Raw genomic sequence first — 57,671 nt, forward strand, 5'->3', positions numbered from 1 at the left:
TTTCGCCGATCGGGCCACCTTGGCCCCATTCAGAGGCATTTTTGCCTCTCATTCGGCTAAATTACGCTAACGACAAAAAAGCCCATGAGAAGGTTAACCAACCGTTCTCATGGGCTTTCAACTTTCCTATCCATAAATCCTAGTTACTCAAAGTAACGCTACAAATCCAGTCAGTCGAGCTACAGCTGCAGCTCCAGCACACTGAAGCCGGTAGGACGGAGTATGGACAACGCCGCAGTACGGGCAGAACTTTCCTTACCTTCGCCTACACTGCCGGCACCCTCCTTACCTTCGCCTATACTACCGGCACCCTCCTTACCTTCGCCTACACTGCCGGCACCCTCCTTACCTTTGCCTACACTGCCAGCACCCTCCTTAACTTCTCCTGCAGTGGCAGAACCCTCCTTAGCTTCTCCTGCACGGACAGCACCTTCCTTACCTTCGCCTGCGCTGCCAGCACCATCGTTAGTTCCGCTGGCACTGCCGGTACCTTCCGGCAGCTCCACATACACCGTCCGCACCTCTCCCGGCGCCAGATCAGGAAGCTGCTGTGAGATCGTCTCACCGCCTGCTATAGCAGCGGACAAGCTGTAGCCTCTTACTGCATAGCTCGGAATGTCATTCCGGCACTCCAGCGTCAGCTCAAGCCCGCCGTTCTTCCATACCGGCTCTCCGGCAAGCACGAGCGGTGAAGACTCTTCCCGCAGAGCGGCATAGGAGGGCTTCGCCTGGTTATACAGATCAACAGAGCCATGGACTCTTTGCATGAACCGGCCGGTTCCCTCCTCACCCATCTGCGTGCGGTAATCGTTCAGACTGAAATAGATGAGCGCCGCAAACGCCGGATAACGCCGGTAAATCGCTGTTTTTTCCCGCAATATCCTTATTCTTCTGGCATCCCCGCCCTCAAAGGCAGGCTCGCACAGCCCGTATTCTGCTACAACGAGCGGCTTGTCCGGATGATCGGCGATGATCTGCCGGATGACCTCTTCCTCATCCAGATCACCGTGCCAGGTGCCGATATAGTCATTCCACATCAGCATATCGCCCGCCCCCGTAGCATCAGATGCCGGCTGAAGCTGCAGCGTATTACTTACATAGTTCACCAGCCGGGTTGAGTCAAGCTGCAGAAACTCCTCTTTAAGCTGCTCCATATATCCATTCGTTACCGCCGATTGACCATCCAGCTCGTTCCCCATTCCCCAGGCAAAGATACAAGGGTGATGTGAGTGGCTGGCAATCATTTCTTTGGCCTGGCTCAAAGCAAGCAGGCGGGTGTCCTTCCCCGGTTCTGCCGGCTGCTGCCAGTGCGGAATCTCCTCCTGGACCAGCAGGCCATTACGGTCGCACCAGTCCAGCAGCTCATTGCCCTGCTGCCAGTGGAAGCGGGTGATGATGCAGTTGGCTTCTTTCAGCCTGACCAGCATGGCTGTAAGCTCTTCTGCACCCTCTGCCATACCCGCCGCCGGATGTGAACCGGGCATCCACTCCACGCCCATCAGCCGGACCGGTTCCCGGTTAAGCAGCAGCTGGTGGCCCTCCACCACGATCTCCCGGAAGCCAAAGGAACGGACAATCCGGTCTTGAGCCCCGCCGCCGGCAGTCAGCACAAGCTCAAGCTCATACAGATGCGGATGGTCAAAATGCCATAGCTGCACTTCCTCCAGCCCGATCTCAGCAAAGCTCCAGGCCAAGGCCCCGGCCGCAATCTTCTCTGTTCCCTGCCAGATTACAGCTTCATTGCGGTACACCTTAATCTCCGCGTGGACAGCAGCTGCCGGCGGCTCACACAGCTTAATCTGTGCAGCTAACGTTCCGCCTGCAGGCTTGCCGTCGGCGCTGAAGTGGACCTTAGGCTCTACCCGCACCTGCTCTACCGCCGTGCTGCCCGTCACCACCAGCATTACCGGCCGGATCAGTCCGCCGTCATCCGCCCAATCGAAGCTGTTGCTCACAGGCAGAGCCGTATCACTGTTCCGGTTGTCCACTCTAATCACCAGTCTGTTGTTACCTCCGGCATGAATATACGGTGTAATATCGACTTCAAACGGCGTATAGCCCGAGTTGTAATGACTGCCGGCGAGTGTGCCGTTAACCCAGATATCCGTATCCCGGTAGGCCCCTTCAAAGAAAATCCGGAACCGGCGGCCGGCCCATTCCGCGGGAACCTCCAGCTGCTGCTCATACCAGCCTGCGCCGCGGAACTCCTCAAGCTCCTCCTGCACATTCCAGGTATGGGGAACGGAGACCGGAACAGGAGCCGGCAGGCCGCCGTTATGCCAGCCCTCCCGTTCGCCCTGGTTCTGAGGATCGGGCTGGAACTTCCAGCCCGAATCCAGTTTTGCTGTGTATCGCCCGCTGTTAATCAAAGCATCCGCAACCCTTCATGTGAGATATAATGGTCAACCGAAACGATTACTCTGCTGATTCTCTGCATAACCGGCTGTGGATCACAGCCCCCTGATGATTCGGCTCCAGCTCCAGCGCCTGCTCCAGCTCGGCACCGGCTTCTTCCGTACGGCCCAGTCCCAGCAGCCCCAGTCCGCGCATATACCGGCAGTGAATCACATTCCGGCGGTTCAGGTCATCCTCGAACACAAGGAAGTCAGGCAGGGATACCGCGAAGTAGTCAATTTTGATCTCGTCAAAAATATGCTTCTCCGCATAATCAATCAGCTTGTTGAACCGGCGCTTCGCTTCCTTCACGTTGCCAAGCTTATGCCAGGCCAGCCCTTGATAAAAGATCATTTCCGGCGGCTGGTCATTATAATACATCGCGCTCGACGGCTCCTCCAGCCCCTGCGAAGCAGTCCTGTAGCTCTCTGCAGCCAGCTGCTCCTGCCCAAGGCCTTCGTACGCCAGCCCTATATAATAGTAGATATTATTTTCCTGCGCCCCTTCAAGCTTGCCTTCTCCCAGATTCAGCGGATATACGAGTGCCTGCTGCAGATGGGCCAGCGCTTCCTCCTGGCGGCCCTCCTTGAGCAATTGCTTGCCAAGCTCGGTATGGGCAAATTTATATTGCCCGGTTACCTTGCCTTCTCCGCCTTCCCAAGGATGGAAATTCCGGGAATTCAGTGCCGCCAGCGCTTCATCGTACCGCTCCAGATTGTTAAGCAGCGTAACATATTCTACAAACAGATCATCCCGCTGCTCCACCTGGCTGCGCTTAGCCTCGAGGATATCCAGCCGCTCCTGTGCAGGCATGGCCAGCTTCTTGCGCAGCTGATCCAGTTCAAACAGAATCCGCACATCCTCCGGTGCGCAGGCATAGGCCTTCACCAGTGAATCCATCGCTGCCTGCGGATCACCCTGTTTGTTGTAATAGGCAAGGCCAAGATTACGGTGCACGGTTGCAAAGTCCCCGCGCAGCTCACGTGAACGCTCCCAGCCGGCAATCGCTTCTTCCGGACGTTTTTTATCATAGAAGAAGTTTCCAAGATAATAATGGGCCTTATCATCCTCCGGATTGGCCCGGACGGCGCTTTCCAGCAGATCCAGCTCGAACAGTGTATTAGGGAAGCAGTAGGTCGGGTCGGCAGACTGTCCGGCACGGCGCTGCGTCTCAGCCAAATCAGAGCGCCCGGCAAGGGCATACAGCTCATCCAGGGCATAATGGACCATCGGATACACAGTACCTTCGGCCGGAACAATTCTTAACCCCACTGCTATGGCTTCCTCCAGCAAGCCGCAGCCCATGTAATCGGCAATCAGATTCAGGTAGTTATGCGCATCATCGCGCATCAGCAGACGAAGCTCCGCCAGCACGCCCTCTGCAGCGGCTGCATCACCAAGTGCAGCAAGTGCCAGCGCCTGCTCATTATAAGCGCCGAAATCTGCAACATCGAGTCCGGTTGTCTCCTGTGCAAATGCCAGGACCTGCTCATGCCGGCCAAGCTTGCGCAGCATAGCCGCTTTCAGATCACGGGCCTTGTAGTTGCGTGAATTGCGGACCAGTGAGCGCTCAGCCAGATCCAGAGCTTCAGCATATTCACCCTTGATGCTTGCGATCTGGGCAAGTGAGAAGTAGCCGGCATCCTGCCAGGCAGCCGACCAGACCGCTTTGTGGAATGCGTTAAAGGCTTCGTCTAGCCGGTTCTGGCCGCGCAGTGCCACGCCCAGCTGGTAGTAGGCTTCGCTGTCGTACGGATTCGGATTTCTCCAGGTCAGCCGTTCAATCGCTGTGCGGAAATACGCTTCACTCTCACGGTACAGGCCGCGGCGCAGCAGGAGCGTTCCGTACGCCACATTCAGGCGGATATCGCCTCTATCGCGCTTTAAGCCTTCCAGGTAATAATCCTCCGGCTCAAAGGTGGCATGCCGGTACTGCTCCAGATGCAGACCTGCCAGGTACAGCTCTTCGGTGGAGCGCAGCTCATGCGGCTCAGCGAGCGGCTTGGCGGCATCCGGAACCTGTTCAATATCAGGGCGCTTCGGCTGATAAGCAATGAGGAGCCTGCCGTCAGCAGCTCTGACAGTCAGCTGCAGATCATGCTCCTGCTCACCCGCATCCAGCGTTACATTCTCCTTAAATACATCCTCGTCCTTCGGAGACAGCTGCACCGACCGCTCGATATACGTCCGGTTTGCTCCCTTCAGCACGATCGTAGCCTGCTCTATTAACGAAGTGGCATATGCCTGAACCTCAGCCCGCCCGGCTGCGGCATCCACCTCCAGATTAACCGCTGCTTCGATTGAAGCATTTTTAACAACGCCGATATTTTTGTAAGGCATAAAATACTGGGTAAAGGTCTTCTCCTCATAAGGCTGCAGCCAGGTAAAGTCAGGCTGGTTATCGGTATACACACCGGTCATCAGCTCAATATACGGTCCGTCCTCATCGGTCAGCTGGCGGTCCCAGGCCTGTCCGAACTCCCCGTTGCCCCAGGTCCATTGCTTTTTGCCAGGTGAAACATGATGGCTTGCTACATGCAGCAGTCCTGCCTGAACACCGTGATCGTAACCGCCCACGAAATTATAATCCGATTTGTAGGCCATATAAGAGGTTGGTACAGGAATGTTCTTGTAGCGGGATATATCTACGCCTTCCGAGTAATCCTGTTTATAATACGTTCCGGTAGCAATCGGAAAACGGGACACATCGCGTTTGCCGTGATCGAATACAGCCGTTACGTCCGGAGGGAATACAGATTGCGTATGGTCATTGACCGCTACCGCCGGGTTGGCCCACCATAGGAAGGTCTGCGGCTCCGCCGTCCGGTTATACAGCTGGGCATTGATCTCCAGGTAGGCTTTGCCGGGATACAGCTTGAACTCTGCCGTCACCTTGGTTCCGTACATCCGGTCAATTTCGCTTACCCAGACGGAGGCGCTTCCATCCTCTGACTGCCCGAACCGGTATTCTACCGGACCGAAGGTGTTGGGCCGGTGATGCTGCGGCCAGTTGAATTCAATGCCTCCGGAAATCCACGGCCCGGCCAGCCCTACCAGCGCAGGCTTAATCACCCTGTTATAATAGACGAAATCATAATTATTGGTTTTATCTAGTGCACGATAGATCCGGCCGCCGATTTCCGGCATAATCTCGATCCGCACATATTCATTCTCAAGGATGACCAGCTTGTAATTTTTATCAGCCTTCACATCCGAGATGGACTCAATTACGGGATGAGGATAGACTCTGCCGGTGCTTCCCTGATATACGCGTTTCTCCAGGAACATCGGATTCGGGTCCGCCTTTCCCGCTTCATACGTAGGAATAAGCACCTCTGATTCCCATACCTTCACCTGTTTTGCCGCTGCTGGACTTCCTCCGGGCGTATGAGTATTTATTGTTTGATTCATGTCTGCATTAGCCTCCCTTGCTTTTATAGTTCTACTTTAGCCTCCGGCGGTGAAGGTTCCAATTGACGAAATGCGGGAAGTGATGGATTATATTCATATTCGGCAAGTAGAAACGGCTACGCCGTCCTAAACAGGACGGTATCCGTTTCTGCGAGAAATATAAGGATCATTTTTAACGCGAAACATACAAATACTTATATTTCATGTAAAACAAGGAGGCTTACAAATGGCCGGCCGTTTGATACAGAAGCGTGAAGGCTTCACAGAGGAGAAGCTGTACGTTCTCCCCGATTACTGGATGAAGGAGCTGGAGCAGGAGGAGCTGACTTCAGACTTGTATGTCACCGATATCGGATACTTTCCCACCGCACAATATCATTACCGTGAGCGTCCTGAAGGGACCCCGGCGCATATTTTTATTTTTTGCGAGAGCGGTGAGGGCTGGCTGGAGCTTCGGGCCGGTGAGCGCATGCTGCTGCACGAAGGGGATATGGTGATTATTCCCCCGGATACCCCGCACCAATATGGTGCAACGGCAGAGAATCCCTGGAGCATCTACTGGTTTCATTTCAAAGGTGACCACGCCGCACGGCTTGTCCGGCTGTTCGGCCTGTCTGCAGCACCGCTCGCCCTTTCTCCCAGCGGAATAGCGCGGTTCACCGAGTGGTTCCACCCCGCCTATGAGCTGCTGGCCGAGCGGACCTACTCCCTGACCTCGCATGTTCATGTGGCGCAGACCACCCGGCAGCTCCTGTCCGGCATCGGTCTGAATACCAGCAAATCGGCGCAGGAGAAAAAACGGGAGCAATATCTGGAGCAGGCCATAAAGTACATGAACCAGCATCTGGAGGAATCAATCCGGCTAACGGATCTGGCCCGGCATGTCGGCTTGTCCCAGCAGCATCTGATTCACCTGTTCAATCTGGAGACCGGAGTTCCCCCGATCGAGTACTTTCTGCGGCTCAAAATCCAGCGGGCCGGCCAGCTGCTCGACCTTACGGAGCTCAGCATCAAGGAGGTCAGCTCGGCTGTCGGGATCAGCGACCCTTACTATTTTTCCCGACTGTTCAAAAAAATGTCCGGTTTCTCACCCTCCCGCTACCGCAGTATCCCGAAGGGCTGAGCCTTTACTGCAGACCATCCTCAGCCTGCGTACATAGGTATAAGTGCCGGACAACAGACAAGGGCCCTGCCGCTAATCCGGCAGAGCCCTCTTTTACCACATGCTATTTAACATCCTTACCGGTGAACAGCGACACTCTCGCTTTAACCAGCTCTGTATATTCCTTCTCCATCTTCTCGGCACCGGCCTTGTTTAGCTCGGCAATGAAATCATCGTAGATTTTATCAAATTCAGCCGGATTGGAAAGAATGGCTTCCGGAATCCGTTTTTGAACAATATCCTGTGTCTTCTGGTAGATGACCTGATAGTCGCCGTCCGTCGGTACAGGCATATTGTAGAGTGCGCCCCACTCTTTTACCGGAAATTCATCTTCGGCAGGGAACAGGTCCTTCCAGGTAGTTGCGTTATACGCGGCCAGGGATTCCTTCTCTGCATCCGAATATTCGGCCAGGATCTGCTCCGGGAAGTTGGTGGTGTAGTAGTTATCCGTAGAATCCTTCACACCGTCTCCATAACGGACTCCAAAAATAGAATACAAGCCGACGCCCGTATTTTTGGTGAAATTGCCAGCATCATTGACCTTTTGATCGAGAATATCGGCAGGCATCACCCGTTTTCCGTTCTCCATATTGTAGGTTTTGCCTTCGACACCCCAGTTTCTCAGCACCTGCCCTTCCTCCGAGGACAGCCAGTCCAGGAACTTGATCGCACGGACCGGATCTTCACAGGCGGTAGTAATGCTGATGCCGTAGCCGTCTACGCCGACAGCCTGCATCGCATGATCCTTGTATTCCTCACTCAGGGTAACCGGGAAATGCGCGTACGTATACTCGTCTTTGCCGGCAGACTTCAGGGCATTCTCCGCATCCTGGTACTCCCACTCCACTGAGCTGAGACCAAGCACGCGGCCGCTGGCAATTTTCGCTTTGTACTGGTCATCCTTTTGCACAAAAGAGTCCTTGTCGAGCAGCCCCTCATTGTACATGTGATTCAGCCAGCGGAAATACTCCTTCTCCTCCGGTTTTTTGTAGTGAAGCATCGTCTCATACGTCTCCGGGTTCACATAATACTCACCGTCATTGGCCCCGCCCGTCGTAATATCGCCCTGGTTGGTTACGGTAATCATGATCTTCCAGCCGTCGGCATTGAGTGTCATCGGGATGGTCGGCTGGCCGTCAGTCGTCGGGTGCTTGGCATAATATTCTTTGAGCACATTCTCATAATCCTTGACCGTTCTCACTTCCGGATAGCCGAGCTCCTTGAGCACCCGGTGCTGAATCTGGAAGCCGTTGGTCGCATCAAATTTCTGTTCGCCTACACCGACATTCGTCGGAATCGAGTAAATCGCTTCGTTGTCCTTGCTGTATTTCATCCGGTTCATGTTGCCTTCCATGACTTTTTTGATATTGGGCGCGTGCTTATCGATCAGATCGGTCAGATCAACAATGGCCTCCGCATCCACCAGCTTGCCGATCTCTCCCTTGGCGAAAATAATATCCGGGTAGTCGCCGCTTGCGGCCATCATGGAAATCCGGTCCTGCCCGCCTCCGCCGCCCACATCAAATTCCGCCTGCAGGGTAACACCGGTCTTCGCTATAATTTCTTTGCCTACATCGTCCTGCATGTTATTCCAGCTCGGGCTGGCATCTGCTCCAAAAAACGTAAAGGTCACCGGCTCCGTATCATTACCACTGTTCCCGTTCGTGCTGTCTGCTGCGTTGTTCCCGGAATTGCTGCAGCCGGCCGATACCAGCAGTAAGCCTGCCAGCAGAGCTGCCCCCAGCTTTTTCGATACCTTATGACTCATCTGATAAATCCCCCTTTAGCTCTAATCTGATGCATAAGCTTCTTGAATGCGGTTGCAAACATCATCGCCTATCAGCGCTGCTCTTGGTGATGCTCTCATTTTACTCCGCGCCTTTGGCCGGATACCTTGATTTTCAGGTCATAAAATAGCATTATATAGACACGAATGCTATATTCTCCGGGAGGTCCCTTTGTGAGTAATGTCTATTTGAACTGGTTCACTACAGATGAGCACTTCCCGTTCTTTATCCAATACGGCGGTCATGCGGAGGACATGTCCCTCCATAAGCATGCGGACTTCTCCGAACTGGTCATTGTGCTCAACGGACATGCGACCCATGTTGTCAACGATGAGGAATCCTTCATCAAAAAAGGCAATGTCTTCGTCATCAGCGGCGGCACTCCGCATGCTTATAAGGCCCCTTACGATTTCAAAATCTGCAACATCATGTACAAAGCCGAGATGCTGAAATCTGCAGGACCGGATCTCAGAACCCTGAACGGCTATCAGGCGCTGTTCGTGCTGGAGCCCTTTTACCGCAGCATCAACGGTTTCAAAAGCAAGCTGAATCTGCCGATCGCCAGCCTTGAGCATGTCTCCGCCTTCATCGCTGGAATGATCAAAGAATACGAGGAGAAGCAGCAGGGCTACCAGACGATGCTTGCCTCACGGTTCATGGAACTGGTGGTGTATCTGTCCAGGCACTATGAGAATCAGGAGGCCGGAACGGATAACAGCCTGATGCATCTGGCCAGCGCCATCTCCTACATCGAGGATCATTACCCTGAGCAGCTTACACTGGAGGATATCGCCGTGCAGTCGCGGATTTCGGTCAGGCATCTGAACCGCATCTTCCGTGCTTACTACCAGACGACTCCGATCGCCTACATCCAGCGCCTGCGGCTGGAGCTGGCCTGTACCCTGCTCCGCGGGAGCAGGCATTCCATTACGGAGATTTCCTACATGTGCGGCTTCAATGACAGCAATTATCTGACCCGCCAATTCAAAAAAGCCTACGGCATGTCGCCGAAGGCTTATAGGGGGAACTAATTCAAACTAATGTTTATCTTAAGGGCTTCGCCGTAACTCCAGAGAATATTTAGACTTCCGGCCGCTGTTGTCTACAGATTTCTCTGTTCTAACCGCTCTTCGCGGTAGAAATCCGCAGACAGCTTATGCTTCCGTAGCTAGCTTTTCTGCGAAAAGCTTTCAGGCGGACGCTCCTTAGGAAACAGCTGTAACTCGGTAGCGTAATGAATCAGGCTATTGTCCAACATCAAAGCTATTTTTCTGCTGGGGGAAGCAGAGATAATATCCTGTTAAACCAAATAAAGGCGGCAGCGTCCGCCTCTCCTTCTTCTCGGTGATGCACTTGCCCTGTTTCGCAGGTAATGGCACAGCATCATGAATGAGCCGGTTTGAAATAACTGTACTTTCTGCAACTAAACTAGGCTAATTAGCTTCGTTGCAGGTTTTAACTGCACTCTATACATTTATATCTGCCGAAAACGCCCCGAACCGGCTTTTTCGCGAAAAATAGATGCATAGAATACAGTTATCTCCTTGAAATGACTCAATTCACCTGTTTTAATTGCACAAACTACACTTAAAACTCATTTGGCTTCGAACCGACTGACCAAGGTTAGAGCTTTGGCAAGGGAGATCCATCCGCTGCTCAATGCTTTCAGGAGACGGTTTGTTAGTCTATTGATGACGTTCTATAGATATTAATTTTAGTAGGGCTTCGCCGTAACTCCATAGAATGTCAAGACTTCTGTAACGCAGAGCAACTCTGGATAGCGTCGAGCCGAAGAAAGGGTGTATTGGAATGCAGTTCAAGCTGTATACGGATGTGCATGAGTTTTACAAGGATACCTATGATGTGCTGATGCGTCATGAAGCGCAAAATTTAATTCCGCTTGGCAATATCATCATGGGGCATGAAGGAAAAGACAAGACAGACTGGCGTGACCCTGTCAATTGGCTGATGGCAACGATTGCGGATGACAAGGGCATACAGCTTACCGCCATAATGACACCGCCGCACAATATCACGCTCTATGCAACAGACAACAACATTAACCCGGAAGCTGTAAGCTGCCTGATAGACGGGCTGAACGACCGTGAAATTCCAGGTGTGACAACCGAAAAAACACTGGCAGAAGCTTTTGCCACAGAATATACCTTGCGCAAGGGAACAACCTATACAACAACAATGAGCCAGCGTATCTATGAACTGACAGCAGTAAATCCGGACATTCAAAAGCCCGGTACTGTTCGGTTGCTTGATAAAAAGGATATTCACTTTTTCCCATATTGGGCGGAAGCATTCTATGCAGCGGCGAGTTACGGCACAACAGAAATGTCCATCCCGCAAGAGGCGGCGCCTTACCTTTACCGGATTGAATCGAAAAAAATCTATATTTTGGAGGACAACGGGATACCCGTTTCTATGGCGGGATATACAAGGGTAATGCAGACGGCTGTTGGTGTGGCCTTTGTATATACCCCTCCATATGTGCGCGGCAAAGGATACGCTACTTCAATTGTGGCACAGATAAGCCAGCTTGCATTGGAAAAAGGATTTACCAAATGCGTCTTATATACAGACTTGGCAAATCCAACATCTAATAGCATCTATCAAAAAATGGGGTATACGCCCGTTTGTGATTCCCTTCAGTTACAATTTGAATAGTCTACTATAATTCTACTGGCTGTCCTGCTGCTCCGAGGGCTCATAATCAAACCAGTCAAAAGCTGCCGAAGCAGCTTGCCCCTCTGCAGAACCGGCAGCATACATAGCAATGAATACACCGGTAAAGCCTCCGGCAACCTCAGTGCTGAGCAGATGCGTCTCCCCCCAGCCAAGGTCTATCGTGCTGCCTTGTGCTGTCTGCAGTGAAGCAACTATTTTCTTTGGGAAAGCTTCGGCCCTCAGTTCAACGGAACCCTCCGGACAATCCCAGGCTTGTTCTGTCTGCAGGGACCCGATGGTTTTACGGAAAACTACCTTTTTGCGGCCATCTACTAGTGTTACGGCGAGATCATAATGATGCTTTTCGTTCATGAAGACTGTTAATCCGGCTTCCTCCCCCTCATGCTCCGGCTCATACTCCATCGCCGCCGCGATGCTGCAGGAGAAATGACTAAGTCTGCGGCCGACAAAAGCCGGGGCACCGGCATTACTTAGATTGGTCTTATGCCCGTGAAGCACCAGATACCCCGGGCGCTCCTGTAAAGACCAGCTGCCTTCCAGGGGATTGCGCAAAAAGGTCCAGCCGAAGCCCAGCTGGTTCTCGTTGAAATCGTCTCTGACCGGGGATTCCGGCCATACAGTCTGCGGCAGCTCCGGCGCTTCCATCTGCGGATCAACATGTGTATCGCGGCCGAATACCGGCCAGCCCTCTTCTGTCCAGGTGACAGGAGCCAGATAGACCTCGCGGCCAAGATGATGCGCCTTCGGATAGGCAACCGGCCTGATGCCAAGGCATACCGCCCACCAGCTGCCGTCTTGGGCCTCGATCAGATCAGCGTGTCCGGTAGCCTGGATGCTGCTGTCCATACTCCGGTTAGTCAGCACCGGATTGTGCGGACAGGGCTCAAACGGCCCGTAAGGCTGCCGGCTTCTCGCAATCGTCTCCATATGCCCGTATTCGGTGCCGCCTTCTGCGATCATGAGATAATACCAGCCGTCGATCCTGTAGAGATGCGGAGCCTCCGGGTGTGCGCCTCCGGTGCCTCTCCAGATAAACCGGCTCTCTGTCAGCATAGCTCCGGTTTCAATATTAATCTCACACTGGTAGATGGCATGTCCCTCAGTCCCGTTACACGACGACTGGAAGTATACGCGGCCGTCATTATCGAACAGGAGGGAAGGGTCGATGCCGCCCTGCTTGACCGGAATAGGGGCTGACCACGGCCCTTCCGGATTCCTGGTTTTGACATAGAAATTGCCGACTCCGCTGACGTTGGTAGTGACCATATAGAACCAGCCGTCATGATAACGGATCGTCGGGGCGAATATACCGCCTGAGCTCCAAGCGTTCGCCAGCGGCAGCTGCTCAGGCGTGGTCAGGCAATGGCCAATCTGCCGCCAATGGACCAGGTCCTTACTATGGAAAACCGGTACCCCCGGAAAATACTCAAAGGTACTGGTAACCAAATAATAATCATCATTAACCCGGCATATGCTGGGATCGGGATGGAACCCGGGGATTACGGGGTTGCTGTATTGCATCGGCTGCACTCCTGTCCAATTGCTTGTTATTGTGTTTTTATTGTAACGGGCGGCACCGGCATGAAACCTTAAGTTTCAAGTCATCAATTAGGAGGATACGGACATCCAGATCACAGACCGGTCCCGCCCTGGAATGATAACGCTGCGTATACAGCCCCCTTTTATCCGGCAGCTCTCCCGCCCTTTTCTGAGCAAAAAGCACAAGACCCTTGAAGACACTGGTTCTTGTGCTTTATTTTGGCGCTATAAGGGTTACCTGTTATTCTCCGGCAGGGTAAGGATCGATCGTCTGAATGGTTCCATCCTCGTTATATTTCAGCTCCGTATATTTCACGCAGCGCTTGTGGTTCACACCTTCCGACAAGGAGCTGTCATGATAGAACAGGTACCATTTATCTTCAAACTGGACGATGGAATGGTGTGTGGTCCAGCCGATGACCGGAGTAAGAATGGTACCTTTAAAAGTGAATGGTCCAAGCGGGCTGCGGCTGATGCCGTACACCAGCTTATGCGTCGAACCTGTCGAGTAGGACAGGTAGTAATAGCCGTTATATTTGTGAACCCACGGTCCTTCAAAATATCTCCGCTCCTCATCGCCGGCAGTAATCGGATTACCCTCCCCGTCGATGATCGAAATCTCCTGCAGCTCGTCTGCAAAAGAGAGCATGTCCCCGCTTAGCTTAGCTACGCGCGGCCCGATTGCCGGCTGGTCTGCAGGCGGCCCTTCGGTCTGCTCCGGCTGGAAGCTGCCGGTCTGCCACTTCTCCAGCTGGCCTCCCCACAGTCCTCCAAAGTAAATATAGGCCTGATCATCCTCGTCCACCAACACTGCAGGGTCAATGCTGTAGCTGCCTTGGATATAATCTGGCTCAGCCTTGAACGGTCCGGCCGGAGACGGAGAGGTAGCTACGCCAATTCTGAAGATTCCGTCCTTGTCCCGCGCCGGAAAGTACAGATAATACTGGTTGTTCTTGTACGCCGCATCCGGCGCCCACATCTGAGCCGAAGCCCATGGCACATCTCTCAGATGCAGCGCTTCCCCATGATCCACAGCAGGCGAATCGAAGTTATCCAGCGACAGCACATGGTAATCCTCCATTTTATACTGGTCGCCGTTATCATTATCCGGACCGTCATGGTCCAGGTCATGTGACGGGTAGATATAGATTTTATTCTCAAATACATGGGCGGACGGATCTGCAGTATAAATATGGGTGACTAGCGGTTGGTTAGGTTTAACGCTGCTCATGATTTTTGACTCCTTTAACGTTGTAGTTTGGCGTGTGAAGCCGGGGAGATACAGTAAGTGCTGGTTACCACTTAAGTCGGCGGTTTGTAACAATCTGAGATTGCCACTATTGCTAGTTACGATAATCGGGATCTGACAACATTGCTGTCTTTGATCACTGCGCCAGCCATTGTAAATACTGCCGCGTTTCTGCGAACGCTTACATAATATTACCTAATTTTACTCTGTTCGCGTGCCCATTCCTATACACAAACTAAAGAACCTTCCACCAAAAATTATGGATGATGTGCTGATAAGCAAAAAAATTCGTAAACCGGCTGCCAATAGCTCCATTCAGTGGGATTTTCCCCACTATTGCCACGCAAACCAGCCGACCGCTGCACATTTAGTGGGATTTTTCCCGCTGTCCCTTCCTGCAGGCCCGACTCAGCCAAAAAAATCTGGCCGCAGCCCCAAAGGAGCTGCAGACAAGATCTTTAGCAACCTATAACCACTAGCTAATGTAGCCCTTGATCAGCCCGAGCGGCAGCGGTCTTGGCTGCTCGCAGCTGGTGGCGAGCTCTGCGTAACGCTTCGTATCCGAGCTGGTGTGGAAGGCGTGCATAATCTCCAGTACGTGGTTAGCCAGCTCGCCGCTCGCACGCGGACGGTTGCCGCTAGTGATGCAGTCCGCGATATCCGCTACGCCGATCCCCCGGCTGTTAACCGCATAATTATGCACCAGCGGGATTTCCATGAAGCCGGCGCCGCCCGCCGGCTTCAGCAGGACCGGCCCGCCAAAGGTGTTGGGATCAGGAACAATCAAAGTTCCCCGGGTGCCATAGATTTCGATGCGCGGCAGCGTGCTGTCCCATACATCGAAGCTTGTAATCATTGTTGCAACAGCTCCGCTGGCAAATTGCACTGTTCCGGCGACATGTGTCGGTACCTCGACATCAATCTGCTTGCCGAATTTCTTTTCACTGGTAATGGTCCGCTGGGCAAAGGATGTCTTGGTCATACCCGCAACCGTTACAGCCGGACCCAGCAGCGATACGAGTGCCGTGAGATAGTAAGGCCCCATGTCGAACATTGGCCCGCCGCCTGCCTGATAATAAAATTCCGGGTCCGGATGCCAGCTCTCATGTCCGTGACAGACCATGAAGGCCGAAGCAGCTACAGGCTCACCGATAAATCCGTCGTCAATCAGCTTGCGGCAGGTCTGGATACCCGCCCCCAGGAAAGTATCCGGTGCGCAGCCGAGCATCAGTCCTTTTTCCGCAGCCAGATCTACAAGCTCCTGCCCGTGCTCCAGCGCAAGCGACAGCGGCTTCTCAACGTAGACATGCTTACCGGACAGCAGCGCCTGCTTGCATACTTCGAAATGTCCCTTTGGCGTAGTCAGATTGACGACAATCTGAATGTCCGGCGAAGCGAGCAGCTCCTCCGTAGTCCATACATTCGGCACACCGTATTTCTCCGCAGCTTCCTCTGCCCGCTCCTTAAATACATCCGCGCAGGCATAAACCTCCGTATTGACAAACAGCTTCGTCAGATTCTCAAAATAAATCCCGCTTATATTCCCGCAGCCGACAATCCCGACCTTTACCTTATCCAACGCAATCCCACCTGTTCATTGTTAAGTTTAATTGCACATCTGCAGCTCTATCTCGCCGCCCACACAAACCCTCTGCGCATCAGTTCCTTCGCTTCCGGAATGTCGAAGATATCCGCATGGTGACCCAGCGAGTTGTAGAATACGCGGCCTTCGCCCCATTTCTTGGTGTACACAACCGGCACGGTAATTACGCCATTGGCGGAATGTGGGCCCTCGCTGACTGGAAACGTTGTGGTCGCCAGCACGTCAATGCATGGATCAACATGCAGGTAATACTGCTCCGACTTTACTTGGAAATCCTTAATTCCCTCGATAAGCGGACTGGAGCTGGACGACACCATGTTGACCACATAATCAACACCGTCATTGAACGGATGGGCTACCCATTGTGATCCGGTCATAAATTGCCATTCCACACTGTTGCGGAACGAGTCGCACATCCCGCCGTGACAGCCGGCGATCCCTACACCTGCGGCAACTGCCTTTAGCACAGGCTGCAGCTGCTCGTTGCTGATCTCGCCCATGGTCCAGATCGGAACGATCAGGCTGAGGCCAAGCAGCTTTTCCTCATCCTTGAAGCTGTCCAGTGTGTCGGAAATCTCAACTTCAAAGCCTTCCGCCTTCAACAGTTCCGCGAATATTTCCGATACCTGCACCGGCTCATGCCCGTCCCAGCCGCCTCTTACAATCAATGCTTTTTTTGCCATGTCTATATGCTCCTTTATAATTTCTATAATTGCCTTCAACCTGCGTTGTCCTCACCAGTTCCCTTTCATTGTAATGCAAGCGCTCTCGAACGGCTCGTCATTTTCATTGCCCGTATGGTCATTTTTTGCTATTATCTAATAAAATCTTACCGGCAGCACCAGTCGGTGCGCCTGCTTCCAAAGGAGCTGTTGTATGAAGGCTTTTCACGAAAACCGCATGTACCCTTCCCATTTGCCGTTCAGCTCCTGGCAGGTGAGTAACATTCATTTTTTGGCACATTGGCATACCGATCTGGAGTTTGTGTATGTACGCGAGGGGTCTATCCGGGTGGGGATTAATCTGGAGAGCCGTGTGCTCCACAAGGGGGACATGGCCTTTTGCAGCAGCGGGGACATTCATTATTACGACAGCTCTGACCGCGAATCGGTCATCCAGCTGGTTATCTTTAACCCCCAGCTGATCTCAAGTCCCGGCGGCTGGCCGAAGGATGTGCGGCTGACAGCCCCTTTTATCTGCAATGGGAGCCTCGACCAGACAGACCTTGCAGCCTCCGGGATGGCCGATATCCCCAGACTTATGCTTCAGCTGGAGCGTGAGCTTAACGGTGGACTGCCTCATTACGAGCAGATTATTACCGGCCAGCTGAACGAGCTCTGCGGGCTCTTGCTGCGCCATCTTCCCTCTGAACCCGCCGATCAGAAAAAAGACCTGCGGCGGTTGAGCAGCATGAAGGTGATGCAGAACGTACTCGATTACCTGGAAGACAACTATGCCGAGGTTATAACGCTGGAGGATGCGGCAAGGCGGGCTGAAATGAGCCTGTTCTATTTCTCCAGGTTCTTCAAAAGCACTACCGGTATGAGCTACATCTCGTACCTGAACCATATCCGGGTCAACAAAGCAGAAGAGATGCTGCTGAACAGCGGCAAGCCGATTATCGACATCGCCCTGGACTGCGGGTTTACAAATGTCCGGACCTTCAACCGGGTATTCAAGCAATTCAGGAACAATACGCCGTCAAGCTACCGGTGAGACGGGCCGAACCTTTTCTGAAATGAACGGAAAATCCAGTACCAAAAACTGAATCTGCCGCAATAGATCGTGCAGCAGAATTCCGGTCATTCATTGGTTTAGGCCTACCGGGAACTTGCGGTTTTCAACTCCAATCTGTATAAAAAGGACCCCCGCTGCAGCCAGCGGGAGTCCGGAGAAATGATACTTTTATTAGTGTTACCTCAATACGTCAGTCTCACGTATCATAACTGACCAGGTAATGATGAAGCTCCGTATTATAGCAGCCGATGCTGTGTTCGATCAGCCGGCCTTCCCCGTCGTAGGAGTTGCGCAGGCGTTTGAGCACATGCGTCCCCGGCGGGAGACCAAGCAGATTACATACCTCAGGAGGTGCCGGTTCCACAAAAAAACGGTCCTTAAAGTTCTCAAGTACAATGTCGTTCTCCTCCAGAGAGTCATACAGCGACTGGATATCATCACCTATGTTTTTGGCGTCCCCATCCGGCAGCGCGTCTGCTGTAAGGAAATGTATGAGATGAATGTAAGGCTGCCCGTTCAGAATATAGAGCCGTTCGATCCGCTGGCAATACGGGCCGCAGAGATCATATTCCTCCGAGCCGTCATCGTTTGTAATGAGCTTAGATGCCAGCAGTTTTTTTTCCAGCTTATGGCCCTCTTCGACGAGCAGCTCTGTAAATCTTTTGCCCTTGGAAAGCTTCTGATAAGAGGTATTGCGCATAACAATCGTGCCAACGCCGCTTTTTTTCTGTACATAACCTTCCCGGGACAGCTCCTGGACCGCACCGCGGACCGTCATTTTGCTGACACCGAATTCCTTTTCCAGCTGCGGCTCGGAAGGGATAATGCTCCCCAGAGGGTAGACACCGTGCAGAATGCGGTCTTTAAGGATTTTTTGAATCTGCTGATATAAAGGGCCTTGCTTGCGTTTCAGGGACACGCGCCGTTCACTACCTTTCAACATCTAAGGTATGGTCTGACATCGCCCGCACCACTTCAGCCTCGGTAAAAAGCGCCGTATCGCCTTGCACGGTGTGGGCCAGCATTGCTGCCGCCGCTGCCAGGTTCACGGTATGCTGATGCGGGTACTGCTGCAGTTCCCCATGAATGACGGCACTGGCAAAGGCATCGCCGGCGCCAATCCGGTCAAACACAGGAAAGGTCAGCTTACGGGAGAATTCGAACGTACCTTGATGATAAATATATCCGGTTAAGGAATGCGTATTATCAGCGTTAATCTCACGGTGCGTTCCCGCTGCCGTTCCGATTCCGAAGCGTTCGGCCACTTCAGGAATGGCCTGCTTCAACTGTGTTATTCTATCATATTCTCCCGTACCTGTGCCAAGGATAAACTGCGCATCCTTCTCATTCATCATCACGGTATCCGCCAGCGTAAGCAAATCCTCATAATGCCGCCGGGCCTTGGTATAGCCGTCTGTTCCCCATAGTGCAGGCCGGTAATTGCAGTCAAAAACGACCTTGCCTCCGGCGCGTTTCACCTCTGCAGCGAGCTGCTTCATCTGTCTGCGTACTTCTTCATTCATGGCCAGCGTAATGCCGCATAAATGTAGTACATCCACACTGGCGGCAAGTCCGCTCATATTATAGCTGTCTGCTTCGGCCGTATTAAAGCTGCTGCCCAGCCGGTCTGTGTAGGTGACTCTGCCGGGGCGGGCGCCGAAACCATTTTCCAGAAAATACATTCCCAGATGCCTGCCGCCCCTGCTGATCAGTGACGTATTCACTCCGAGCTTGCGCAGGTAAGCGATAGCCGCTTCACCAACAGGCGTTTCCGGCAGGGTAGTTATGAGGGCACCGTTATGGCCATACCGGGCCAGTGCCGCCGTTACATTAACTCCGGTCCCGGAAAAAGAGTATTCCAGTCTGCTGCTCTGGACCAGCGTTTCATAGCCCGGAACCTGCAGCCGCATCATTACTTCGCCAAATGCAGCGACCCTAGGCATACTGGTCCACCAGCGATTTCATCATATCGAGCAGTCTGCGGACATCCTCGACATTCGTATTCCCGGTCTGCGGATCAATAATCGAGGAATAGACATGCGGAATTACCTGCGGCACCCCTGCCTGAAGGGCAATTTCCAGAATCGGTCCGAAATTATCCATATCAATTCCGCCCGTAGGCTCAAGGGCAAACCCGGCTTCTCCGCAGGCCTTGGCAACCGCACGGTATTCTTCTTCCAGCTTCAGTCCCTGCATCGGGAAATACTTCAGCGCATTACCGCCCATATCACGTACCAGAGCAATGGCAGCTTCAACCGGAACGATAGCTTGCCGGCCGGCTCCCGAGCTGACCGGGCCGGTCGATATATTTAGATAGCCCGGCTTGCCGCAGGGGGAAACCAGGCTGTTGATCCAGCTGTCCCCGGCTCCCAGATTAGCGCGGGTTGCCCCGACTGCCGGAAATACCTGATTGATGTGGCTGCCGGGATAGCTTTTGGCAATCTCCGCTACCACTGCTGCCTGGCGGTTATCTCCCGCTCCCAGTCCGATGGACACGGCATCCTCGATCGCCTGGCCGTATTGAATCATAGCAGCCGCAGCTTCCTCTGCAGTCGGATAATTTTTGGAGAGCACACCTACCAGGACATGCCCTTCTGCTGCCGCAAATACATCCCTGGCATTCTCAATGCTGCCGGCCAGCACATTAAGTGCGGCTCTGTTCTTATATAAACGCTGCTGGATATTACTCATTACGGTCGCCCCCTGCAATCTCGCTTATTCTGCATACAATAATCTGAAGATCGTCTCCCTGCAGAGATCTTGGATCGATATCAAAATACCCCTGCTTTACGCCATAGTCCCGCGTATATACCGCAATCTCACCTTCACGCAGACTGTCATTGACGGTCTTGGCATCCACTCCGGCAGCGGCGGCATCAATCTGGATGCGGCCGCGGAATATTGCCCGGCCTGCTTCATCCTGCACGATGCGGACAGATACTCCGGCGAGCTCTTCCAGCGGCTTAAGCGCCTCCAGCGCCTGCTTCTCCGCCCCGCTGTTGTCAGCCCTGTCCTGGTATTCATCCAGTGCCTGAAGCAGTCCGAAGGTTGTCTCCTTGCCGACCTTCATGCTGCGGCCGATCCCGTGAAGCTGGACTTTCAGCCATTCAATGTATTTCTTTTTGCCGGCGACAATGCCTGAAGTCGGACCTTCAACAGCCTTGGAACCGCTGTAGATAGCCAGGTCGGAATACCGGACATATTTGTGCAGATCCTCTTCCGCCGCCGCATCGACGATCAGCGGCACTCCCCTGCGCTCTGCAACCTCCCAGGCCTCTTCAACGGAAATCATGTTCTTCTGGACGGCATGATGGGATTTCACATAGAGGATGGCTGCGGTTCGCTCACCGATGGCCTGTTCAATATGCTCTTTGCGGCCTTCGTTGGCGTATCCGGCCTCCACCACCCGGCCCCCCCCAAGAAATACCATCGTTTCTACCGGAGCCCCGTATTGCACATTATGGCCCTTCAGCATAATAATCTCGTTCTTCAGTACCGGCTCCTGATGCAGCCTCAGGCTAAGGCGCGGATCACCGCCGGTGACGATGGCCGCTACCGACAGCGCAATCCCGCTGGATGCCGAATTTACGACTGCCGCCCCTTCAGAGCCGAGCAGCCGGGCAATATACTCTCCGGATTTATCCACCAGGTCGGCAATTTCCACATACTTCTGTCCGCCCTGCTTCATCGCCTCCATGACTGTATCCGTTGGAGCGGACACTCCCAGAATGCTCATTCTTCCGCTGGCATTGATAACGCGCTTCAATCCGTATCTAGCATGTAATGAGTGATCCATTTGTATAGACTCCTTTAGCCTCAATATAGTGGTGTGCGACCCGGACCTCGCCTTCCGAGTCTCTCAGTCGCTTCTCTCCCGCCTCTACTGCAAATAGGGTCAGGTTGGCCTGCTGCCCTACTCTGATTCCGGCAAGCTCTTTCTTGCCCAGCCACTCTGCAGCATTGCTTGTAACCGCACGGATGACCTCCTCCAGATTGTAGCCGAGACAGAGAAACTTCGTCAGCACGTCCGACATACTGTACACCGGTCCGTTCAGACGGTTGCCCCGGTAAATATCTGTACTGATGGTATTCAGCGCAATGCCGGATTTTTTCGCCTGCTCAGCGATCCGGAAGGAGAAGCTTGCAGTACCATGTCCGACATCCAGATGAACCCCGCGGGCAGCTGCATCCAGCAGTCCTTGCAGCGGTGTGCCGTCCGTATGGAACAGGTTATTGGCCTTGCCGTTAAGGTAATGGGTGATCACATCGCCCGGCTGCAGCAGCTCAAGCACTTCGGAAATAGCCGGCGGAGCAGAACCGATATGTACCATGAGGGGAAGCCCGGTATCCTCCGACAGTCTGCGTGCCAGCTTGAGCGGCTGAATACCGCTGTCTTTGACGACACTTTGGCTGATGCGCGCTTTCAGGCCGACAATGAAATCAGGATAAGCCTGTACCGCCTCCGCCGCTTTGGGCAGGTCAATCCACTCCAGCCGCGACAGCTCATCCGTCCGTTCCAGACCAATGCGTGAAATATTCAAGAAAGCAAATACCTGTGTAGCCGCCTTCAGACTCTCCTTATAAAAAAGTCCGATCCGGTCTGCACCGCAGCTTCCGGCATCGACCAGCGCCGTTACCCCTCGCTTCACACCGATTTCATCAATCTCATCGCCATAGGGGTCAAAGTCAGGTACGGCATGCACATGCAGATCAATCCACCCGCTTGATACATATAGTCCCGAACAATCCTGCCCGGTTTCTCCTTCAGCCTGGCCTGGCGGTGTAATAGCAGTGATGATACCGTCCCGGATGGTGATATCCACCATCTGCCCGTCCACAAGCTGCAAATTGCGCAGCACATTCTCTGTGCCCACTTCTCCCATCTCCTCATTGAACCGGATAGCAGCATTTTTTTGAATATGAACATAATTTGCTGCTCCATATTAAAGATTATAATGTTATAATGTTTATATTAGCATAAGATTGCTCAGAAAGAGAACAGTGTTTATTATTTAAATATCTCTAATTTGAATGAACATTTTAACACTGGAGGGACGTTTAATGGCAAATCCTGCACCCAAGTCATCCTTGTTCGCCAGATTCCGGCTCAATTGGAATCATCTTAAATCCAAACTTCTGCTGAAGTATGCTTTTTCTTATATCCTCATCTTTCTGATCCCTTTAACTGCCGTAACGATCTTTGTTTATGAAAACGCTGTAAAGGGCCTGCGGGTCGAAATTGAACAATCGAATGTCAACCAGCTCACCCAGGTGAAGAATACGATAGATACCCGTATGGTCGAGCTGCAGGAGATTTCAGGCAGAATAGCCTATGATAATCATCTGACACCTTACATGGTAAGACATCCCTACTACAGCCTCGAGGCTATCCAGGCGCTGGCTAACTACAAAGCAAGCAGCAGCATTACGGAAGACCTCTTCCTGTACTTCCATGACGATTCCAATATTTATTCCTACCGCGGCCTGACCGACCTTAATGTGACATTTAATACCCTCTACCAGTTCGAGCACTGGACACCGGAAAATATACGCCAGACCCTTAACGAAACGACCCAGCCCGTAATGCGTCCGGCGGAGAATGTAACGGTCAACTCCCGCCAGGAATCCATGCTGGTTATGCTGGTCCCGGTTAAACCGAATGACCCGTTTCCCTATGGAACCGTTGTGTATCTGATGAAGGAATCGAAGCTGACCGGTGTCATGGATTCGATTCTCAGCGATTTTTCGGGGAGCAGTTATATCTTCGGGGCCAGCGGTGAGGTGCTGACTGCGAACAGCCACGGCATCAGCCTGCCACGGGAAGAGCTCAGCACCCTGTCCACGCTTGAGCCGGGTATACATAATCTCAATATGGACGGTGAACAGTACTCCGTAGTCTCAATCCGGTCCGAAGAGAATGGCTGGAACTATGTGACCACGATGCCAAGCTACCAGTTTTTCAGCCGGGTTGCGCATGTTCAGACCCTGATTACGCTCGTTTTCTGTATTACAGTCATCACCGGCATTGCCGCCGCACTGCTGCTAGCCAAACGGCAGTACCATCCGATCAAGGATCTGATGGAGTTCGCCAAACTGAGAGGCAGCGGCAACGAGACGATGAAGCTGCGGAGTGAATGGGAGTGGATCCGGCAGACGCTCCATGACTACAGTGCAAGAATTGACCTGCAGGAGCCTTTTGTCCGTAATCAGTGCATGCTGCTGCTGCTCAAGCACGGCAAGCCGGATGATCCCGAGATCGAGCAGATGATTCTCAGCGCAGGCCTCAAGCATCCTCAGGGACAAGGCCTCTACTTCTCGGCGATCCTGTCCTGGGATAACGCTGCACCGGCTACCGGTTCTCCGCAAGAACGCCTTCAGGTACAGGAAATGCTCAGCAATATCTGCCTGCCCGGTCCGGGTGCCCAGATCTTCGGTGTCGAATTCTCGACCAAGGACCAGTTCGCCCTCATTATTTCACTTCCCGGCGGTCAGGCCGGGCCGGTTCAGAGCACCATGGAACAGGTTATTGAAGGGATTCAGGCTGTGATCAGTGAACATTCCGGGCTTGGGTTAAGCATCGGTGTCGGCATGGCCTACAGAGACCTGGCCCAGCTTAACCAGTCCTTCATCGAAGCCGCAGCAGCGCTGGAGCACCGGATGATCCGGCGCAGCGGGCAGGTGACTTACTTTGAACAGCTGACCGAGCTGAATCCTCCTGCCGCCGAGAGCTTCTGGATTCCTCGTAAATCCATGCTGAAGCTGGAGCAGAGCCTTAAGCAGGGCAGTGAATCGGTAACTGTCCAGTTGATCGCCGACATCATTGATACAATCAGGGATGAGCCGCTGCCGGTTCATCTGCTGCGATGCATCTGCTTTGATTTGCTGAATGCCTTTTTACGCACCGCCTCCGAGCTCGGTATGGATGAGGTATTCGCAGACATTGCGGGGCTCACCACCTTCGATACGCTCGAAGAGCTGGAAAGCCGCCTTCGCTCCCTGGCTTCCGCGATCTGTGAGCAGGTTGAACGGAATACAGAGACAAGCGAGTCCTCATTAATGGACGACATCCTGGCTTATGTGGACCAGCAATTCGCGGATTATACACTCAGCCTGGAGCATGTAGCGCTCAAGTTCTCCATTTCGACCTCTTATTTAAGCCGGAGCTTCAAGGAGAAGACCGGCAGCAATTTCTCACAGTATATCTGGCAGCGGCGGGTGGATGAGGTCATCCGGCTGCTGGAGAATACGAGCGCACCGCTTAAGGAGATTATTGAGCAGGTAGGCTATCTGGATGCGCCGAACTTTATCCGCAAGTTCAAAAAAGAAACCGGCCTGACGCCTGGGCAGTACCGCAAGGACTACGCCTCGAAGGGAACTGCTGCGAAAAGACCGGTATAGATTGCGGATCTTCCGCACACGAAAAGATAACTCATATATTCACGGCTCCACAAAGTACCTGAGCTACTCTACAAGCCAAGGTGAGCTTTGTGGGGTTATTTGGTTACTGCGCTTCCTTCAGAATATGCTCCACCAGATCGTTCAGCGGAACGGTCGCAAGCGCGATCGCAGTGTCTGTCACCCCGTAATAGATATAGAGCAGTCCGTCTTTAACCACATTTCCTGTCGGGAAAATAACATTTGGAATCTGGAACCCGAATTTCTCATAATACGTCTCCGGCTCCATAATGAAGTTATGTGTCCGGGCAATGATTTTCTCGGGCTGTTCCAGATCAAGCAGCATAGCCCCTACACGGTAGACGATGTCCTCATCGACGCCGTGATAGAGCACCAGCCAGCCCTTGTCTGTACGAATCGGTGGCGTGGAGCCCCCGATTTTCCGCGATTCCCAGGACAGGTTCCCGGCTTTGGCAAGCAGCTTGGGCTCTTCCCAGTGGATAAGATCCTCAGAGTAAGTGATCCACATAGCTGCCTTCTCGGTTCCGTAGGCTTCGCCCACGTATTCTTCGGGACGGCGCAGCAGCACGAATTTGCCGCCGATTTTCTCAGGGAACAGAATATTGTCACGGTCATTGATATCCAGCGGTGTCGTATCCGCCACAAACTCCCAGTCCAGCAGATTATCCGATTTCAGAATGGAGGAGCGTGTCAGCCAGTGCCCCTCCTCTTCCCCCCAGCCGTCCGGGTATTCCGGAATGGAGCGCTCAGGAACCCCTGCCCCGGTAGGATAGTAGCTCATGGCGCAGGGGCGCAGGGCATAGTTCATATAAAAGATTCCGTCGATTTTGACAATCCGCGGGTCCTGCACACTGCCGTACGGAAAGCCCAGCATATCAGGCGTCACAATCGGCTCATCCTTCACATGGGTGAAGTTTACGCCGTCCTCGCTCTCCAGGAGGCCCAAAAAGTTCTTGCACGGGGTCAGGGAACCTGCGGTGCGCTCGATCATATAGAATTTCCCGTTATCGATAATGACCGCAGGATTAAAGACCGTAACCTTGCGCCATTCATAGCCCCCCGGGACGACAATCGGATTGTTTGGATGTCTTGTGATTTGCATGTCTATTCCTCCTGCGAATGTTGTTCATGGTATAGTTTGATCGTTTGGACCTCGTAAGGTTTAAAAGAAAGCCTGGTAACTCCACCGGAAGTCTCCACAGGGCCCGTCTCCGTCTCCAGCAGATTTACACGGCAGACGCGGGTATCATCGGCTTTCCAGTCAAGTACAGCCGTATCCCGGCTTCCTGAGGATTCATACAGCCGGACAATCGTTCCGCTGCCGTCCTCTGCATGCTTAATCGTATCAAGCATGACATGCCCGCTCTGAAAACCAAGCCAGGCGCAGGTACCGGGAATACTTCCGGAATGAGCCTCCTCGCTGATTGCAAGCAATGGTTCGTTCAGCTCTGCAGCTTCACGTACAACCCCCGCCTGGCGCCATTCGCCATTGTGCGGATAGAGAGAGTACGTAAATTCATGCTCACCCTGATCCGCGTAGCGGTCAGGCCAGCGGGGCGCGCGCAGCAGCGAGAGGCGCATCACTCCGTCATGGATATCGTAGCCGTATTTACAGTCATTCAGCAGACTGACGCCATAGCTTCCCTCAGACAAATCCGCCCATCGGTGGCCGCAGACCTCAAATTGAGCCTGTTCCCAGCTGGTGTTGCGGTGAGTCGGACGGTCCAGGGCTCCGAACGGAATCTCATACGCAGCCTTCGAGGCTACAATGTCCACCGGAAAAGCCGCCTTAAGCACCTTGTGCTGCTCTTTCCAGTCTACCCGGGTCTGGAAATCTACTCTGCGGCTGTACCGGGGCAGTGTTATCTCCTGCTCAATCAGGGATTCATTCAGCTGCCAGCGAAATTTCAGCACCGTCAGCAGAGGTCCGCTGACCAGTACCTGCCGGTCCAGCAGCTTCGCCCGGCCGGCAGGCTGCTGTTCATACCGCGGGTCGAGGTCCCAGGCATCCCATAAAGGCGGGGTGTCATGGAAGAACTGCAGCTGGTTGCCGGTCAGCCCGGGCTGAAGCAGCTCCCGGCCGGCACTTTTGTCATACCAGCGGCTGATTTCGCCGTCTTCATTAAATTTAAGAATATAATGCTCTGTCTCCCATTGCTCCGGGAAGACGCTTCCCGCGCTGACATCCGCGGGCGGGTTATGCTGTTCAGCAGCCTTCCGCAGCCAGAATGTCCGGCAGCCGAAAGCAGGGACCTTGCGGACCCGGACGGCCAGCGTATAATGGCCGCCGGCGCCATCCGTGTTCCAGCATTCGCTGTCCAGCAGGCCGTCCTCATCAAACGCCTGTAGCGTGGTCAGATTGCTGTCGCCCTCAATGCGTATCAGCCCGGTTCGCTCCCAGCCCAGGCTGTTGAAGACGACATAAGGGCGGCCTTCCCCCGAGGTATCCACTCCGCCTGCCAGTGCACGGAGTGAAATATCCAGCACCTGCCGGCCCAGGCGGAAGATTTCCGCGTACTGCTCCCGCGAGGTGGTGTAAACTTCCGGTATGGCAGTCCCCGGGATAATGTCATGGAACTGGTTAAGCAGCAGCAGCTTCCATCCTTCGGCAAGCTCCGGTTGTCCAGGTTCCTGCCGCTTCAGAAGTCCGCTCTTTTCCGCGAGGACACTCCAGATTTCGGCTTGCCGGTACAGGATTTCAGCCTTGCGGTTGCTGCGTTTATTAAAGGCATGTGTAGTGAACGTCCCCCTATGAAGCTCCAGGTAGAGATCACCGTGCCACGCGGGCAGCTCCGGCTTGCGCTGGCCGATCTCCGAGAAAAAGGCCTCCGCGGTAGAGAATTGGCTGACCGGCTGGCCCGGCGTCAGGCCGGTACGGTCCACATATTCCAGCATTTCATGCGTAACCCCGCCTCCGCCGTCCCCATGCCCGTAGAGCAGCATCAGCTCATCATGCTGCTCCTTCTGGGCATAGGCCTGCCAGTGCTCCTGGACATCCTTCGGATGAGTATGCTCATTCACCCCGTGGTTTTGATAGGCCACGATTTTCGTTCCGTCAATACCAACCCAGTGGAACAGCGTATGCGGGAAGGGATTGGTATCATTCCAGCCGAGCTTCGTGGTCATGAAATAATCGATTCCGGCCTGCTTCAGCAGCTGCGGTAAAGAGGCGCAGTAGCCAAAGGTATCGGGCAGCCATTCAATCGCAGACCGTTTGCCGAACTCCTCCATATAGAATGCTTGTCCATACAGCATCTGCCGCACCAGCGATTCCCCGCCGGGGATGTTCAAATCGGGTTCGATCCACATGCCGCCGACCAGCTCCCAGCGGCCTTCGGCAATCCGTTCTTTAATCCGTTTGTACAGCTGCGGATAATGCTCCTTGGCAAAGGCATACAGCAGCGGCTGGCTCTGGGAGTAGCGGAAATCCGGATACTTGTCCATCAGGGCGCAGACCGTAGAGAAGGTCCGGCTGACCTTGCGTACCGTTTCCCTTACCGGCCACAGCCAGGCTATATCTATATGTGACTGGCCGACCATGTGCATCGTTCCGGCGGACAGCCCCTCTGACCTTTGCGCCGAGACCTCCGCACGCAGCTGCCGTTCAGTATCTGCGACAGCTGCTGTGTCACGGATCAGCTCCTCTTTCATGTAGAGTGTATCCATGACGCGCTCAAGCGCCTTCTCGAGACGGATGCGGCGCATATCTTCTGCAGGCAGCAGCAGGGCTGCTTCATGCGCCGTCTTCACTGTATGCAGCAGGTTGTATACAGGCGGATCCACACGGACGAGTGTAATCTCAATTCCGTCCAGCGGCGGCTTAATCACCGCCTGGCGGTTCAGGGGGTCCTCGGGCTCGGGTATCGGATCATACAGCTCAATGCCAAGCTGCAGCTTCTCTCCGGCAGCTCCGGAAGGCAGCGGAATGAACCAATGATTGATGTCCAGGCCGTGGTGCGGCTCACTGTTAATACTCAGCAGTCCCTCCCCGCGGCCCAGATAGAGCAGTGCAGTCTCTTCACGCGGCCAGCCCTCGGGGAGCGTAATTTCGCGCTGAAGGAAATACGTAGTACCATATCCGCCGTCAAGCCGGGAAATGCTGTACTGAGGATGAAGCTCCTCCTCATGCTCGTATACGCCTGGTGTTATGTAGCGTGATTTGCGCATACTCCATTCCTTCAGCTCTATCTTCTCCGCCCACTGCCTTTTGGCCAGCCAGCCGATAAACCGTTTCATACGTTTCATAGCTCAGCCTTCCTCTCTGACATGAAGCGGTGCCGTCAAATATTCTGCGGAGTGGGGGCCTGCCATGATTGTAAATTCCCCCGGCTCCACGATCCGCGTTAAATCTGCCGATACATATTCCAGCTGCTCCCTGCCGATTTTGAACGTAACCGTCTGAGTAGCGCCGGGCTGGAGGCTGATCTTGCGGAAGGCTTTAAGCTGCTTCTCCGGACGGGTTATGCTGGAGGCCAGGTCCGAAATATACAGCTGAACCACTTCACTGCCCTGCCGGTCACTTGCATTCGTGACATCAACGGAGACAGCGGCTTCCTCATCTGCAGAGATAACGGTTGGCTCTACCCTCAAGTTGCTGTATTTGAACTCGCTGAAGCTAAGGCCGAACCCGAACGGATATTCGGCATGGAAATCAGTCTCCAGGTAGCGTTTGCCTCTCGTCCGCCGCTTGTAGTAGTACACGGGAAGCTGGCCGACATGCTTCGGAATACTGATTGTCAGCCGTCCGGAAGGATTCACATCGCCGAAGAGAATGCCCGCGATGGCATGTCCGCCTTCCTGCCCGGGATACCAGGCTTCCAGAATGGCATCGGCATGTTCTACAATCCATGGCTCGGCGATCGGCCGGCCGTTGATATAGACGATAATGAGCGGCTTGCCCAGCTTGTAGATCTCCTGGACCAGCTCAAGCTGAACACCCATCAGATTCAGCGTGGCGCGGTCGATCCCCTCGCCGCACTCCATATCGCTCCAGGAATGTTCAGTTACGACAGAAGCACCGGTGAGCAGATCAATCGTCCCTTCGCCAAAGTCTCTGGCGCTTGAGCCGCCAATGGCCATCACAACGGCGTCAGCCTCAGCTGCACAGGCAAGAGCATGAGCGAAGCCTTCACGGGAATTGCCTTTAATCCGGCAGCCCGGAGCATACAGCACCTGGTCCGGCGCGCCGCCAAGCGCCTGGCGGATTCCATCCAGCACAGTGACAATCGCGCCTTTGGGCTGGGGTGAGGTATAGTCGCCCAGTTGATTGTACGCCGCATCTGCATTGGGCCCAATCACTGCCAGCTTTCCGATCCCCTTGCTCAGCGGAAGTATTCCGCCTTCATTCTTCAGCATAACAACGCTCTCGCCGGCAATACGCCGCGCCAGCTCCCGGTGCTCCGGCTTGCCTATCGTCTGCTCCGCCTGTTCAGGATCCGCGTAGGGACGGTCAAACAGCCCGAGCCTGAATTTCAGCTCCAGAATCCGGGCAGCCGCGCGGTCCAGATCAGACTCCCGCAGCCTTCCATGATCAATAGCGTCAAAGATATGCTTCTCGAACATCTCTCCCGACATCTCCATATCGATCCCGGCCAGCAGCGCCTGGGCAACTGCCGCTTCCCCGCTGTCCGCTGTGTTATGCCCGTTCGTCAGCATGCCGAGCGCTCCACAGTCTGTAATGACGAACCCGTCAAAACCCCATTGTTCCCGCAGTACATCCTGCAGAAGATAACGGTTGGTCGTGCAGGGAACTCCGTCAATTTCGTTATAGGCGGTCATGATGGACAAGGCTCCGGCTTCCACAGCTTTGCGGAATGGAAGCAGATCTACTTCATGCAGTTCACGGTACCCCATATGCACCTGCGCAGAGTTCCGGCCGCCTTCCGAGCTGCCGTAAGCGGCGAAATGCTTCAGGGTTGCCAGAACGGAATCTTCAGCATCCAGCCGTTCCCCCTGCAATCCCTTGACCGCCTCCACTCCCATCGCGGCAATCAGGAACGGGTCTTCCCCGAAGGTCTCTTCCGTCCGGCCCCAACGCGGATCCCGCACGACATCAAGCACCGGCGAATAGGTCGCCGCACCGCCCTGGCTGCGGGTTTCCAGTGCCACTGCCCGGCACATCTCCCGGTATAATCCGGGATTCCACATGCTGCCCAAAGCCAGCGGCACCGGAAATACAGTTGCGCCAATCGCCATATGCCCGTGTGAGCACTCTTCGCCGAACAGAATGGGAATGCCGAGACGGCTCTCCTTCATGGCATAAGCCTGAATGGCATTAACCGCCTCCGCGCCTTCCTTCGGCGATAAGCCTGTCTCCAGGGTGACACCGGTCCACGGGTCTGCACGCAGCGTACCATACAATGAACCTACGCCCCCGGCGGCAACCTGCCGTTTGAAGGCCTCCGTCATGCCAACCGTACCGTCTGCCTGCTTCTCGTAGCACTGCCACCCGAAAGGCTGGACTAATTGTCCAGCCTTCTCTCCGGTTGTCATGCGCTGCAGCAGATCCTGTACCCGGTCCGCTACAGGGCGTGTTTTATCCTTATAGATCATGTTTACAGCACCTTTCCGCATTAAAGACTTGAATTAGTTGGCTTTCCAGCGGTCGTACGCAGCCTGATTGATCTCCGCTACACGCTCACCGCCCATTTTCTTGACAGTCGCCACATAGTTATCCCAGCCGGAGAGCGGCTCGGCACCGGTAATAAACTTCGCTTCCATCTGCTTCACATAGGTGCTCAGATCCGAATTCAAACTGCTGATTTCAGTCTGCTCTTCCACCGTGAGGAACAAGGCCGGGAACGGAATACGCGCCCCCTTATCAAGAAGCTTCTGCTGAGTCTCCTGCTCTACCCAAAGGTCAAAATCTGTTTTCAGCCCTTTATTAATATCATCCATGGAGAGGGTTGGAGCCGGGATACCGTAGTTAGGCGTCAAGGTCGCCCGGTAATCTTCCATCTCCTTGCCGTCCGGTACAGGCAGGTACTGTTTCACTCTGTTGGCTTCGTCCGTGTATTCCCAAAGAATTCCCTCAGGCCCTTTATTGAAGAACGTTGCGCCTTCATAGGAATACAGGTAGTCCACCCAGCGGATTGAGGCTTCAGGATTCGGGTTACTCTCAGAGATGGCGAACGCGCCGGTAGTAATCCCTCTGTTCTTGGCAATCGCCGGGGCGGCTACGGATTCGCTGCGGACCGGTGCGAACATCGGATCTTCCGTTGAAGGCTCGCCGCCTTTAGTCATATAAGCATGCCAGTCGGAGAACAGGGCGACACGGTTTTCCTGTGCCTTCGCCTTCTTCTGTTCTGCCGTCTGCGAGAAGCTCTCGTGATCCAGCAGCTCTTCCGACCACAGACGGTTCATATAGGTCAGATACTCCTTGAACCCTTCCTCAAGCGGTGTATAATGCACAACATCGTTGTCATCAACATAAATCTCTTCCTCATAGACGCCGAAGGCGCCCAGCAGCCATGTACGGATATCACGGAGATTCGCAGCGGTTGTCGTTACCGAAGAAATCGGAATTTCGTCTGCGATGCCGTTACCGTTCGGATCTTCCTCTTTCACGCGCTTCAGATAGGTGTACAGCTCTTCAGTCGTTTCAGGAAGCTTCTCAATGTTCAGGGCCTTCAGGAAATCCCCGTTATACCACATAGGGTTGCGGTACCAGTGCTGGCTGAGCTCCACGACCGGCAGGGAATAAATATGTCCGTCCGGTGCTGTGATCGACTTGCGGACATCGGGATTCTCCTCCAGCAGCGCCTTGAAGTTCGGGGCGTATTCATCAATCAGATCCTCCAGGGGAAGCAGGATACCCTGTTCTCCATAATTCATCTGCTCTGCAGTCGTCAGACCGGCAGCATAAAAGATATCCGGGTAATCGCCGCTTGCAAACACCAGATTCTTTTTGGTCTCAAAGCTGTCCTTCGGCGCATTCTGGAATTCCATCGTAATGCCGGTGAGCTTCTGCATCTCCTGCAGTACAGCCATGTTCTCCCAATTCTGAATCCCTACATCCGGCGCCATCATGGTCAGCGTAACGGGTTCATTTACAATCGGGAATCCTTCCTTATTCGCAGCGGCCTCTGTTCCCGCCGCACCGCTGTCCGATGCTCCTTCATTCGAGTTGCCGCTGCCGCAGCCTGCCAGCAGTGCCAGGATCATGGCCGAAGACAGCAGAAGCTTCCATGGTTTACGTGTGGTCTGCATAAATGTGATTCCTCCCGTAGTATCATTAGATTTTATACACTTACCCTTTGACAGAGCCAATCATGACCCCTTGGACAAAATAACGCTGCAGGAACGGATATACAGCCACAATCGGCAGGGTGGAGACAACAATAACCCCATATTTGATCAGCGATGCCGTTTCTGCCTTATTGTTCATTGCTACAGCCACTTCGCCGTTAATCGCGGCGCCAGTGGTTTCGGCCGACATTTCCTGAAGGACAAGGATCTGGCGTAATACCATCTGCAGCGGATACTTGGCTTCATCGTTCAGATAAATCAGGGACGGGAAATAGCTGTTCCAGTGCCCTACACCGTAGAACAGGGCCATAACGGCTACAATCGGTGCCGACAGCGGTAAAATGATGCGGATGAACAGCTTCAGGTTGGTACAGCCGTCAATGTGTGCCGCTTCCTGGAGTTCTTTGGGGATCGTCGTCTGAAAAAACGTGCGGGCCACGACAATATTCCAGACGGATGCGGCTACCGGCAGGATCAAAGCCCCCATGCTGTTAATGAGGCCCAGGTTCTTGACCAGCAGGTATGTCGGCACCAGCCCGCCGCTGAAGAACATCGTGAACAGAATGATGCCCATAAACAGGTTGCGTCCGACAAAATCAGATCTGCTTAGCGCATAAGAGGCCGGCAGGGTAACAGCAAGATTAAGCAGCGTGCCTAATACCGTATAGATAATTGTGTTTAAATAACCGTTCCATATCTTCGGGTTTTCAAAAACCAGCTTGTAGCCGTCCAGTGTCACATTCTTCGGGAACAGCCACATGGCTCCCGAATTGACGTCCTGCGGCGAGCTGATCGAAGCGCTGAGGATGTAGATCAGCGGATAAAGGACAACCACCAGGGCAAGACACAGATAAACATAGGTGCTGATCAGAAACAGCTTATCTCCCCTGGATTCTTTCATGGCAGTAACCAAAAGACTTCAACTCCTTTCTACCAGAGGCTGTTCTCACTGGTCCGTTTGGCAATCCGGTTCACGGTAACCAGTAGAATGACATTGACCGCCGAGTTAAACAATCCGACAGCCGTTGAGAAGCTGTACTGGGCGTTCACAAGACCGGCCCGGTACACATAGGTGGAGATTACATCGGAAGCTTCCATATTGAGCGAGTTCTGCAGCAGCAGAATCTTTTCAAAGCCGAGACCCAGAATATTCCCCATGTTCAAAATCAGCATGATCGTAATTGTAGGGATAATGGTCGGCAGGTTGATATGCAGCACCCGTTTGATCCGGCTCGCTCCATCCACTATGGCTGCTTCATGCAGCTGAGGATCTACACCCGACAAAGCCGCGAGATAAATAATCGTCCCCCATCCGGTGCTCTGCCAGACGCCCGAGAAGACATACACGGTCTTGAACCAGGCCGGATCGGTCAAAAACTGTGCCGGCTGAAATCCGAGGAACTCTATGACCCGCACAATCATTCCGATAGAGGGTGATAAAAAAGTAATGATCATTCCCGCCATAACCACTACAGAAATGAAATGCGGCGCATAGGTGACGGTCTGGACCGTTTTTTTGAACGGGCCGTTGCGGACCTCATTGAAGGCAAGTGCCAGAATAATCGGCAGCGGAAACCCGATCGCAAGCTCATAGAAGCTGATGCTGAAGGTGTTCCAGAGCAGGTCCCAGAAAAAATAGGAATTGAAGAACCGTTCGAAATGGTCAAAGCCGACCCACTCACTGCCCGTGATCCCCTTGGAAGGTACGAAGTTCTTAAAAGCAATCTGGATGCCGTACATGGGACCGTAATGAAAAATGAAGAAATACAGCAATGCGGGAAGCATGAACAGATACAGCTCCCAGTTTTTCCAGATTCTTTTGCCCAGGGTATTCTTCTTCAATGAAGGATTTCCGGAACCCAAAGCTTTACTCCCCTTCATTCTCCCACTCCTCTCTATGTCAGTTTTCATAACATTAAGCCGTGTAGCTGCTTCGCATTCTTGTCAATGCAACTCCTGCTAACGCTTACAACACAAAGTGTAGTGGAACTTAGCTGACATCGTAAATATGTAGGTTCTGCATTGTCATGTTAAAAGAGTGTAAAACCGCGCCGTTGCGCCGCTTTCCTCCCTACCTTGTCATTGTCACCCGGAGGCGCGCCACTGTTGCAAATGTGTGAATTATGAACCTTTCCCAGGGCTGCAAAAGTTACATATTGTGATCACAGGTGAGGTATGCAAACATTTGCTACGAATGCCCGACTAAACGATTGACTGATGATATAGGAGGTTTCTGACATGCCCCGTACAACTGCCCACCTGATCTCGCACACCCATTGGGACAGGGAATGGTATATGCCTTATGAACGTCATCATGTGCTGCTCGCCAAGCTGATGAATGAACTCCTGGAAACGCTGGAGAAGGATGAACGCTACCGTTATTTTCACCTGGACGGACAGACCATTATTATTGAGGATTATCTTCAGGTTCACCCCGAAAAAAGAGAAGCGCTGGAAAAATTCATCCGTGAAGGACGCATTGTCATCGGCCCCTGGTATGTGCTCCAGGATGAGTTCCTGACCAGCTCGGAAGCCAATGTCCGTAATCTGCTGACCGGCCATCAGGATGCGGCCAAGTATGGTGTCATCTCCAAACTGGGCTATTTTCCGGATTCCTTTGGCAATATGGGACAGGCGCCGCAGCTGCTGAAGCAGGCGGGTATTGAGACCGCAGTGTTCGGACGCGGCGTGAAGCCGACCGGTTTTGACAATCTGGTCGTAGATTTGAACAGCGCCAGCTATGAATCGCCTTATTCGGAAATGTTCTGGGCATCCCCTGACGGCTCAGCCGTGCTCGGACTGCTCTTCGCCAACTGGTACAGCAACGGCAATGAGGTGCCTGCCGATGCGCAGGAAGCCAAGGTCTTCTGGGATAAGAAGCTCGCCGATGCCGGCAAATATGCTTCCACTCCCGAGCTGCTGTTCATGAACGGCTGTGACCATCAGCCTGTGCAGCTTGATCTTGCCGATGCGCTGGAGACCGCAAGAAAGCTGTATCCGGACGTGGACTTTGTCCACTCCAGCTTCGAGCAGTATCTGCAGGCGCTTACGCCTTCGCTTCCCGATGATCTTGTAACAGTGAGCGGCGAGCTGCGCAGCCAGCACACCGACGGCTGGGGGACACTGGTAAATACCGCTTCCGCCCGCGTCTACCTGAAGCAGATGAACCAGCGGGGCCAGACGCTGCTGGAGAAGGGTGCCGAGCCGCTCGCCACACTTGCTTATCTGCTCAGCGGACAAGCCTATCCTCACGCCATGCTAACCTATGCCTGGAAAACGCTGATGCAGAACCATCCCCATGACAGCATCTGCGGCTGCAGCGTGGATGAGGTTCACCGGGAGATGATCACACGCTTTGAGAAGAGCAGACATGCCGGTGAAGCGATTATTGAAGACAGCCTGAAGGCTGTCACCGGACAAATAGACACTTCCAGTACAGCTTCCTGGGGAGAATCCGCTATTCCTGTAGCCGTCTTCAATACAACAGGCTGGGAGCGCAGCGGAACAGTAAGCGTGGAGGTTATTGCCGCCAAGCGTTATTTCAAGGAAGGACCGAACCCGCCGGCGATATTCGAGGCGCTGGACCGGCTGCCGCTGGATCTGAAGAGCGGCCGGCTGCTGGACACTGAAGGGCAGGCCGTCTTCTGCCGGGCAGAGGATCTCGGCACTCGGTTCGGCTATGAGCTGCCGGACGACCAGTTCCGCAAGCCGTATATGGCCCGCATCATCCGTCTGACCTTTGAAGTCTCACAGGTACCTCCGCTAGGCTACACAACATACGCCTGGGTACAGTCACCGGCTGCGCCTGCCGAAGCTGCGGCCAGTCCGCTAAAATTGACAGAACGTGGAATGGCCAATGAATTTCTTGCGGTTCAGATCCGGGAGGACGGCTCCTATGATGTAACAGACAAGACCACCGGCAAAGTCTTCGGAGGACTCGGTGTCTATGAGAACTGCGGCGATATCGGCAATGAGTATGTGTTCCGCCAGCCGGATGGGGATGTGCCGCTGACTACCCGTAGTCTTGCGGCCCGCATCTCGCTTGCCGAGCATGAGCCTTACCGCATTACCTATGAAATTGTTCACGAATGGCAAATACCGGCTTCAGCCGACGCTTCGCTCGGGGATGAGAAACGCCGGATGGTTCCTTTCCGCAAGCGCAAGGCAGGACGTTCCGCTGAACAAATGCCGCTGCGGATTGTAACCCGGATCAGCCTGGAGGCTGCCGGAACCGGCGTTCAGATCTCTGCTGCGTTTAACAATCAGGCCATGGACCACCGGCTGCGCGTGCTCTTTCCTACCGGACTGGCCGCCTCCACCCTTCTGGCCGATTCCATCTTTGAAGCGGCGGAGCGTGATATCGAGCCGGCTCCTGACTGGATCAACCCGAGCAATGCGCAGCATCAGCAGGCTTTTGTCAGTGTGTCGGACGGCAGCAGCGGCCTTATGATCGCCAACAAAGGGCTGAATGAATACGAGGTTCTGCGCGACGGCAGCAATACCATTGCGGTAACCCTGCTGCGCAGCGTGTCTGAGATGGGAGACTGGGGAGTGTTCCCGACACCTGAGGCCCAGTGCCTCGGAGAACATACTGTAGAATTTGCAGTTCGTCCTTATGCCGGAGACGCCGGCCAGCCTGAAGCCCCGGCCTGGGCCTATCAATACCAGACGCCTTGGTTCGCAGCCCAGGCCGGCATACAAAAGGGTACGCTGCCTGTCCGCTACCAGCCATTGGAGTGGCAGGGCCGCACACTTGCACTCTCTGCCTTCAAAATGTCCAAAGACCACGAAGACGTTATCCTGCGGTGGTACAATCTGGCGCACAAGGAGCAGGATCTGACGCTTAAGGCTAACTTCCCCGTCCAGACTGTATATGCCAGTGATATTCTGGAGCGCCGGAAACACGAGCAGGCTTCAGACGAAGGAGCTCTTCACCATACCGTCAGCAAAGCCCAGATTGTCACCTATGCGCTGCAATCGTTACAACCCTAATATCAATCCATTATGCCAGGAGGAGTTAGACTATGAACCTGCCAGCTTCCATTACCCAGTATCTGAATGAGGCCGATGAGCACCTCGCCCATCATCCCAAACTGCAACAGCTGTTCCGCAACTGTTTTCCGAATACGCTGGAGACTACAACCAAGCTGCTTGATGACGGAACCACCTTCGTATTCACAGGAGATATTCCGGCCATGTGGCTGCGCGATTCCACGGAGCAGGTACGCCACTATATTCCTTTTGCCAAAAATGACCCCGGGCTTCAGCGGATCCTCCGCGGCCTGATCGCCCGGCAGATGTTCTATGTCAACATTGATCCTTACACCAATGCCTTCAACGAAACGGCAAGCGACAAGCATTACCGGGATACTGATGACTGCAACCTGAATCCGTGGATGTGGGAGCGCAAATACGAGCTGGATTCCCTCTGCTTTGTCGTTCAGCTGGCTTATATGTACTGGAAGGAAGCGGAGCAGAGCGATATTTTTGATACTGCATGCTATCAGGCGCTGACCTCTATTGTAAATGTTATAGAAACAGAGCAGCATCACGGGGAAAAATCTCCGTACCATTTCATCCGCCAGACGCTTCAGGATACAGAGACGCTGTACAACAACGGGCGCGGCATGCCCGTCAACTACACCGGCATGAGCTGGTCCGGCTTCCGTCCGAGCGATGACAGCTGCGAATTCGGCTACAATATCCCGTCTAACATGTTCGCTGTGGTGATTCTGGGCTATATCCGCGAGATCGCAACCGGGGTGTATAAGGACGAAAGACTGGCCGCCCGGGCAGCGAAGCTGCGCAAGGAAATCGATTTCGGCATCCGTACCTACGGCATTGTAAACCATCCGAAATACGGTAGAATCTATGCCTATGAAACGGATGGCTTCGGAAATTACTCCTTGATGGATGATGCCGGTACACCAGGACTAATGTCGATCCCTTATATTGGATATGTGGGCGTTGAAGATGAAATTTATCAGAACACCCGCCGGTTTGCGCTCAGCTTCGATAACCCTTTCTATTTCGAAGGCAAGCACGCCAAAGGGATCGGCAGTCCGCATACGCCGGGCGGTTATGTATGGCATATGGCGCTGTCCATGCAGGCGCTGACGGCAGACAACGATGAGGAGATCAAAGAGCTGATTGATATGCTTATCCGGACCGATGCAGATACCGGGTACATGCACGAAGGCTTCCACCCTGATGATCCTGCCGACTTCTCACGCGAATGGTTCGCCTGGTCCAACAGTCTGTTCGCCACGCTGATCGGCAAAGCGATGGATAAAGGGCTGGTCTAACCGGAGCTTCCTCCGCGGATTCTGGCCATGACCTGCATTGTATAAACAGATATTGTCAATAAAAAAACCGGCTGCATCTTCCTGTTTAAGGAGGGTGCAGCCGGTTTTGGCTTGCTGATTTACAGCATATTAGGTTGATAGCAAACAAAGTACAACTTGCTCCATAACCTTAATCCGCCGTATGACCAAAGACTCCCATTCCAACTCCAGCCAGTCATCCCAATGACCAGCCGGACAGCTCCTTCTCTTATCACCCTACGTAGTCGCCCGCTCCACCAGGAAATACTGCAGCTTCTGCTGCGGCTCGCCCGCACCGCCGAGCTTTCCAAGCAGCAGATGGAAGGCATTTTTCGCCTGATCAGCGATCGGATTGTAAATGGATGTGATCCCCAGCGTATGGGCAAGCTCTGTATTGTCGAAGCCGACGACGGCCAGATTCTCCGGCACCCGCAGCTGCTGCCGGCGCGCCTCACTTACGATGCCTGCGGCTACCAGATCGTTGGCGCAGAGTACAGCATCCGGCCGCTGCAGCGGATCTTTCACCGCCAGCATCTCCTTGACCAGTTCCTCGCCCTGCCGGATGGAATGAATGCCCGTGCGGGACCACTGCGGCAGCTCTGCTAGCCTATGCCTACGGGCCGCATCCTCATAAGCCTTCATCCGGCCAGATGTATTGATGCTGCTCGGTCTGCCGTAGGCATTGGCGATGCGCGTATGCCCCCGCCCGATCACATGTTCAAGCCCCAGCGTGTACCCGTCATACTGGTTCATCGCCACCGACGCAATCTGCGGATTCTCCATCCGCTGCCAGGAGACAATCGGCCCGTATTTACTGTAGCTGCCCAGCAGCGCAAGATCATTGACACAGGTGCTGATGACGAGGGCATCTACTCTTTTTCTGCGCATATCCTCGAACGCCTGCAGCTCTTTTTTCGGATCACCGCTTGAGGTATAGATAATAGTCTGATAGCCGTACTGGCTGGCCGTCTCTACAAAGCTGTTCAGGAACGGCAGCATCACCTCATTAATGCCCTCCGTCACCAGCCCGATCTGCAGCGTCTGACCCTTGGACAGAGAGATGGCGTTGCCGTTGGGCACATAGTCCAGCTCCTCCATGATCGCCAGAATTTTGTCACGGGTCGGCTGGCTTACATGGCGGGACTGATTCAATACTCTCGATACCGTGGCTTTGGAAAATCCCGACAGCTTGGCGATTTGCTCAAGATTCGACATAGGTCTCTCCTTATATTCACAAAAAAGTTCTTGACATGTAACGCGTTTCAACATTTAGCATGCAGTTATAGGACATATTAATAGCTTACCATAACTCTCACTACAACTATAAAAGGCGGGATTTAAATGACTGTAAAATTTCCTGAAAACTTCCTGTGGGGCGGCGCAGTAGCAGCCAACCAGCTGGAAGGCGCATATAATGAGGACGGCAAAGGCCTGTCCACCCAGGACGTGGCTCCGCAAGGCATCAAAGGCCCGATTACCGAAGCCCCTACCGAAGATAATATGAAGCTGGTCGGCATCGACTTCTACCACCGTTACAAGGAAGATATCAAGCTGTTTGCCGAAATGGGCTTTAAGGTGTTCCGTACCTCCATTGCCTGGACGCGGATTTTCCCGAACGGGGACGAGCTGGAGCCTAACGAAAAAGGCCTGCAATTCTACGACGACCTGTTCGACGAATGCCGCAAATACGGCATTGAGCCGCTGGTGACCATCTCCCACTACGAGACACCGCTGCACCTGTCCAAGCAGTATAACGGCTGGGTTAACCGTGATCTGGTCGGCTTCTACGAGCGTTATGCCAGAACACTGTTCACCCGCTACAAGGGCAAAGTAAAGTACTGGCTGACTTTTAACGAGATCAACTCCATCCTGCATGAGCCGTTCATGAGCGGCGGGATTTATACTCCTAAGGACCAGCTGAGCAAGCAGGATCTGTATCAGGCTATCCATCATGAGCTGGTGGCCAGTGCAACGGCTGTCAAAGTCGGACATGAGATCGACCCTGAAGCCCAAATCGGCTGCATGATTCTCAGTATGCCGACTTACCCGCTGACTCCGAACCCGAACGATGTAATTGCGGCAATGAAGTCCGAGCATATGAACTACTTCTTCGGCGATGTGCATGCGCGCGGCGTATACCCGGGCTATATGAAACGCTATTTCCGTGAAAATGGCATCGAGATTCATATGGAGCCGGGAGATGCGGACATCCTGAAGCATACGGTGGACTTTATCTCCTTCAGCTATTATGTAAGTATCTGCGAAACCGGCGACGACAACAGCCGCAAGCAGACGGAAGGCAACCTGTTCAGCGGTGCAGCCAACCCGTACCTGGAAGCAAGCGAATGGGGCTGGCAGATTGACCCGCAGGGTCTGCGCTACGTGCTGAATATGTTCTACGACCGCTACCAGAAGCCGCTCTTTATCGTAGAGAACGGTCTTGGCGCGAAGGATGTGCTGGTTACAGGCGAAGACGGCGTGCCGACGGTTAATGACGACTACCGGATCAAGTATTTGAACGATCACCTGGTTCAGGTAGGCGAAGCGCTGGAGGACGGCGTTGAGATTATGGGTTACACTGCATGGGGCTGTATCGACCTGGTCAGCGCATCGACGGCAGAGCTCAGCAAGCGTTACGGCTTCATTTATGTAGACCGCCACGACGACAACACAGGTACGCTGGAGCGTTACCGCAAGAAATCCTTCCACTGGTACAAGGATGTTATTGCTACTGACGGGCAGAGCCTGAAGTAACAGCACCATTCATCTGTACAAAAATAAACCGCAGGCTCTCCATCATCCGGAGGCTTGCGGTTTTTAGTTACTTTATTAGTAAGCCGGCTACACCGGCATTCCGTTCTGCAGCTCCATCATTGTGCGGATGGTCAGCAGCACGCCGTTCTCCTCGTTCGATTTCGTAATGAAGCCGGCGGCTTGCTTCGTATTCTCGCAGGCATTGCTCATCGCGAAGCTGTATTTGGCCGCGGCCATCAGCTCAATATCATTTTCCCCGTCACCAAAGGACATGGTCTCTTCCTTCGTAATGCCCAGCATCTCCTGCAGCCTTCTGACCGTCTCCCCCTTATGGGTACCCCGGGCTGTAATGTCCACCCATCTTGGCTCAGAATCAATAATATAGATCTGTCCAAGCAGGCTTTCTTCGATGTGCTGTCTGATCAGCGCGCTCCGGCCGGCAGCATCAAAGACAGTAAGCTTAATAAATTCTCCAGTCACCGTGTCAAAAGAATCCGTTCTGCGCACATTCGCATAAGAGTGCCGCACCAGATTGAAAGCCTCCTCCGAAATTCCGCTGCTGACAAAAGCGCCTTCACTCGTGCAGGCAATCAGAATCAGATCATCAGCAAAGGACCCGGTCAGTGCAACCGCCTGTGATGCCAGCGCTCGGTCCAGCGTAAATTCCTTGACCAGCACCCCGTCCTGCTTGATGCGTGCAGCGCTGTCACCCAGAATCCATATGCCTTGCCCGCGCCCGCGGAACAGCTCCTCCACCCGTTCACACTGCTTGCCTGTGCAGGCTGCAAAAGCAATATGGTTCCTCTGCATCTCCCCGTACACCTCATCGAACAGGGCCGTATCAAAGGTTCCGTTATCATTCAAAAAAGTCCCGTCCATATCTGTAACAACCAGCTTCAGCATCTCTATTCCCCCTTAAAATGAAGTCTCTTCATGATGACTAATTTCAGTGTAACGGCTGGGACGCGTTTCATGTCAACTATGCAGAAAAAGGGTAATGAACGGTAAGCGATCCGCTGCTATGTATAAAAAAAGGAAGATATTGCCGTATCACCTATAGTAAAATGGAAACATTAATAATCACCACATCATTCCGGATATTCATTACAAAGCCAATGGGGGAGCTTATGGAGCACTTTAAAGAGCGTCTGAGGTCCATAAAGGAACAGCAGGATACACTGTCTGCTGAGTACCGTAATCTGGTCAAAGCGTATGAGGGCAGCGATCTGGTTAATGAAAATGAGCTGCTCAAAAGAAAAGCTGCGGCAGTAGAACAGGCCTTGGCCGAGGCTGAGGCACAGCAGGCCAGGCTGAAGCAGGAGAACGCCGAGCTGCGCACGGCGCTGACCGAACAGATTCTGGACGAGAAGCTGGGCATTCTCAAGCTGTCCCGGCAGAAGCTGCATACATATTTTGCAGCGCAGGGCGCCGGCCAGCATAACCGGCTGACCGCGTTTGAGGTGCGGACCAGGCAGCGGATCACCGAAATGTACCGCACGGCAGAGCGGCTGCTCAGCAGAGACCGCGAGGATATGCGCAGAATGCTGGATGAGCTGACCGTCAGGCTGAGCGAAGGCATTCACCGCCAGCGGGAAGCCCTGCGGGCAGCCGAGCAGCCGCTGGCGGCAGAGATGGACAGCCGGCTGGATGATTTTGCAGCCGAAGGGATCAGTGAGGAGACGATTCAGCGGCGGCGCCGCCAGAACCGGATCGAGATGAAGATCGGGCTGAACTGGATCAACTGGCTGGGTATCCTGCTGCTGATTCTGGCAGTCGGTGCAGGCTTCAAGTACACCTACTCTAACTGGTTCAGCGGGTATATGAAGGGCAGCGCTTTTTTCCTGTTCGGCGCCTTAATGCTGGGCGGCGGGGAATGGCTGTTCCGCAGAGGCCGGGGCACCTTTGCGCTGGGCTTGCTCGGCGGCGGGGTTTCCGTGCTGTACGGCTCTGTGTTTTACAGTTATTTTCTGCTGGAGATTATCGGCATTTACACCGGGCTGGGCTTGTCTGTGCTCATTACGCTTACGGCGGTGCTGCTGTCGCTCCGTTATGAGTCAAGGACGATCTGCTCACTGGGGCTGGTCGGGGGCTATCTTCCGCTCTTTTCCTATATAGGCGCGTTTGGACTGGAAGGCTCTGCCGTTTACGTGGCCATGGGTTATCTGTTCCTGCTGAATCTGCTGATCCTGATGATCTCGCTGCGCAAGCGGTGGATTGTAGTCAATTACATCAGCTTTTTGTTCAACACGCCTTCGATGCTGCTGCTGATTGTCATGTCAGACAGTCACGGCATCAGCATGTTCTATTCCGTCCTGACCTTCGCCATGTATCTGGGCATGACGCTGTGGTATCCGTTCAAGTTCCGGACCAAGCTGTCCTGGTGGGACTTCGCGCTGCTTGCCTGTAACACGCTGACCAGCTGTCTTGTTCTGTACGTGCTGTTCGTTGGTGCGGGTCTCGGCGCTTACAAAGGGGCGCTTGCCCTGGTGTTCTGCCTGATGTATCTGGGTCTCGGACAACTGCTGGAGAAACGGATGGCCCAGGAAAAAGAAAGTATGGTGCTCTTCTACTCTACCGCGCTCACCTTTGCCGTCCTGATGATTCCGTTCCAGTTCGGTGCCGTCTGGTGGTCGATCGGCTGGCTGATCGAAGCGGTTGTGCTGACAGTATACGGCCATTTACAGCGCGTTAAGGCTGTAGAGCGGACCGGCTGGGGTATTCTCTTGCTCTCGCTGGGCATTTTCTTCTTCGTCGATGTGGTAGTACAGTCTTCATCCGTCGCTCCGCTGATTCTCTATGACAATTCGTATTTTGCGCTAAAATATACCTTTATCACGGCAGGGCTGCTAATCGTCGCCCTTCTCTATGCCATCCGGCATACCGACCGTGAAGTTGCAGCGGCCAGCTCTCCCCTGGATATTCAGATCGGGATCTGGTTCAAATACACAGCCCTGGCGAACTTCTACGCATACATGCTATATGAAGCATTGCATCTGTATAACCTGTATGTGCCGGAGGATTTTACCCGGTCTTCGTTCTACAGGCCGCTGCTGGCAGCCTTGCTGACGCTCGTTCTCGCTTATGTGCTGCCGCGGATCAAAGTGCTGTACGATAACGTTGTAGGTTATATGGTTTATTTCCTGTATGCCGTCGGTTATATTACCGGAATCGGACTCACCTTCGGCCAGCATACCCTGCGGGCAGATTTCAGTGATAACACAGCCGCGGATTATATTGCCTTCGGGCTGCTGCTGCTGTTCAATGTGTTCGTCTGGCTGAATGGAGGAAGGCTCCTGAAGGTGCTGCTCAGACGGGAATACAACAACGCCGAGCTGTATCCGGTCATCATGGGCATCTACCTGCTGGCTATCGTCACTGCTTTCCTCGGCGTACAGCTGTGGCAGACGGACGGCGGGCTGGTGTACAGCATCACTTATCTGCTGCTGGCAGTGCTGTTCATCATGTTCGGCTTCCGCCGCCGGTATGTGTATATCCGGCGCTTCGGGCTTGGCCTGACGCTGCTGGCTACCGGCAAGCTGCTGCTCTACGATCTTCAGCTGCTCGGTACCGGCAGCAAGATCATTGCCTATTTCAGCTTCGGCCTCTGCCTGCTGGGCATCTCTTATCTCTATCAGCGGGTATCAGCCAGAATGGAGGAAGCTTATGCAGAGACACAACCGGGGCAGGCGGAACAGGATGCGGGTCAAGAGTAGCGCCGCGATCCTGCTGCTGACCGTGCTAAGCCCGTTTGCACTATTCTCCGGCCAGCATCTGTCAGCCTCGGCTGGCGGAGTTACCGGCGGGGCTGATACACATCCCGAATGGAAGTACTCCAAGGTAATTGCGCTTCCGGGACAGACGCCCTACGGGGAGCTGTATCTTGATCCAGAGGTCTATGCAGGCGCAGCCGGTGATCTGCGCGACCTGCGGATTGTGGACAATACCGGTACCTTTATTCCTTTTTATAAGGAGAGCAGTGAAGAATTCTCGGAGGAACAGCTTACAACCTACTCCGCTACGCTGATACACAGCGCCAAAAAGGATGCAAACACCCTGTTCGATTACAAGGTAACACCCCTGGCTGAGAATGTTGACGTTCAGGGCAACCGATTGGAGTTCGGGCTGCCGGACGTTAACTTCCTGCTCCATACACAGCTGCTCGGCAGCTATGACGGTGTGGCCTGGGAGCCCTTAGCGGACGGGGATCTGTATAGTGTGAACGGACGGGTGCAGAGCAGCATTGAACTGGGCGCAAGCTATAAATACGGCTATTACCGGCTGATTGCCGAGAATAACGCGGCGAATCTGACCTTTCCTTCCCTTACCCTGCTGCGAAGCACCCGGGTGACGCATACGGATCATTTCAAGCAGCAGCAGGATGCAGCTTATGAAATCCGGCAAAAGGACCGCCAGACGGAGATCATCGTCCAGAATCCGGACCGGCTGAACATTTCAGGCCTGCAGCTGGAGATCGGCGGCAGCGGCAGCTTTACCCGCCAGTTCGAGCTTTTTGATGGTGAAGGCAGGCTGCTTCCCGTAACAGGCAGCGGAGAGTTATACCGGCTGGATTTTAAGGATACCGAAATCGCCTCCACCGCCATTATTCCGGCGATAGCGGTGTCTGCCTCCCCGCTGCGGCTCGTCATTTATAACCAGGATGACGCACCGCTGCCGGTTGAGGGGCTTAAGCTTGAATATCTGCTGGACCGGCTTGTTTTTGCCGCTGAAGGCGGGCAGCCGCTGCGCCTGCTCTACGGCAATGCGGAGGCTGCTGCACCGCAGTACGATATTGTGAACTTCAAGGATTACATTGCCGGTGAAGGCAAAATGCTGGCCGGACTCGGGGCGGCGGAGCTGCGGCAGGCACCCGCAGCGGATACCTCGCAGACCAGCTGGTTCCAGGGCCAGACCGGGTTCAACATCGTGATCATTGCCGTGTCACTGCTGCTGATTCTTTTTCTGGCCCGGAAATTAGGGCGGAAATAGCCTTTTTTCCTGAGCATTCATATACAGCACAAAAAGATACCTCGGGGCAGGACCCGGCCCGCAGGTATCTTTTTCGTGTTCGATCCTTTTTTTACTTACGCTTTACCCATTGCCAAAGCTCCATTCCGGGTGAAACCGGCACCTCAACATCATACACTTCTTCCTTATGGACGAACGCCAGCTGTTCCAGTGCCTGTCCGATCCGCCGGTCTCCCCGTTCCCGTTCTCTGCGCGCAAGCTCTTCCGGCGGACAATGGACACCGACCCGCAGCAACGGATACCCAGCCAGGCTTTCCGCAAAATCTGCTCTGGTGATTTCATCATGAATCACATGATCCAGCACGAGATTAATCCCTTTATCCGCAAACACCGCAACCGTCCGGTGATAGAAATACTCAGTGACCACCGGTATCAGCCGGTTATTCTGCCGGTCCTCCATCTGCTCAATCACTAGATCGAAATCATCCACACTGAAATGAAAATAATCCGGCAGATGTTTTACGATTTCCTTTGCGAGCGTTGTTTTACCGGAGCTTGAGACGCCATTTAACATAATGATATTTCCTCTTTTCAGGCCTGTCCCTCCTAGATCTTCCTGGCAATTATATGTGTAAAAACAGCAATGTCCCTGTACGGTCTCTGCCTGCCGACCGCCAGCTCCAGCTGCACCATCCGGTTATGCCAGTCCTCATCCTGCTTCACGTCATTGTCGGTAATATATCCGTATAGGTTATGTATGCCAAAATGCCCTTCAAGCTCATAGCCTGCGCTGCTCAGCCACTCCGCCAGCTGCTCATAAGAATAAACCGTAATGTCCGCTTTAATGATTCCGCTATACTCCTGACTGTTGCCGATGGCGGCCAGTGCGCTGTCCGGGTCCTTGTTCAGAATAGCTTTCTTCATCACCTTGGCTGCCGGATTATGGGCAATCAGCGACAGATACCCGCCAGTCTGCTGGCAACCGGCAATCAACGCGAGGAACCGCTGCGGATCTTCCGTATATTCTAGAATGTTGTGGCAGAAGCTCCAGCCGAACGTCCCCAGCCCGCCGACCGCCTGCTCAAAGAAATCATTAATGTAGCGGACACCCGGCCCGTTCTTAGCTGCGATGGCAACCATCTCCGGCGTAGGCTCTACACCAGTCACTGTATGTCCTTGTCTGCTATACTCATTGCTTGAAATGCCAAAGCCGCTGCCGGTGTCCAGGATAGACTGGGCTTCACCGGCCAGGAACGGGTCGATCTGGTCCCACGCGGTCAGGTAGAACAATCTTCCCCACGGCATCCGGGTGTAGTGCAAATAGGCTTCAATTGATGCTGAAAAGGCGGCTGTTGTGTTCACTCGCTTCATCCTCTGCTGTCGTTATTGGCAACTCTGCTCTGAATTGCAAATTTCACCCACAGTAAACAATTTAATATAGAACCGTTTAACACGGATGCCTAATTGATCACCTTCAAGCCTAGATCCGGTTGCCCCAAAAGAAACAGCCCAAGCCAGAGGCTTGAGCTGTACATATTTCTTAATCCGATGCTGTATATTACAGTGTTACGGCTCCCGTGGAGCCTCGAACGTATGCCCGCAGTTCGGACAGAAACGGGCATCCGCCGGCACACTGCTGCTGCAGCCTTTGCATATTTTCACATCACCCATTGCGGTAATCTGCTCCAGGTTTGCTTCAATTTCGGCTTTTAGCGCTAGAATACGCGTCATATTTACTGCATAAGCATCCGCCTGCAACGGCAAGCCCTGAAGGGTGGCTTCAAACAGCTGTTTGCCCATGGCCTGATACTGCTTGTCGATTTCACTTTGCTTGCCGCTGTTCTGCAGTTTGAGGCGGTTTACCTCTACGACAGTCTTGGCTTTGTTGCCCGCCTCGCTTACCCCTGCCTTGAATTTATCAAAAAAGCTCACTTAGCATCCCTCATTTTCTAATAATGTCGTTTGTCCTTAAAATTCGTCAGGAAGCGCCGCTTCTTTGCTATGTTTATTCACCATTACCCCATAATAGGCCAGACAACCCCGCCGCGCTGCAGCTTGCATCCTAATTATTTTTATTAATTTAACTGCCACTTCTATATTATAACTTATAAGCATTTTTTTGTTATATCTATCATATTACTAGACTGCTCTGGGCAGATAATTTATAGTAATCAGAGGAATAATCTGTAAAAGGGGAGTGAGCCTGCTGATGTTGACTGCACTGATCACCGCTGTATTTATAGCATTCTCATTCAAAATCATTGAACGGCTCATTGGACTATGCAGCAAGCGCCACATACGATTCGCCGTTTATTATTGGGGGGCTCTGCTTATTACCGCCAGTCTGTTCATTAAGGACAATTATGTCTACAGCCTGCCGCATAATTTTCTTGCCGTTCTGCCGCTGTGTCTGATCATCCAGCTCACCAATGGACTTATAGCAAGACGCTCGGGCTATTCGCCCCAAGGCCGCTTCAATACCATAAATTTCGTTATCACTTATCCTATATTTGAGGAGATTGCCTTCCGGGGGCTGGCGCTGCCTGTACTTGCCCGTCATGAAAGCTTTGGCGCCTTGCCTTGGCTGGAGCTGGGTTATGGCCTGATTCCGCAGCTCAGCCTGGCGGTGATAATTACGGCCGTTCTGTTCGCTGTATCACACCTGCAATACTATAAGCTCAATGCCGAAAGCATCCGGTTCATGGCGTTTGCGCTGAGCGGCGGACTGTTCTTCGGACTTGTGGCACAGGCGACAGAGTCGATACTTTTAACCATTTTAATGCATATATCCTTTAACGCCTCCGCGGCACTATATTCTTATAACAAGAGAAAGTCTGGCAAACAAGTAGAAACGGCCATGCCGTCCTTCAGAGAAGGCGGTAACCGTTTCTGCGAGAAATATAAGGATTATTGATAGCGTAAAACATATAAATTCTTATATTTTAAAAAAAGAGTACCGCTCATCACCTACAGAGCCAGTGCCTCTTCTGTAATTCGTCTGATATCCACCGGAGACAGCGTCTCCTCATTCACCATATCCGGCAGAATCTCTGTCAGGAAATACTCCACGCATTTTAGGTCAATGTTCTTGATCTTGATCAGTGCATTGCGGTACATAACCACAAATTCCTTCTCCGTATTGCCCCGCTGCATCTCTGCAAACGCCTCATACACCTGGTCCATTTTATCCGCAACCTCGAGAATCAGCCCTTCCAGCGACTCATCCTTGCCTTCCCGCAGCTGCTGGACGAAGATGCTTTTGAACTCCTCCGGGATGTGCTCCTCAATAAAGTTGTGGATCATCCCTTCCTCAACCTGCTGGATCAGCGACCGCAGCTGCAGCGAGGAATGCTTCACCGGTGTTTTGATGTCCCCGATAAAAATCTCACCGTAATCGTGGCTGCTCGTAATCTCGTACAGCTTCTTCCAGTCGATCACCGCACCATTCTTTTCTTCGATATCGGCCAGCGTTTTGGCATACTGTACAACCTTCCAGGAATGGGCCGCTACGCTGTGCTCCTCGAATTTAAACTTCCCCGGGCAGCGGATAATCCGTTCCAGCTCATTCAGTGAGCGAAAATACTTATGAATTCCCATCCGTCAGTCCTCCTTGTTCATCATAATCTGGTTCGTTCATCTCTTGAAGATGGGGAGGTAAAGCTACTTACAGTATAGTGAAGGAATGTTAAGCGTCGATACAACCGGATGACTTCTTATGTAAAATGCAGCATCCCTGCAAGCTTCTATATGCTTTAATTTGAAAAAAAAGCTGCTGCAACAGGCTTGTCCAGCATTAGCCCCGCCTTTTTGCGGACCCCTTCCCCGACTTAGGTCTGGATATAAAAACAGTCCCGGGGCTGTTTTGCGCAGCTGCAGATAGCCGTACAATTAACACATGGAAAACGGATATTGAGAAGAACCCTTCGGGTGTATCCATAATAAGAGAGGAAGATTATTAATGAGAAAATTGTACCGCTCCACAACTGACAAAATGTTTACAGGCTTATGCGGAGGGCTGGCCCGCCACCTTAATCTGGACACCACGCTCGTCAGACTGCTCGTCGCAGCCGCCGCATTCTTCAGCTTCGGTACGGTTATTTTCATCTACATTATCGCCAGCATCATCATTCCTAAAGAGACCTATACCAGCTTCACAGACAGCTTTGACCACTATTAATCTATTAATCGGCAATCCTATAAAGGCCCGGCTTAAAGGCAACATCCAAAACTACAATTTAAAGGAGAAATGAACATGAGCAGCATATTTGAACGTATCACAACCCTGACTAAGGCGGCAATTCACGAAGGATTGAACAAACTGGAAGATCCGGTCCTGCTGACCGGCCAATATCTGCGGGACCTCGATGACAAGATCAGCAGCGCCGAAAGCAAACAACGCGAGCTGAAAGTAACCGCAAGTGTGCTGGAACGCCGCAAGGCTGAATACCTGGTGCAGGCAGACAGCAGCGAAGCTTCCGCTATCCAGGCAATGAGCGAAGGCAATGAACCGGCAGCCAGAGTCGCTGTAGAAGCTAAGCTGCGTTATCTGGAAAGTGTACAGGAGACGGAGGTTATTCTGGAGGAAACCCTGCAGGCCCTGGCCGCTCTTGAGGTCAATCTGCAGAATGCAAAGGCAGAGCACGCCCGGCTGAAGGCCAAACGGGCAGAGCTTGCCGAACGCGCCCGCAAGGCAGCTGAGGCAAACAAACGCGCCGCGCAAAACAGCGCAGATTCCTACGGTGGAGCGCCTGTATACGGTCACGTCATTAACGCCGGCACCGCCTCCCGCGGCTTCGAACGGATGGAAGACAAGATTAATGAGTGGGAAGCCCAAGCGGGCCACGCCGCACAGACTTCCGCCCCTGCCATCGACCCTGCGCTGCAGGGCGCAGTCGAAGCTGAGCTGGCCCGGCTGCGCAGCAAGCAAACGGACAGCGGGAAATAAGCCTTGTTATCTTAAGTAACATAAGCAATTGGCAGCGATCCTCCGGTTATCCGGGAGATCGCTGCTTTGTGTTGCAGGCAAGATTGTTCCCCGACTCGTCCACCTGTTGAACCTTTCTAAACGTATATCCAACAAAAAGGAGACCCGGCTCCCGGAATCTCCTTTCCATTACACATTCTATTCAACGGTACTCCATCACAAGCCGCACCCATATTCGCACACCATGCACCAGCATGTCTTCGTCAATGTTGAACTGGGGCTGATGGATCGCATGCGTAATGCCCTTAGCCTGATTGCCGCAGCCGATAAAGGCAAATGCACCCGGTACCCGGTCCAGATACCAGCCGAAATCCTCACCGGCGAGGCTAGGCTGATTTAGCAGTACGGCCTGCTCTTCCCCCAGCACTCCACGCGCTGCCCGAAGCATCCGCTGCACTGCCGCAGCGTCGTTAATGACGGCGATCCCCTCGCGCAGCTCCAGGCGGTAATCACCGCCGTGAGCTGCGGCTGCCGCTGAAGCATGGCGGCGCAGCCCTTCGGTGATTGCAGCCACCGCTGTCTTCGAGAAGGCCCGGAATGTTCCGCTCAGCTCACTGTGTTCAGCGATCACATTGACCGCCGTGCCGGCTCTGACTGTACCGAAGGCCAGCACCGCAGCTTCCTGCGGATCAATCTGATTGGCCATCAGTCCGTTAACACCGGCTATGAACTGCGCCGCCATCTGAATCGCATCCGCCGCCTTATGCGGGACACTGTGATGTCCGGCTGTGCCCCGGAACTCCACTTTGAAATGGCTGGAAGCCGCCATCGCATAATGCGGATGTATGCCCAGCGTTCCCGCCGGCAGCTCCGGCATCACATGCAGCGCATAAGCGTAATCTACCCCCTCCAGAATACCGGCCTCGATCATATCGCGTCCGCCTGAGAGCAGCCTGCCGTCCAGCGGACTTTTAACCGCGCCTTCCTCGGCAGGCTGAAAGACGAATACCACTGTTCCCGCCAGCTGATCACGGAAGGCAGCCAGCGTTCGGGCCGCACCCAGCAGCATGGCGGTATGGGCATCATGGCCGCAGGCATGCATGATGCCCGCATTCTCCGATTTATAGGGCAGCTCATTCTGCTCTTGTATAGGCAGGGCATCCATATCAGCCCTCAGCAGAATGACCGGCCCGCTGCCCGCCTGCCCATGCAGCGTACCAACGACGCCCATCCCGAAATGCCTGCCGGCATTCCGCTGGACGGTAAGCCCCCATTCCTCCAGAAGTCCGGCGACAATTCCGGAGGTGCGGGTAACATCGTACAGCAGCTCCGGATGAGCATGAAGGTCACGGCGGATCGCCGTGACCTCCTGCTTTAACTGTCCGGCATAGCTCATCATGCCGGACCTATCAGATGCGTCAGGAATTGCAGCAGCATCCCCGATTTCCCGATTACCGGCACTCCTGTTCACCGCAGCTCGTTCTTCCCGGCTCAGATTTGTCCCGCCGGCTGCGAAGCCTTGGCGTAGCGGTTCTCCGGCACCGGAATCCCCAGATTGCCGCGCAGGGTATCGCTCTCGTATTCTGTGCGGAACAGTCCGCGTTCCTGCAGAATCGGCACGACCCGGTCCACGAATTCCTCCAGCCCGTTCGGAACAGCCGCCGCGATCATGAACCCGTCAGCGCCGCCGGATTCAAACCAGTGCTGTACCTGATCGGCCACCTGCTCAGGTGTACCGATGAAGCTGCTGCGCGGGGTTGCCGACTGCAGAGCTACCTGACGCAGCGTCAGGCCGCGTTCCTTGGCATCCTTCTTGATCTTGTCCGTGCCGCTCTGGAAGCTGTTCCGTCCCAGGTCGCCGACATCCGGGAACGGCTCATCCAGCGGATATTGCGAGAAGTCATGATGCTCAAAGAACCGGCCCAGATAATTCAGCGCATTCTCAATGGTTACCAGTCCGGCAACCTCCTGGTATTTGCGCTCCGCATCCTCCAGAGTATCGCCGATAATCGGCGCAATGCCCGGGAAGATCAGCACTTCATCCGGGTTGCGTCCGAACGAAGCGATCCGCGCTTTAACATCGCTATAGAACGCCTGCGCATCTTCCAGCGTCTCATGTCCGGTGAAGATCGCGTCCGCTTCCTTGGACGCATAGTTTTTACCGACCTCGGATGAGCCTGCCTGGAACACTACCGGCTGGCCTTGTTTTGAGCGGGCAATGTTCAGCGGTCCCTTCACGGAGAAGAACTCTCCCTGATGGTCCAGCGTATGCAGTTTTTGCGGATCGAAGAAGATACCGGCTTCCTTGTCACGGACAAAAGCATCATCCTCCCAGGAATCCCACAATCCGCGGGTCACCTGCAGATACTCCTCGGCGATGCGGTAGCGTTTGCCGTGGTCCGGATGCTCCTTCTTGCTGTAGTTGGAAGCAGAGCCCTCCAGCGGAGAAGTCACCACATTCCAGCCGGCCCGGCCGCCGCTGATCACATCCAGCGAACCGAACTGGCGCGCCACCGTAAACGGCTCACTGTAGGAGGTGGACAGCGTACCGACCAGACCAATGTTGGTGCTGATACCAGCCAGTGCACTGAGCAGCGTCAGCGGCTCGAACCGGTTCAGGAAATGCGGAATGGACTTTTCGTTGATATACAGGCCGTCTGCGATGAAGATCAGATCCAGCTTGCCTTCCTCTGCTTTTTTTACCCATTCTTTGTATAGCTCAAAGTTCACACTTGCGTCCGGCTTGGCATCCGGGTGACGCCACATCGACGTGCTGCCGCCCACCCCGTGCAGCAGTGCGCCCAGCTTCAGTTGTTTTGGTTTGGCCATGTTCGTTCCTCCTCAAAGTTTTGATAGCATTATCTTCATTGAAATCTCTACGTCAAAACTTACTTCGGAAGCATACGCTTAGTTTTGATAGCATTATCTTCATTGAAATCTCTACGTCAAAACTCACTTCGGAAGCACCCTCACTGCACCAATGCAGCCGCTGCCGCTCCCTGCTTAATCCGCTCAATCTGGGCCAGATGGTTCTGCACATGGGCAATGAAGCCGCGGACGATGTCACTGATTCTGACGGTGTCACCCTTGAAATTAATTCCGCTCAGCTCCCAGTCCTCGGCGGGCAGCCGGCTAAGCAGCAAACTGTTATAGTGCAGAAGGCTGCGGAACAGCTCCAGATTATCTGCCGCGTTGCCGTCATTCGCATACTGGCCGCTGACCCAGGCATCCTGATTAAAGGCCGGCAGCTGTGCCGTCGTGCCTGCAAGGATGTCACGGATGCGAAAGGACACCACAATGCTGTGATCCGCCAGATGAGCGAGCACCTCAGTGACACTCCAGATTCCCGGACCCGCTTTCCATTTCAGCTGCTCCTCCGTTAATCCGTCTGTTGCCTGCACCAGCTGCTGGTGTGTGTTCAAGTAGTCTTTGAGTTGTGTGCTGCTCATGTGATCCCCTCCAAGATAAGTCCTGCCTGCTGATCGTCAGGCGGTAGCAAAGCGTGATAAGGCAAATGGACTGATATTGTGGCCGGTGGTACCCCTGGTAGCCAGATCCGCAAGAATCTCTCCAACTACACTTGAGAATTTAAACCCGTGCCCCGAAAAGCCGCCGGCAACCAGCACATTGGCATGCTGCGGATGGCGGTCGATGATGAAATCCTCATCCGGCGTGTGCTCATACTTGCAGACGGAGCCTTTCAGCAGCCTTCCGGCCGCACCGGGCATATAGGCCTCAAGTACGCGGCGGAGGTCGCCTTCATCGCTGTCCTCACTGCCGAATGGCTTCAGCGGCTCGCCCGGTCTCCATTCCTGCCCGGTATCATGCCGGCCGATCTTGAGGCCTGCTCCGCCAATGCTTGGAAAGCCGTAGTAGCCGCCTTCCTCTGCTCCCAAGGTGAAGCCGGGAAAACTTCCGGCAGCATAATCAGCGCTGCTCTCAAACCAGCCGACTACCTTGCGCACTGCCTTGATCGGCAGCTGCACAAACGGCGCCAGTCCGCTGAACCAGGCTCCGGCGCTAAGAATAGCCCTAGCACCGTGATAATCCCCCCCGTCAGTGTGAACTGTGACGCTGCCTTCGCGGGCTGTCACATTCAGCACCGGCGTGTCTGTCAGCAGCTCCGCGCCATGCGCCAGAGCCAGCTTGCGGTAGGCGGATATGCACCGCTCGCTGTACAGATAGCCGGCCTCCGGCTCATACATCGCCGCAAAGGATTCCGGCAGCGTAAGCCCCGGCCAGCGCCGCCGGATTTCTGCGGCTTCGAGCAGCTCAGCCTGTACCCCGCGCTGCTGTGCTTCCGCCACTCGTCCGCCGAAGGAATACACCTTGCGGTCTGCAAGGTTAAGCACGCCCGAGCGGACCAGCAGCTCTGAACCGCTGAGCTGCTCCACTTCCTGCCACAGCGCATCCGCCCGCAGAGCCAGGCCGATATAGGCGGGGTCTCCGCTGTAAGCGTGGCGGATCAGCCGGGTATCCCCGTGATGGCTGCCCTCCGTGTGCGGCGGATTAAAAGCATCTACCAGCAGCACCTTTACTCCGCGCCGGGCCAGCTCATAGCCGGCGCTCATGCCCATCGATCCGGCGCCGACGACAATGACATCGTAATTCTTGTGTTCCGTTATTTTCATGCACCCCCGCCGGAAGCATAGTACGCTATGGAACGCACAGCCATATCTGCAAGGAACCTTGCCGCCACCGGCAGCGCCTGCTCATCCAGATTGAACGCCGGATGATGCCATTCCCGGCTGCCGCTGGTGCCGACGAATACGAACAGTCCGGGCACCTCGCGCTGGTAGAAGGCAAAATCCTCACCCGCCGGAGAAGGCACCGGCTTCACAGCCTGATAACCAAGCGCTTCAGCGGCTTCAACCCCAAGCGCAGCCAGCGCCTCATCATTGATTAGCGGAGGCGGTCCTTCAATCCAGCGGACCTTGGCCGTCGCGCCAAGGGCAACAGCTACTCCGGCGGCCACCTGCCCGAAGCGTTCCAGCACCTTGACCCGTACCGCTTCATCGAAACTGCGGATCGTGCCTTCCAGCACGGCCTTCTCCGGGATCACATTCCAGGAGCTGCCGCTGTGGAGCTGCGTTACGCTGACAACCGCACTGTGCAGCGGGCTGACATTACGGCTGACGACGGACTGCAGGGCAGTCACAATATGTGCCGCTGCTACAATCGGATCAACGGCCGCTTCAGGTACAGCCGCGTGTGAGCCGCTGCCCTTTACCTCAACGGCGAACCCGTCCGCTGCTGCCATCAGCGGGCCGCCGGTAATGCCGATCGTGCCGACCGGCAGGTCGGGCTTGTTATGCAGCCCGATTACGGCGCGCACCTGCTGCAGCGCTCCGCTGGCAATCACCCGCTGCGCGCCCTGCGCTTTCTCCTCCGCAGGCTGGAACAGCAGGCGCACCGTTCCAGGCAGCTGATCCTCCTGCTGCTTTAACAGATAAGCGGCGCCAA

At 53.9% G+C, this 57,671-nt stretch carries 42 protein-coding genes (1 of these 42 running past the window's edge); 13 read left to right on the top strand and 29 right to left on the bottom strand.

Features of this window, described 5'->3' with window-relative positions; all coding sequences use genetic code 11:
* Positions 1-179: 179 nt before the first annotated feature.
* Positions 180-2,369 (bottom strand): glycoside hydrolase family 2, encoded by a 2,190-nt coding sequence (locus BN3772_RS26925; protein WP_042203433.1) that lies wholly within the window; start codon positions 2,367-2,369, stop codon positions 180-182.
* A 46-nt stretch (positions 2,370-2,415) separates the two neighbouring features.
* Positions 2,416-5,805: a DUF5107 domain-containing protein gene (locus BN3772_RS26930; RefSeq protein ID WP_042203434.1), complete on the bottom strand. Its 3,390-nt coding sequence runs from the start codon at positions 5,803-5,805 to the stop codon at positions 2,416-2,418.
* 226 nt (positions 5,806-6,031) lie between these two features.
* Between BN3772_RS26930 and BN3772_RS26935 the strand changes: the two genes are divergently transcribed.
* Positions 6,032-6,928 (top strand): AraC family transcriptional regulator, encoded by an 897-nt coding sequence (locus BN3772_RS26935; protein ID WP_052380718.1) that lies wholly within the window; start codon positions 6,032-6,034, stop codon positions 6,926-6,928.
* A gap of 103 nt (positions 6,929-7,031) precedes the next feature.
* On the opposite strand, the gene BN3772_RS26940 is transcribed toward BN3772_RS26935, so the two are convergent.
* Positions 7,032-8,735, bottom strand: coding sequence for an ABC transporter substrate-binding protein (locus BN3772_RS26940; RefSeq protein ID WP_042203435.1), 1,704 nt, complete (start codon positions 8,733-8,735; stop codon positions 7,032-7,034).
* Positions 8,736-8,927: 192 nt separating this feature from the next.
* Here BN3772_RS26940 and BN3772_RS26945 point away from each other — a divergent pair, with 192 nt between their 5' ends.
* Positions 8,928-9,785: an AraC family transcriptional regulator gene (locus tag BN3772_RS26945; RefSeq protein ID WP_042203436.1), complete on the top strand. Its 858-nt coding sequence runs from the start codon at positions 8,928-8,930 to the stop codon at positions 9,783-9,785.
* A gap of 778 nt (positions 9,786-10,563) precedes the next feature.
* Entirely contained in the window at positions 10,564-11,430 is an 867-nt protein-coding gene (locus BN3772_RS26950; protein ID WP_042203437.1) for a GNAT family N-acetyltransferase, read from the top strand.
* A gap of 12 nt (positions 11,431-11,442) precedes the next feature.
* Here BN3772_RS26950 and BN3772_RS26955 read toward each other — a convergent pair whose 3' ends face one another.
* From BN3772_RS26955 to BN3772_RS26970, 4 genes are all read right to left on the bottom strand, one after another.
* Positions 11,443-12,972, bottom strand: a complete 1,530-nt coding sequence (locus BN3772_RS26955) for a glycoside hydrolase family 43 protein (RefSeq protein WP_042203439.1) — start codon at positions 12,970-12,972, stop codon at positions 11,443-11,445.
* A 259-nt stretch (positions 12,973-13,231) separates the two neighbouring features.
* Positions 13,232-14,221, bottom strand: coding sequence for a glycoside hydrolase family 43 protein (locus BN3772_RS26960; protein WP_042203440.1), 990 nt, complete (start codon positions 14,219-14,221; stop codon positions 13,232-13,234).
* Positions 14,222-14,714: 493 nt separating this feature from the next.
* Positions 14,715-15,818, bottom strand: coding sequence for a Gfo/Idh/MocA family protein (locus tag BN3772_RS26965; protein WP_042203441.1), 1,104 nt, complete (start codon positions 15,816-15,818; stop codon positions 14,715-14,717).
* 47 nt (positions 15,819-15,865) lie between these two features.
* Positions 15,866-16,525, bottom strand: a complete 660-nt coding sequence (locus BN3772_RS26970; protein ID WP_042203442.1) for a ThuA domain-containing protein — start codon at positions 16,523-16,525, stop codon at positions 15,866-15,868.
* A 193-nt stretch (positions 16,526-16,718) separates the two neighbouring features.
* On the opposite strand from BN3772_RS26970, the gene BN3772_RS26975 reads away from it, so the two are divergent.
* A complete protein-coding gene (locus BN3772_RS26975) occupies positions 16,719-17,558 on the top strand; it encodes a helix-turn-helix transcriptional regulator (RefSeq protein WP_042203443.1) in 840 nt (279 codons plus the stop codon).
* A 217-nt stretch (positions 17,559-17,775) separates the two neighbouring features.
* Here the strand turns inward: BN3772_RS26975 and BN3772_RS26980 are convergent, their stop codons facing one another.
* Genes BN3772_RS26980 through BN3772_RS27000 form a run of 5 tightly spaced genes read right to left on the bottom strand, consistent with a single transcriptional unit; the run spans position 17,776 to position 22,462 of the window.
* Complete coding sequence (locus tag BN3772_RS26980) at positions 17,776-18,522, bottom strand: GntR family transcriptional regulator (RefSeq protein ID WP_209443713.1); 747 nt, start codon at positions 18,520-18,522, stop codon at positions 17,776-17,778.
* Complete coding sequence (locus BN3772_RS26985) at positions 18,509-19,522, bottom strand: sugar kinase (protein WP_042203445.1); 1,014 nt, start codon at positions 19,520-19,522, stop codon at positions 18,509-18,511. Before BN3772_RS26985 ends, BN3772_RS26980 begins: the two co-directional genes overlap by 14 nt.
* Positions 19,515-20,270: a 2-dehydro-3-deoxy-phosphogluconate aldolase gene (gene dagF / locus BN3772_RS26990; RefSeq protein ID WP_042203446.1), complete on the bottom strand. Its 756-nt coding sequence runs from the start codon at positions 20,268-20,270 to the stop codon at positions 19,515-19,517. Before dagF ends, BN3772_RS26985 begins: the two co-directional genes overlap by 8 nt.
* Positions 20,263-21,375 (bottom strand): DgaE family pyridoxal phosphate-dependent ammonia lyase, encoded by a 1,113-nt coding sequence (locus BN3772_RS26995; protein WP_042203447.1) that lies wholly within the window; start codon positions 21,373-21,375, stop codon positions 20,263-20,265. The genes dagF and BN3772_RS26995 overlap by 8 nt, the downstream gene beginning before the upstream one ends.
* Complete coding sequence (locus BN3772_RS27000; protein ID WP_042203448.1) at positions 21,353-22,462, bottom strand: amidohydrolase/deacetylase family metallohydrolase; 1,110 nt, start codon at positions 22,460-22,462, stop codon at positions 21,353-21,355. The genes BN3772_RS26995 and BN3772_RS27000 overlap by 23 nt, the downstream gene beginning before the upstream one ends.
* A gap of 178 nt (positions 22,463-22,640) precedes the next feature.
* Between BN3772_RS27000 and BN3772_RS27005 the strand changes: the two genes are divergently transcribed.
* Entirely contained in the window at positions 22,641-24,977 is a 2,337-nt protein-coding gene (locus BN3772_RS27005) for a helix-turn-helix domain-containing protein (protein ID WP_042203449.1), read from the top strand.
* 103 nt (positions 24,978-25,080) lie between these two features.
* Here BN3772_RS27005 and BN3772_RS27010 read toward each other — a convergent pair whose 3' ends face one another.
* Genes BN3772_RS27010 through BN3772_RS27035 form a run of 6 tightly spaced genes read right to left on the bottom strand, consistent with a single transcriptional unit; the run spans position 25,081 to position 35,123 of the window.
* Positions 25,081-26,097, bottom strand: a complete 1,017-nt coding sequence (locus tag BN3772_RS27010) for a glycoside hydrolase family 130 protein (protein WP_042203450.1) — start codon at positions 26,095-26,097, stop codon at positions 25,081-25,083.
* A gap of 2 nt (positions 26,098-26,099) precedes the next feature.
* Positions 26,100-29,240 carry an alpha-mannosidase gene (locus tag BN3772_RS27015; protein ID WP_042203451.1) on the bottom strand — a complete coding sequence of 1,047 codons (3,141 nt, stop codon included), beginning with the start codon at positions 29,238-29,240 and terminating at the stop codon, positions 26,100-26,102.
* Positions 29,241-29,243: 3 nt separating this feature from the next.
* On the bottom strand, positions 29,244-31,547 hold the full coding sequence (locus tag BN3772_RS27020; RefSeq protein ID WP_042203452.1) for a glycoside hydrolase family 3 N-terminal domain-containing protein: 2,304 nt from the start codon (positions 31,545-31,547) through the stop codon (positions 29,244-29,246).
* Between the two features lie 33 nt (positions 31,548-31,580).
* Positions 31,581-33,203, bottom strand: a complete 1,623-nt coding sequence (locus tag BN3772_RS27025) for an extracellular solute-binding protein (RefSeq protein ID WP_042203453.1) — start codon at positions 33,201-33,203, stop codon at positions 31,581-31,583.
* A gap of 40 nt (positions 33,204-33,243) precedes the next feature.
* Complete coding sequence (locus BN3772_RS27030; RefSeq protein WP_042203455.1) at positions 33,244-34,155, bottom strand: carbohydrate ABC transporter permease; 912 nt, start codon at positions 34,153-34,155, stop codon at positions 33,244-33,246.
* A gap of 17 nt (positions 34,156-34,172) precedes the next feature.
* The gene (locus BN3772_RS27035; RefSeq protein WP_042203457.1) at positions 34,173-35,123 is read right to left on the bottom strand and encodes an ABC transporter permease; all 951 of its coding nucleotides are present in this window, start codon (positions 35,121-35,123) and stop codon (positions 34,173-34,175) included.
* Between the two features lie 357 nt (positions 35,124-35,480).
* Here BN3772_RS27035 and BN3772_RS27040 point away from each other — a divergent pair, with 357 nt between their 5' ends.
* Together BN3772_RS27040 and BN3772_RS27045 are read left to right on the top strand one after the other, a co-directional pair.
* Positions 35,481-38,234, top strand: coding sequence for an alpha-mannosidase (locus BN3772_RS27040; protein WP_042203458.1), 2,754 nt, complete (start codon positions 35,481-35,483; stop codon positions 38,232-38,234).
* 32 nt (positions 38,235-38,266) lie between these two features.
* Positions 38,267-39,547, top strand: a complete 1,281-nt coding sequence (locus BN3772_RS27045) for a glycoside hydrolase family 125 protein (RefSeq protein ID WP_042203459.1) — start codon at positions 38,267-38,269, stop codon at positions 39,545-39,547.
* A gap of 255 nt (positions 39,548-39,802) precedes the next feature.
* Here the strand turns inward: BN3772_RS27045 and BN3772_RS27050 are convergent, their stop codons facing one another.
* On the bottom strand, positions 39,803-40,780 hold the full coding sequence (locus tag BN3772_RS27050; RefSeq protein WP_042203461.1) for a LacI family DNA-binding transcriptional regulator: 978 nt from the start codon (positions 40,778-40,780) through the stop codon (positions 39,803-39,805).
* Positions 40,781-40,906: 126 nt separating this feature from the next.
* Between BN3772_RS27050 and BN3772_RS27055 the strand changes: the two genes are divergently transcribed.
* Positions 40,907-42,319, top strand: a complete 1,413-nt coding sequence (locus BN3772_RS27055) for a glycoside hydrolase family 1 protein (RefSeq protein ID WP_042173905.1) — start codon at positions 40,907-40,909, stop codon at positions 42,317-42,319.
* A gap of 87 nt (positions 42,320-42,406) precedes the next feature.
* Here the strand turns inward: BN3772_RS27055 and BN3772_RS27060 are convergent, their stop codons facing one another.
* The gene (locus BN3772_RS27060; RefSeq protein ID WP_042203462.1) at positions 42,407-43,222 is read right to left on the bottom strand and encodes an HAD-IIB family hydrolase; all 816 of its coding nucleotides are present in this window, start codon (positions 43,220-43,222) and stop codon (positions 42,407-42,409) included.
* Positions 43,223-43,446: 224 nt separating this feature from the next.
* Here BN3772_RS27060 and BN3772_RS27065 point away from each other — a divergent pair, with 224 nt between their 5' ends.
* The gene (locus BN3772_RS27065) at positions 43,447-46,032 is read left to right on the top strand and encodes a DUF2339 domain-containing protein (RefSeq protein WP_042203463.1); all 2,586 of its coding nucleotides are present in this window, start codon (positions 43,447-43,449) and stop codon (positions 46,030-46,032) included.
* Positions 46,016-47,305: a DUF3999 family protein gene (locus tag BN3772_RS27070; RefSeq protein WP_042203464.1), complete on the top strand. Its 1,290-nt coding sequence runs from the start codon at positions 46,016-46,018 to the stop codon at positions 47,303-47,305. The genes BN3772_RS27065 and BN3772_RS27070 overlap by 17 nt, the downstream gene beginning before the upstream one ends.
* A gap of 91 nt (positions 47,306-47,396) precedes the next feature.
* On the opposite strand, the gene BN3772_RS27075 is transcribed toward BN3772_RS27070, so the two are convergent.
* From BN3772_RS27075 to BN3772_RS27085, 3 genes are all read right to left on the bottom strand, one after another.
* The gene (locus tag BN3772_RS27075; RefSeq protein ID WP_042203465.1) at positions 47,397-47,858 is read right to left on the bottom strand and encodes a phosphotransferase-like protein; all 462 of its coding nucleotides are present in this window, start codon (positions 47,856-47,858) and stop codon (positions 47,397-47,399) included.
* A 32-nt stretch (positions 47,859-47,890) separates the two neighbouring features.
* Complete coding sequence (locus BN3772_RS27080) at positions 47,891-48,646, bottom strand: methyltransferase domain-containing protein (protein ID WP_042203466.1); 756 nt, start codon at positions 48,644-48,646, stop codon at positions 47,891-47,893.
* A gap of 204 nt (positions 48,647-48,850) precedes the next feature.
* Positions 48,851-49,216: a zinc ribbon domain-containing protein gene (locus BN3772_RS27085; RefSeq protein ID WP_052380719.1), complete on the bottom strand. Its 366-nt coding sequence runs from the start codon at positions 49,214-49,216 to the stop codon at positions 48,851-48,853.
* Positions 49,217-49,493: 277 nt separating this feature from the next.
* On the opposite strand from BN3772_RS27085, the gene BN3772_RS27090 reads away from it, so the two are divergent.
* On the top strand, positions 49,494-50,198 hold the full coding sequence (locus tag BN3772_RS27090; RefSeq protein WP_052380720.1) for a CPBP family intramembrane glutamic endopeptidase: 705 nt from the start codon (positions 49,494-49,496) through the stop codon (positions 50,196-50,198).
* Between the two features lie 53 nt (positions 50,199-50,251).
* Here the strand turns inward: BN3772_RS27090 and BN3772_RS27095 are convergent, their stop codons facing one another.
* Positions 50,252-50,881, bottom strand: coding sequence for a YfbR-like 5'-deoxynucleotidase (locus BN3772_RS27095; protein ID WP_042203467.1), 630 nt, complete (start codon positions 50,879-50,881; stop codon positions 50,252-50,254).
* 361 nt (positions 50,882-51,242) lie between these two features.
* Between BN3772_RS27095 and BN3772_RS27100 the strand changes: the two genes are divergently transcribed.
* Both BN3772_RS27100 and BN3772_RS27105 read left to right on the top strand, forming a co-directional pair.
* Positions 51,243-51,461, top strand: coding sequence for a PspC domain-containing protein (locus BN3772_RS27100; protein ID WP_042173893.1), 219 nt, complete (start codon positions 51,243-51,245; stop codon positions 51,459-51,461).
* A gap of 75 nt (positions 51,462-51,536) precedes the next feature.
* Positions 51,537-52,229: a PspA/IM30 family protein gene (locus BN3772_RS27105; protein ID WP_042203468.1), complete on the top strand. Its 693-nt coding sequence runs from the start codon at positions 51,537-51,539 to the stop codon at positions 52,227-52,229.
* 181 nt (positions 52,230-52,410) lie between these two features.
* Here BN3772_RS27105 and BN3772_RS27110 read toward each other — a convergent pair whose 3' ends face one another.
* The 5 genes from BN3772_RS27110 to BN3772_RS27130 all read right to left on the bottom strand — a co-directional run.
* Positions 52,411-53,679, bottom strand: a complete 1,269-nt coding sequence (locus tag BN3772_RS27110; protein WP_244444853.1) for a M20 metallopeptidase family protein — start codon at positions 53,677-53,679, stop codon at positions 52,411-52,413.
* A 20-nt stretch (positions 53,680-53,699) separates the two neighbouring features.
* Entirely contained in the window at positions 53,700-55,037 is a 1,338-nt protein-coding gene (locus tag BN3772_RS27115; RefSeq protein ID WP_042203470.1) for an LLM class flavin-dependent oxidoreductase, read from the bottom strand.
* Between the two features lie 140 nt (positions 55,038-55,177).
* Positions 55,178-55,657 carry a DinB family protein gene (locus BN3772_RS27120; protein WP_042203471.1) on the bottom strand — a complete coding sequence of 160 codons (480 nt, stop codon included), beginning with the start codon at positions 55,655-55,657 and terminating at the stop codon, positions 55,178-55,180.
* A gap of 36 nt (positions 55,658-55,693) precedes the next feature.
* Positions 55,694-56,839: an N-methyl-L-tryptophan oxidase gene (gene solA, locus BN3772_RS27125; RefSeq protein WP_042203472.1), complete on the bottom strand. Its 1,146-nt coding sequence runs from the start codon at positions 56,837-56,839 to the stop codon at positions 55,694-55,696.
* Positions 56,836-57,671, bottom strand: partial view of an amidohydrolase gene (locus BN3772_RS27130; RefSeq protein WP_042203473.1) — the 3' portion only. Its footprint extends 340 nt past the window's final position; 836 of the gene's 1,176 nt are visible here — the last part of the coding sequence; the start codon falls outside the window, past its right edge; the stop codon is at positions 56,836-56,838. The genes solA and BN3772_RS27130 overlap by 4 nt, the downstream gene beginning before the upstream one ends.

The sequence above is a fragment of the Paenibacillus camerounensis genome (assembly GCF_000723885.1).
GTDB classification, from domain to species: Bacteria; Bacillota; Bacilli; order Paenibacillales; family Paenibacillaceae; genus Paenibacillus_AQ; species Paenibacillus_AQ camerounensis.

Coding starts and splice junctions, on each gene's coding strand:
- BN3772_RS27010 (WP_042203450.1), bottom strand. CDS start 26,097: ATGCAAATCACAAGACATCCAAACAATCCGATTGTCGTCCCGGGGGGC.
- BN3772_RS26935 (WP_052380718.1), top strand. CDS start 6,032: ATGGCCGGCCGTTTGATACAGAAGCGTGAAGGCTTCACAGAGGAGAAG.
- BN3772_RS27020 (WP_042203452.1), bottom strand. CDS start 31,547: ATGATCTATAAGGATAAAACACGCCCTGTAGCGGACCGGGTACAGGAT.
- BN3772_RS26960 (WP_042203440.1), bottom strand. CDS start 14,221: ATGAGCAGCGTTAAACCTAACCAACCGCTAGTCACCCATATTTATACT.
- BN3772_RS27090 (WP_052380720.1), top strand. CDS start 49,494: ATGTTGACTGCACTGATCACCGCTGTATTTATAGCATTCTCATTCAAA.
- BN3772_RS27065 (WP_042203463.1), top strand. CDS start 43,447: ATGGAGCACTTTAAAGAGCGTCTGAGGTCCATAAAGGAACAGCAGGAT.
- BN3772_RS27035 (WP_042203457.1), bottom strand. CDS start 35,123: ATGAAGGGGAGTAAAGCTTTGGGTTCCGGAAATCCTTCATTGAAGAAG.
- BN3772_RS26930 (WP_042203434.1), bottom strand. CDS start 5,805: ATGAATCAAACAATAAATACTCATACGCCCGGAGGAAGTCCAGCAGCG.
- BN3772_RS26975 (WP_042203443.1), top strand. CDS start 16,719: ATGAAGGCTTTTCACGAAAACCGCATGTACCCTTCCCATTTGCCGTTC.
- dagF (WP_042203446.1), bottom strand. CDS start 20,270: ATGAGTAATATCCAGCAGCGTTTATATAAGAACAGAGCCGCACTTAAT.
- BN3772_RS27005 (WP_042203449.1), top strand. CDS start 22,641: ATGGCAAATCCTGCACCCAAGTCATCCTTGTTCGCCAGATTCCGGCTC.
- BN3772_RS27000 (WP_042203448.1), bottom strand. CDS start 22,462: ATGGGAGAAGTGGGCACAGAGAATGTGCTGCGCAATTTGCAGCTTGTG.
- BN3772_RS26995 (WP_042203447.1), bottom strand. CDS start 21,375: ATGGATCACTCATTACATGCTAGATACGGATTGAAGCGCGTTATCAAT.
- BN3772_RS26980 (WP_209443713.1), bottom strand. CDS start 18,522: ATGTTGAAAGGTAGTGAACGGCGCGTGTCCCTGAAACGCAAGCAAGGC.
- BN3772_RS27025 (WP_042203453.1), bottom strand. CDS start 33,203: ATGCAGACCACACGTAAACCATGGAAGCTTCTGCTGTCTTCGGCCATG.
- BN3772_RS27050 (WP_042203461.1), bottom strand. CDS start 40,780: ATGTCGAATCTTGAGCAAATCGCCAAGCTGTCGGGATTTTCCAAAGCC.
- BN3772_RS27115 (WP_042203470.1), bottom strand. CDS start 55,037: ATGGCCAAACCAAAACAACTGAAGCTGGGCGCACTGCTGCACGGGGTG.
- BN3772_RS26955 (WP_042203439.1), bottom strand. CDS start 12,972: ATGCAATACAGCAACCCCGTAATCCCCGGGTTCCATCCCGATCCCAGC.
- solA (WP_042203472.1), bottom strand. CDS start 56,839: ATGAAAATAACGGAACACAAGAATTACGATGTCATTGTCGTCGGCGCC.
- BN3772_RS27105 (WP_042203468.1), top strand. CDS start 51,537: ATGAGCAGCATATTTGAACGTATCACAACCCTGACTAAGGCGGCAATT.
- BN3772_RS27015 (WP_042203451.1), bottom strand. CDS start 29,240: ATGAAACGTATGAAACGGTTTATCGGCTGGCTGGCCAAAAGGCAGTGG.
- BN3772_RS27070 (WP_042203464.1), top strand. CDS start 46,016: ATGCGGGTCAAGAGTAGCGCCGCGATCCTGCTGCTGACCGTGCTAAGC.
- BN3772_RS27100 (WP_042173893.1), top strand. CDS start 51,243: ATGAGAAAATTGTACCGCTCCACAACTGACAAAATGTTTACAGGCTTA.
- BN3772_RS26950 (WP_042203437.1), top strand. CDS start 10,564: ATGCAGTTCAAGCTGTATACGGATGTGCATGAGTTTTACAAGGATACC.
- BN3772_RS27120 (WP_042203471.1), bottom strand. CDS start 55,657: ATGAGCAGCACACAACTCAAAGACTACTTGAACACACACCAGCAGCTG.
- BN3772_RS27045 (WP_042203459.1), top strand. CDS start 38,267: ATGAACCTGCCAGCTTCCATTACCCAGTATCTGAATGAGGCCGATGAG.
- BN3772_RS26970 (WP_042203442.1), bottom strand. CDS start 16,525: ATGGCAAAAAAAGCATTGATTGTAAGAGGCGGCTGGGACGGGCATGAG.
- BN3772_RS26985 (WP_042203445.1), bottom strand. CDS start 19,522: ATGCCTAGGGTCGCTGCATTTGGCGAAGTAATGATGCGGCTGCAGGTT.
- BN3772_RS27075 (WP_042203465.1), bottom strand. CDS start 47,858: ATGTTAAATGGCGTCTCAAGCTCCGGTAAAACAACGCTCGCAAAGGAA.
- BN3772_RS26940 (WP_042203435.1), bottom strand. CDS start 8,735: ATGAGTCATAAGGTATCGAAAAAGCTGGGGGCAGCTCTGCTGGCAGGC.
- BN3772_RS27060 (WP_042203462.1), bottom strand. CDS start 43,222: ATGCTGAAGCTGGTTGTTACAGATATGGACGGGACTTTTTTGAATGAT.
- BN3772_RS27095 (WP_042203467.1), bottom strand. CDS start 50,881: ATGGGAATTCATAAGTATTTTCGCTCACTGAATGAGCTGGAACGGATT.
- BN3772_RS27055 (WP_042173905.1), top strand. CDS start 40,907: ATGACTGTAAAATTTCCTGAAAACTTCCTGTGGGGCGGCGCAGTAGCA.
- BN3772_RS27040 (WP_042203458.1), top strand. CDS start 35,481: ATGCCCCGTACAACTGCCCACCTGATCTCGCACACCCATTGGGACAGG.